The organism is Agrococcus sp. SGAir0287 (assembly GCF_005484985.1).
Taxonomy (GTDB): Bacteria; Actinomycetota; Actinomycetes; order Actinomycetales; family Microbacteriaceae; genus Agrococcus.
Genome location: NZ_CP027942.1, coordinates 899283 through 953290, shown reverse-complemented (window position 1 = coordinate 953290; position 54008 = coordinate 899283). Strand labels below are relative to the sequence as shown.

The following is a 54008-nucleotide window of genomic DNA, read 5'->3' as shown; positions in this document are numbered from 1 at the left end:
TGCCGATGTCCTCGACGTGGACGCGCGGGTCGGCGAGGTGTCGCCCCCGCAGCGCCTTCGCGAGCAGGCCGAGGAACTGCGGCCTGGTGAGCTCGTCGGCGAGGATGCCCGTGAGGCGACCGTCGGTCGTCGACGCCGTCGGCGCGATGGGGATGCCGCCGCCGAAGACGCGGTGGTTGGCGATCGCCGCGATGACGGTGCGCCAGGTGCGCTCCTCGCCGCCGTCGATGCGGATGCGGAAGGTGCGGTGCGTGAGGTTCGCGAGCGTCGCGAGGATCGCCGCCTGGTAGCGCATCCGCGCCGGGACGCGCGTCATGCGGAACGACCGCACGTTGACGTCGGCGTCGAAGCCGACGGAGACGATGCCCGCCGCGAACGTCTCGCCGTCGGGGTGGCGGATGCGGATGAGGTCGCACCGCTGCGGCTCCGTCGAGAGCAGTGCGGGGAGCCCTGCGATCGCCTCGTCGACCCCGGGCATCCCGATCTCCGTGGCGAAGTCGTTGCCGCTGCCCGCCGGCACGACCGCGAGCGGCGTCGACGTGCCGCCGACGGCGTTGACGCCGAGATGCACCATGCCGTCGCCGCCGACGACCACGAGCGCGTCGGCCTTCGCGGCCGACGCGCGCGCCGCCCGCTGCAGCGCCGCGAAGTCCGGCGCGGTGCGATGCACGACCTCGTGCCCGGCGGCGCGCAGCGCCTGCACGACGCGCTCGCCGACGGGCCCGGACCGACCGAAGCGGGCCTGCGGGTTGGAGGCGACGACCACGTGCACGTCGGCAGCCTACGGTCGCGTGCGCGTGCGCCTGCTCATTCGCGGAACCACAGCACGTGGGTGCAGCCGCGGCAGGTAGCCATGAACAGGACGAGCGTCTCGGCGAAGATGCCCCAGAACGTGCTCGAGACGCCGTCGCGGAACGGCTCGATGCGCTCCCACGAGAAGTCCTGCGCGCCGCACAGCGGGCAGCGGAGGACGGCTCGGTCGAGGGCCGGTGGATGCGTCGCTGCGGCGTCGTCGGTCATGGGCGCCAGCATCCTCGCGCCGGCTGGAAGCACGCCTCGCGCGGGCGTACGGTGTGCGCCATGGAGATCACGAAGCACGTGCACGCCTGCCTCGTCCTGCGCAAGGGCGACGAGGCGCTCGTCGTCGACCCCGGGATGCTGACGCCCGACTTCGACGTCGACGGCCTCGTCGGCATCGTCGTGACCCACGAGCACGCCGACCACTGGACGCCCGAGCATCTGCGACGCCTGCAGGATGCGTCGGGCGGCGTGCCGATCGTCGCGCCGGCGGGGGTCGCGGCCGCCGCATCCGACTTCGACGTCGACGTCGTCGGCCCCGGCGACGAGCGCACGCTCGGGTCGTTCGCGCTGCGCTTCTTCGGCGGTCGCCACGCCGAGATCCACTCGTCGATCCCGCTCGTGGACAACGTCGGCGTCATGGTCGACGACGCGCTCTACTACCCGGGTGACTCCTTCGCGGTGCCGGACCGCCCCGTCGAGCTGCTCGCGACACCCTGCGGGGCGCCGTGGCTGAAGATCGGGGAGGCCATGGACTTCGTGCTCGATGTGGCTCCTCGACGCACGTTCGCGACCCACGAGCAGCCGATCTCGAGCTTCGGCCGCCAGATGGCTGACGACCGCATCCGCTGGGCCGTCGAGCAGGGCGGCGGCGAGCACCACGTCGTCGAGCCCGGCACCGTGCTCACGGTCTGACGCCCCTCCCCGCCGATTGGTCGCCTCTGACGCTCGATTGGGCAGCAGTGGTCGACGACACGCCGCACAGCGAGCCACTCCTGCCCAATCGACGGCTCAGCGGGCTCGCACGAGCTCGAGGATCGTCACGCCCGAGTCGAACGCACGCACGGCCACGCGCTCGAACGCCGTCGGATCGTAGGGGGCGTCGCCGAGGAGGCGGATGCCGGAGCCGAACGCGATCGGGTTGACCTTGAGCACGAGGCGGTCGATCTCGGGCAGGAGGGCGCCGGCCAGCTCGCCGCCGCCGGCGAGCCAGATGCCCGTGCCCGACTCGCGCTTGAGCGCGCGCACGGTCGCGATCGGGTCGTCCGTGGTCTCGATCGCCGCATCCACGTCGCGCTCGCGTCGGGTCGCGACGACCTGGCGCAGGTGCGGATACGGGCTCGCGACGCCGATCGCGAGCGCGGGCTCGAGCGTGCGCCAGCCCATGACGACCGTGTCGAAGCGCGAGCGTTCCGGGCGCACGCCGAGCGCCCGCTGCGCGTGGATCGGCAGCGTGTCGGCGTAGTCGTCCACGACCGCGGCCATGTGGTCGCCCGAGACCGGGAAGGCGTCGAACGCGCCGTCGGGGCTCGCGATGCAGCCGTCGAGGCTCGTCGCGACGAGGTAGGTGAGCTCGCGCACGCTGCGACTCCATTCACGATGGGTGTCGTGGTCGCGTCGAGACTACGACGGATGTCGTGGATACGCTACCGTCGACCCGTGGCACGGAACGATGGTCGGCGACGTGCGCTCGGCGACGCGGGGCTCGCGATCCTCGCGCGAGAGGGGGCCCGCGGCCTCACGCATCGGGCCGTCGACGCAGAGGCGGACGTCCCCGTCGGCACGACCTCCAACTACTGCCGGAGCCGCGCGCAGCTCGTGGCGCTGCTCGTCGCGCGCATCGGCGAGCGCCTCGCACCCGACCCGGACGTGCAGGCCGCGCTCGCCGCACGCGCCCCCGATCGAGATCGCTTCGCCGCGCACGTCCGCGAGATCGTCGCACGCCTCACCGCATCCCGCGAGACGACCCTCGCACTGCTCGAGCTGCGCCTGGAGGCCGCCCGTCGGCCCGAGGTCGCGGAGGCGCTGGGCGGATGGATGCGAGACGGCTTCGCCGGCGACGTCGCGTTCAACGCCGCGGCGGGCCTGCCCGGCGGGGCGTTCGAGATCGCGCTGCTGCACTATGCGATCGACGGCCTCATGCTCGACCGGCTCACGACGTCCATCGATCCGGGCATCGACGTCGACGCCGCCGTCGACGCGCTCGTCGATCGGCTGCTGCCCGAATCCCCGTGACGTTCGATATGCGAACGCTGCGTCCTATGCTCGTCACATGGCCGAGCAGCTCGCAGGAGCCCAGACCCTCTCGCGCGGGCTGCGCGCGCTCGAGATCCTCGCCGAGCGGTCGCCGCTGACGATCCAGCAGCTGAGCGAGGAGCTCGGCGTGCACCGATCGATCGCGTACCGCATCGTGCGCACGCTCGAGGCGCATCGGCTCGTCGTGCGCGACGCGGGCGGTCGGCTCGAGCTCGGCGCGCAGCTCGCGGTGCTCGCGCAGTCCGTCGACCGCGACCTGCGCGGCGCGGCGCTCCCCCACCTCACCGCGCTCGCACAGGCGACGGGATGCACGGCATTCGTGGCGGTGCAGGACGGCGACGACGTCGTGACGCTCGTGAGCGTGGAGTCGCGCGGCGCCCGCGCCTCGGTGGCGCAGCGGCCCGGCACCCGGCATCCGCTCGCCCTCGGCGCACCCGGCATCGCGCTGCAGACGATGCTGTCGCAGCCCGAGTGGGCGGCCCTCGGCCACGACGACGCCATGCGCGCGGAGGTCGCGCTCGCCGCCGAGCGCGGGTTCGCGACGAGCTCCGACGAGGTCGTGCCGGGGCTCTCGGGCGTCGCCGCCCCCATCCGGCATCCGCTGCCGCCGCGCGCCGCCGTCGGCGTGGTCACGGTCGGCGCCGCCGACCTCGACGCGCTCGGCGCAGCCTCCGCCGAGGCTGCGCGCGCCATCGCGGCGGACCTCGGCTGACGCTCGTGGAGTGGACGTTCCTCGTCGCGCTCGTCGCGCTCGCCATCGGCGCGCTCGCGCAGCGCACGGTCGGCATGGGCTTCGGCCTCGTCGTGACGCCGACGATGGTGCTCGCCGTCGGGCCGATCGAGGCCGTGCTCGTCGTCAACGCCTTCGGCGTCGTCACGTGCGCCATGATCATCGGTCGCGTCTGGCGCGACGTCGACTGGCGCGGCCTCGCGTGGCTCGTGCTGCCTGCGATCGCGCTCACGATCCCGGGCATCCTGCTCGCGCAGGCCGCGGACGCCGACGTGCTCAAGGTCGCCGTCGGCGTGCTCGCCCTCGTGGGCGTCGCGGTCTCGGCCGGCTTCGCCTCGACCGAGCGCGCCCTCGACGGCGCGCCCCTGCGCCTCGGCACCGGCGCGCTCGTCGGGGTGCTGAACTCGAGCGTCGGCCTCGGCGCGCCCGTCATCGGCATGTTCGCGATCCTGTCGCGCTGGGACCACCGGGTCTTCGCCGCGACGATGCAGCCGTTCTGGATCCTGCTGAGCCTCTCGACGGTGATCGCGCGCCAGGTCGTCGCGCCGGGCGGCGCCCCGCCGTGGTCGTGGTGGATGTGGCTCGTCGCGGTCGTGCCCGTGCTGCTCGGCGTCGTCGTCGGCGAGCGCGTCGCCGCGCGCATCGACCAGCGCACCGCACGTCGCGCGGTCATCGCGTTCTCGCTGCTGTCCGGCATCGCCGTGCTCGTGACGGGCATCGTCGGGCTCGTCGCCTGACGCTCGACGCACCCAGCGCGCGTGCGCGGGCCGCTGCTAGCGTCGGCGCCGTGGGCGTGGATCTGGCGGTCGTAGTGGTGCGGGATGCGCGCGTCGCCGACCTCGCGCCGCTCGGATACCGCCCCACTGGCGCGGCCATCGGCGGCGACGTCGCCGCCTCGTCGCGCGCGGACCTCTCCGCGCTGCAGCACGGTCGCAACGTCGTGCTGCTCGACGCCGGATACGCGTGGATCGACGTGGGCGAGCGGGTCGCGGCAGCGCTCGGCCGACCGGTGGCGACGGCCCTCTTCGGCGGCACGAGCGACACGTGGCTGTTCCAGCTCGACGTGCCCGGTCGACCGCAGCGTCGCATCGTCTGGAGCCAGGGTCGGATCGCCGACGAGACCGGCGCTCCTCTGCCGGAGGAGACGGCGGGGCCGCTCGACGAGGCACGGCTGGGCACGTTGCTCGCGCGCGTCACCGGCTTCCCCGGCGACCTCGACTGGCTGCGGGCGTCGTGGCAGCCGCTCACCTTCCCCGAGCCCGCCGCGTGACGACGGCGGGTGCGCCGCGCCCCTCGTAGACTCGAGCACCATGGCGATGCTCCCCGTGGTGACCGGCAAGCTCGCCCTCGCGGGCCTGAGACTGCTCGGCCGCAGCGGCAACGCCCTGCCGGGTCTCGTCGTCGAGCGCCTGTTCCCGCGCTACCTCGCGCGGACGCTCGCGGCGCTGCCGCACGGCGTGGTCGTCGTGTCCGGCACGAACGGCAAGACCACGACCACGAAGATGGTCGCCGAGATCCTCCGGCAGCGCTTCCGCGTCCTCACGAACGACACGGGCTCGAACTTCGTGCGCGGCACGATCGGCGCCGCCGTGTCGTCGTCGACGTGGACCGGGCGGCTCGACGCCGACGTGGCCGTGTTCGAGCTCGACGAGGCGCACGCCGTGCGGTTCGTCGAGCGCTACCGCCCCGAGCGCGTGCTGCTGCTCAACGTCATGCGCGACCAGCTCGACCGGTTCGGCGAGATCGATCACACCGCTCGGCTGCTGCAGCGAGTCGCGAGCGCCGCGACCGTCGCCGTCGGCCTCAACCGCGACGACGCCCGCATCGCCGCCATCGCCTCCGCTATCGACGCGCAGCCCGTCTGGTACCAGGTCGCCGAGGAGCTGCGGCACCTCTTCCCCACCGATGAGGAGCTGTACGGCGGTGGCTCGCGTGCGGCCCGCGCCTCCGACGGCGCCGCCGCAGAGCTCGTCGCGTGGGACGCCGAGGGCACGACCATCCGCATCGGCGAGACGCAGCAGACGTTCCCGCTGCGCGCGTCCGGCGCCCACAATGCGCAGAACGCGACGGCTGCCGCCGCGATCGCGAGCACGTTCGACCTCTCCCCCGACGACATCTTCCAGGGCCTCCGCGCCGTCGAGCCCGCATTCGGTCGCGGGCAGTCGTTCGAGATCGACGGGCGCGACGTCTCGCTGCACCTCGTGAAGAACCCCGCGGGCTTCCGGCAGTCGCTCGCCGCCGCCCGCGTCGAGGATCCCGCCCGCATCTGCATCGTCATCAACGACGACGACGCCGACGGCCGCGACGTGTCGTGGCTGTGGGACGTCGACTTCACCGGCCTCGCCGACGGCGTCCCGGTGTCGACGGCCGGCGTCCGCGCCGCCGACATGGCGGTGCGCCTGCGCTACGACGGCGTCGAGGCGGCCGCGGTCGACGCCGCGCTCGCGCCGGCCGTCGACCGCGCGCTGACCGCGACGCGTCCGGGCGAGCGCCTGCTGATCTTCTCGACCTACACCGCGATGTGGGGGCTGCACCGGCACCTCGTCGCCCGCGCGAAGGAGGTGCGCGCATGAGGCCGCTGCGCATCGTGCACCTGTATCCGCACGAGATGAACATCTACGGCGACACCGGCAACGTCGTCGTGCTGCGGAGGCGGCTCGAGTGGCGCGATCTGCCCGTCGAGATCGTGCCCGTCGGGGTCGGCGACGACCTGCCCGGCGACGTGGACCTCATCCTCGGCGGCGGCGGTCAGGATGCGGCGCAGGGCGAGATCGGCGAGGACTTCCAGCGACGCGGGCCCGAGCTGCGCGCCGCGGCCGCCGACGGCGTCGTCATGCTGGCGATCTGCGGCGCGTACCAGCTGCTCGGCCACGAGTTCAACACCTCCGCCGGCACGCGCATCCCGGGCGTCGGCGTGCTCGACGTCGTCACGAACGGCTCCGGCACCCGGCTCATCGGCAACCACGCCGTCGACTCCGAGTGGGGTCGGCTCGTCGGCTACGAGAACCACTCGGGACTCACGACCCTCGGCGGCGAGGCGACGCCGCTCGCGCGCACCGTGCCCGGCCGCGGCAACGACGGCAAGGACGGGACGGAGGGCTGCGTGCAGGGCAACGTGTTCGGCACCTACCTGCACGGCCCGGTGCTCGCGAAGAGCCCGCGCTTCGCGGACGAGCTGCTCCGCCGAGCGCTGACGCGCCGCGGCGACTCGGGCGACCTCGCCCCGCTCGACGACGCGCTCGCGCTGCAGGCCGCGGAGGTCGCGGCGAAGCGACCGCGCTGACGCTCAGCCCGGCCGACCCGGTCCGCCGTGATCCTCGCGACCGTCGCCGAGTGGGCGCCAGTGGCTCGCGCATCGGCGTGTCGCGAGCCACTCGCGCCCACTCGAGCGTCGGGAATGACCCCTCGGGTCAGGACGGGCGGCGCCAGGGGCGGATCGTCACGATCGCGACCGCTGCGACGGCCACGCCGAGCACCGTCTCGACGAGCCGCGACAGCAGCAGTCCGTCGATGGGCACCGGCGCGGCGAGATGCACGAGCAGCAGCGCGAGTGGCGTGATCGCGACGAGCCCGACCGCGTAGTTCCAGCCGATCACGAGCTCGATGACGAGCTGCAGCACGACGACGACCGCGATCGTCGCGACGGGCGACAGGCTCGCCGACAGCAGCAGCCAGGCGACGCCGAGGCCGAGCGCGGTGCCGACGACGCGCTGGATGCCGCGCGCGAGCTGGCCGTGCGCATGCGGCACCGCGAAGGCGACGGAGGCGGCGAGCATCGCCCAGTACGGATGGTCGGCGCCCGGCAGCCTGCCGACGGCGAGCGTCGCGAGCAGCCCCGCCACCACGACTGCGACGACGGCCCGGGCGACCTGCCAGCGCAGCATCGGATCGCGCGGTGGCGCGGGCGGAGCCGGCGCCCTGGTGGGCAGCACGACCTGCTCGAGGGCGCCGAGCGCGACCGCGAGCGCAGCCGTCGACGCCGCGACGACGGGCACGAGCGGCACGTCGGCGAGTGCGAACGGCACGGCCGAGCACGCACCGGCAGCGAAGACGAGGAAGAACGGCCCGGGCGGCCGCCAGCCCTGCGCATCCGACGCCCATGTCGCGAGCCCGGCGACGACGCCGACGAGCGCGATCGCGAGCCAGGTGCGCCACGGCATCTGGCCGACGAGGGCGCCGAGCGCGGCCGTCGTCGTGAGCAGCGCGCCCATCCACGCCTGCATGCGCCACCGCGTCGGCGTCGGCCGCCGGCCGCCGTAGATCGACGCGAAGGCGCCGAACGCCGCCGCGATGCCGAGGTCGAGCCGATCGAGCGCCAGCAGCACGCCGAGCGCGACGGCGAGCACCGTCGCACCGCGGATCGCGACACGGTGCGCGCCGGGCGCAGGCGCGACGCGCACGCTCTCGCCGAGGACGCCGCGCGCGTGATGCAGCGGCCCGCGCGCCACGGTCACTCCCCCGGCGTCGCGACGTGCACGAGCGCGTCGCCGGCATGGACGATCGGCGCGCGCGTCAGCCCGACGACGATGCCGTCGCGATCGGCGCGCACGATGCGTCCGTTGCTGCCGAACGCATCCGCGATCCGGCCGAGGCGCTGGCCGTCCTCGACCTGCGCGCCCAGGTCGACCTCCATCTGCAGGATGCCGGAGCCGCGGGCGCGCACCCAGGCGCTCGACCAGCAGGCGATCGGTGGCTCGTCGTCGGTCGACTCCGCGTCGAGCATGTCGAGGGCGGCGAGCACGCGCAGCACGCCGGCGACGCCGGCCGCGATGGGCTCGGCGTCGAAGCGCATGGCCTCGCCCGCCTCGAAGAGCAGCACCTTCGCGCCCGCCTCGCGCGCCGCCTGCCGCAGCGAGCCGTCGCGCAGCCGCGCGTGGAGCATGACGGGCGCGCCGAACGCCTCCGCGAGCCGGCGCGTCTCGGCATCCTCGAGGTCGGCGCGGATCTGCGGGAGGTTCGCGCGCCGCGCCGATGCCGTGTGCAGGTCGATGCCGACGTCGCACTTCGCGACGACCTCGGTCATGAGCAGGTGGGCGATGCGACTCGCGAGCGAGCCGCGCGCCGAGCCGGGGAACGAGCGGTTGAGGTCGCGGCCGTCGGGCAGGTACCGCTCGCCGGCCATGAAGCCGAGCACGTTGACGACGGGGACCGCGAGCAGCGTGCCCCGCAGCGTCCTCGGCGACACGGCGGAGAGCACCTGGCGCACGACCTCGACGCCGAGCACCTCGTCGCCGTGGATCGCCGCGTCGACCCACACCGTCGGGCCGGGCTCGCGGCCGTGCACGACGAGCACGGGCAGCCCCGCGTCGCCGCCGGTCACGAGCCGCGTGATCGGCAGCTCGACCTCCTGCCGCTGACCGGCCCGGACGCGCACGGTGCCGATCGCGAACGACTCACGCATCGCCGCGGCCCCGGTTGCGCGCACGCACGTCGCGCGACGGACGGCCGCCGAGGTACGAGCGCGACGCGTCGACGAGGAACCCCTGGCGCAGCGCCTCGCGGCCCACGAGCATGCGGAAGCCCATCTCGTCGCGGCGCGTGAGCGTCATCTCCGTCGCGATCGTGCGGTCGAGCAGGTGCAGCTCGGCGAGGATCACGATGCGCTCCTGCTCGGTGCCGTTCGACGAGCGCACGACGCGACGATCGTGCACGGGCACGTCGACGTGCACCGAGTCGGCCGTCGACCGCTGCCACGGATGGATCGCGAAGCGCACCCGCTCGACGCCGTCGACGACGTGCTCGTCCAGGTCGAAGGCGTGCAGCGCCGACGAGCGCGCGCCCGTGTCGAGCTTCGCCTTGACGTGCTCGATGCCGAACGCCGGCAGGCCCACCCACTCGCGCCAGCCGGCCGCGACGGGGCTGGCAGGATGGTCGGCGGTCATGCGTCCATCCAACCAGGGAAGCCAGGTGCACATCCCATGAGGCTCGCGATCCTCTCCCGCGCCCCGCGCGCCTACTCGACGCGTCGACTGCGCGCCGCCGCAGCCGATCGCGGGCACGACGTCAAGGTGCTCAACACGCTGCGCTTCGCGATCGACCTCTCGGGCGACGAGCCCGACCTGCAGTTCCGGGGACGCCAGCTGCGCGACTACGACGCGATCCTGCCGCGCATCGGCAACTCGATCACGTACTTCGGCACCGCCGTCGTGCGGCAGTTCGAGCAGATGGACGTGTACACGCCGAACACCGCGAACGGCATCACGAACTCGCGCGACAAGCTGCGCGCGACCCAGATCCTCGCGCGCCACGACATCGGGATGCCCGCGACGACGTTCGTGCGCGACCGCAACGACGTGATCCCCGCGATCGAGCGCGTCGGCGGCGCGCCCGTCGTGCTGAAGCTGCTCGAGGGCACGCAGGGCATCGGCGTCATCCTCGCGCCCACGATGAAGGTCGCGGAGGCGATCATCGAGACGCTGCAGTCGACGCGGCAGCAGGTGCTCATCCAGCGCTTCGTCGCCGAGTCGCGCGGCCGCGACATCCGCGCGCTCGTCGTCGGCGACCGGGTGGTCGCGGCGATGCGGCGCGTGGCGCAGGGCGACGAGTTCCGCTCGAACGTGCACCGCGGCGGATCCGTGGAGGCCGTGACGCTCGACGCCGAGTACGAGCGCGTCGCCGTGCGGGCCGCGCAGATCATGGGCCTCAAGGTCGCGGGCGTCGACATGCTCGAGGGCGCCGACGGACCGCTCGTCATGGAGGTCAACTCCTCCCCCGGCCTCGAGGGCATCGAGCGTGCGACGAACCTCGACATCGCCGGCGCGATCGTCGACTACATCGCCGACCAGGTCGCCTTCCCGCAGATCGACGTGCGCGAGCGCCTGTCGGTCTCGACCGGCTACGGCGTCGCCGAGCTCGTCGTGCACGGCGACGCCGACATCGTCGGGCGCACGATCCGCGAGTCGGGCCTGTTCGAACGCGACATCACGGTGCTCACCGTGCACCGAGGCACGTCCGTCATCCCGAACGCGAAGGGCCGCGAGGTGCTGCAGGCGGAGGACCGCCTGCTGTGCTTCGGCCGCCTCGAGGAGATGCGCTCGATGATCCCCGAGCGGCCGAAGCGCCGCAAGCGCGTGAAGCGCCTGCCGAAGGACGCCATGCAGGAGCTGCAGGAGGACTGACCCGCCGCACGCGCGAGCGCCCCCGCCGACCAAGGTCGACGGGGGCGCCGTGCGTCGCGGGGTGCGTCAGCGCTTCGCGAGCGCCTCCGCCTGCGCGATGGCCTCGCGGTCGACGGCCGACAGGTCGGACTCCTCGACGGCGTCGCCGCGGCGCCAGCCGGCCCACTTGCCCGACTGCTCGAACTCGACCGACAGCGGCACGCCCGTGCGGTCCTTCGTCAGCAGCGTGCCGACGATCGAGACGACGACGGTCACGAGCAGGTAGCCCACGATCGCCCACGTCGTGCCGGTCGACTGCAGCAGCGCCTGCGCGATGGTCGGCGCGAACGCGCCACCGATGATGGCGCCGATCGCGTAGGCGATCGAGACGCCCGAGAAGCGCACCGATGCCGGGAACGACTCGGCGTACCAGGCCGCCTGCGCGCCGTAGGTGAGGCCGAGGCCGATGCCGAGCAGGATCGTCGCGAACGCGACGCCCATGACGCCGGTGTAGACGAGCTCGAACAGCGGCACGATGCCGATCGCGAGCACGACCCAGCCGATGAGGTAGACGCGCTTGCGACCGATGCGGTCGGAGAGGTAGCCGGCGAGGAAGGTGAAGACGAGCCACGACACCGAGCCTGCGAACGCCGCGAGCTGCACGCCGACGGGGTCGAATCCGAGGCCGGGAGGCGTGCCGTCGACGGGTCGCGAGGCCAGGCCCTGCACGTAGCCGCCGGTCGTCATGTAGCCGGCGGCGTTGTTGGCGCAGAAGATCATGGCGCACGTCAGCACGACGAGGCCGTAGCGCTTGAAGACCTGCACGATGGGCGCCGACTGCTCCTGCGCCGTCTCCTTGATCTCCTGGAACACGGGCGACTCGTCGACCGAGCGGCGCACGACGAAGCCGATGACGACGAGGATGATCGAGACGAAGAACGGGATGCGCCAGCCGACCTCGAGGAAGGCGTCGCCCGGGAAGAGGGCGCGGATCGCCGCGAGGATGCCGGTGGCGAGCATGAGCCCGAGGGGCACGCCCATCTGCACGAACGAGCCGTAGAGGCCACGGCGGTTCGCCGGTGCGTGCTCGATGGCCATGAGCACGGCGCCGCCCCACTCGCCGCCCGCCGAGAGGCCCTGCAGGATGCGCAGCAGCATGAGCAGGATCGGCGCGATGATGCCCGCCTGCTCGAACGTCGGCAGCGCGCCGACGAGCGTCGTCGCGAGGCCCATGAGCAGCAGCGTGATGACGAGCATCGGACGGCGGCCGATCCGGTCGCCGAAGTGCCCGGCGAGGAACGCGCCGAGGGGCCGGAACAGGAACGAGATGCCGATGGTGACGAGCGACAGGATCGCCGCCACGTCGGGTCCGGCCGGCTGGAAGAACAGCTGGGCGAACACGAGGTTCGCCATGAAGGCGTAGATGAAGAAGTCGTACCACTCGATCGTGGTACCGACGACGACTGCGCCGAGGACCTTGTTGCGCTCGCGCGCCGAGACGCGGTGCGTGGATGTGCTGGACACGGGGACTCCTTCGTCCGTGAGGGATCGTCATCGACCAAGCGGGAGCCTAGCCCACTTCCCGAACGATCGGTCAGGAAATGCCGAGCGACGACGCGATCGCTCGCGACGCCCTCGTCCTCGACCGGGCCGGAGCCCGATGGCGGCGAGCATATACGATCGTGTGCACGATTCGTCAAGAGCCCGTCTCCATCGAGGCGACGCGCCACCCTCGGCCCCTTGCGCCGCCCGGCAGATCGTATACGATGACGTCCATGACCGACTCGACGACGAGCGCGGACGCCGCACGCGCCGGATGGGACCTGTTGGGCGCGAAGCCGGGCAAGGTCGTGGCGATGCACATCGGCTACGCCGCCCGGGCCGCGCAGAAGGGTCGCACGCCCGAGGCGCCCGGCTACTTCCTGAAGCCCGCGACGTCGCTCACGACCGGTGGCGCGGTCGAGCTGCCCGCCGGCTGCGAGATCCTCGGCTTCGAGGGCGAGATCGCCCTCGTGATCGGCCGCGAGGTGCGCCGCGTCGACGAGGCGGACGCGTGGGACGCCGTCGCATTCGTGACCGCGGCGAACGACCTCGGCGTCTTCGACCTGAGGTGGGCGGACAAGGGCGCCAACGTGCGCTCGAAGGGCGGCGACGGCTTCACGCCCGTCGGTCCGACGCTGCTGCCCGCCGCCGAGCTCGATCCGGCCGCCATCGAGATCCGCGTCTGGCTCGACGGCGAGCTCGTGCAGGCCGACGACACCTCGACGCTGCTGTTCTCGCTGCCGCAGATCGTCTCCGACCTCTCGCAGCTCATGACGCTCGAGCCGGGCGACGTCATCCTCACCGGCACCCCTGCAGGCGCCTCCACCTTCGCGCCCGGGCAGCGGGTCGAGGTCGAGGTCGCGGCGGCGGGGCGCTCGACGGGGCGCCTCACGACGACGGCCGTGCAGGGCACCGCTCCCCTGCCGCCGTACTCGGCGCAGCCCAAGCCGACGCCCGAGCAGTGGGCGGACGCCTCGGGCCGCCCCGTCGCCGACGTCCAGGCGCCCGCCGAGCCCGTGCTCGACGACGCGCTGATCGCACGCATCGAGCGCGTCGCGACGGCGACGCTGTCGTCGCTGTTGCGGAAGCGCGGCATCGTGAACGCGACGATCGACGGCCTGCGACCCTCGCAGCCAGGCACGCGCATGACGGGCCTCGCACGCACGCTGCGGTACGTCCCCAACCGCGAGGACCTCTTCCGCACCCACGGTGGCGGCTACAACGCGCAGAAGCGCGCCGTCGACTCGCTGCGGCCGGGCGAGGTGCTCGTGATGGACGCGCGCGGCGAGACCCGCTCGGGCACGCTCGGCGACATCATCGCGCTGCGCGCCCGCACCCTCGGCGCCGCCGGCATCGTCACCGACGGCGGCGTGCGCGACCTCGCCGCCGTGACCGAGATCGGCATCCCCACCTACCACTCGGGCGCGCATCCGAGCGTGCTCGGCCGCTGGCACGTGCCGTGGGGCGTCGACGAGACGATCGCCTGCGGCGGCACGACCGTGCAGCCCGGCGACGTCATCGTCGCCGACGACGACGGCATCGTCGTCATCCCGCCCGGCATCGTGCGCGAGCTCGTCGACGAGGCCGAGGTGCAGGAGGCCGAGGAGGCCTTCATCGCCCGCATGGTCGAGGAGGGGCACCCGGTCGACGGGCTCTTCCCCATGGATGCCAGGTGGCGCGCGCGCTTCGACGCGGAGCGGGGGGCGCAGGCATGACGCGCACGTCGAGCAAGTCGCAGCTCGCCTACGAGCACCTGCACGAGCGCATCGAGCGCGGCGTCTACGGCCCGGGCTACCGGCTCGTGCTCGACGCGATCGCGCGCGAGCTCGGCGTGAGCGTCGTGCCCGTGCGGGAGGCGCTGCGCCGGCTCGAGGCCGAGGGCGTCGTGACGTTCGAGCGCAACGTCGGCGCGCGCGTCACCGAGATCGACCCGGGCGACCTGCACGACACCACCGAGACGCTCGCGATGGTCGAGGGCGCGGCGATCGGCCTCGCCGTGCCGGCGCTCACGAGCGACGACGTCGCCGAGGCGCGACGCCTCAACGCGCAGATGCGCGAGAGCCTCGACGCGTTCGATCCCGTGCGGCTCACGCGGCTCAACGAGGCCTTCCACCGCACCCTCACCGACCCGTGCCCCAACGAGCAGCTCAAGGGCCTCGTCGACGACGGATGGCGGCGCCTCGCGAGGCTGCGCCAGTCGACCTTCGGCTTCGTGCCCGGTCGCGCCCGCGAGTCGGTCGAGGAGCACGAGCGCATCCTCCTCCTGCTCGAGACCGGCGCGCCCGCTCGCGAGGTGGAGCTCGCCGTGCGCGACCACCGCCTCGCATCCCTCCACGCCTACCTCGATCGCGCGGGCGAGGACGCCCGCGCCGTCGAGCACCCCTGACGACCCCCTCACGGAAGCGACAGCCATGACGAACCGTCCTGCGAACCTGCCCACCCATCTGCAGCACCACATCGGCGGGAAGGCCGTCGACTCGATCGGGGGTGAGACCTTCGAGGTCATCGACCCCGTCTCGAACGAGGTCTACGCCACCGCCGCCGCCGGCCAGCAGGCCGACGTCGACGCCGCCGTCGCCGCCGCGACGCTCGCGTTCGAGGAGGGGCCGTGGCCGCGCATGAAGGCGCGCGAGCGCGCCCGCATCCTCATGCGCATCGCCGACGTCGTCGCCTCGCGCGACGACGAGCTGAGCGCCTACGAGTCGTTCGACTCGGGCCTGCCCATCACCCAGGCGAAGGGCCAGGCGCAGCGCGCCGCCGAGAACTTCCGCTTCTTCGCCGACCTCATCGTCGCCCAGCGCGACGACGCGTACAAGGTGCCCGGCATGCAGCTGAACTACGTCAACCGCAAGCCCAAGGGCGTCGCCGGCCTCATCACGCCGTGGAACACGCCGTTCATGCTCGAGTCGTGGAAGCTCGGCCCTGCGCTCGCCTCCGGCTGCACCGTCGTGCTGAAGCCCGCGGAGTTCACCCCGCTGTCCGCATCCCTCTGGGCGGGCATCTTCGCCGAGGCGGGCCTGCCCGACGGCGTGTTCAACCTCGTCAACGGCATCGGCGAGGAGGCGGGCGACGCGCTCGTGAAGCACCCGGGCGTGCCGCTCATCTCCTTCACGGGCGAGTCGTCGACCGGGCAGCTCATCTTCCGCAACTGCGCCGAGCACCTCAAGGCCATGTCGATGGAGCTCGGCGGCAAGAGCCCCGCGATCGTCTTTGCCGACGCCGACCTCGACGCCGCGATCGACTCGACGCTCTTCGGCGTCTTCTCGCTGAACGGCGAGCGCTGCACGGCGGGCAGCCGCATCCTCGTCGAGCGCGCCGTCTACGACGAGTTCGTCGAGCGCTACGCCGAGCGCGCCCGTCGCATCGTCGTCGGCGACCCGTCGGATCCCGCCACCGAGGTGGGTGCGCTCGTGCACCCCGAGCACTACGACAAGGTCATGTCGTACGTCGAGCTCGGCAAGGAGGAGGGCCGCCTCGTCGCCGGCGGCGGCCGCCCCGAGGGCCTCGACACCGGCAACTACGTGGCCCCGACGGTCTTCGTCGACGTGCCGCCGACGGCGCGCATCTTCCAGGAGGAGATCTTCGGCCCCGTCGTCGCCATCACGCCCTTCGACTCCGACGAGGAGGCGCTGCGACTCGCGAACGACACCCGCTACGGCCTCGCCGCCTACGTGTGGACGAACGACCTCACCCGCGCGCACACCTTCGCGCAGTCGATCGAGGCGGGCATGGTGTGGCTCAACAGCCACAACGTGCGCGACCTGCGCAGCCCCTTCGGCGGCGTGAAGGCCTCGGGCCTCGGCCACGAGGGCGGCTACCGCAGCCTCGACTTCTACTCCGACCAGCAGGCCGTGCACATCACGCTCGGCGACGTCCACACCGCGCGCTTCGGCGCCCGCTGACCCCCGACCACCAGCTCGACGAGGAGCAGACCATGAGCGCCCCGACCGCCAACCCGAACCCCATCCCCACGCCCACGGCGCCCGCACCCGACATCGTGCGCTGCGCATCCATGGAGCTCGTCGTCACCGATCTCGCAGCGAGCCGGGCGTTCTACGTCGACGTGCTCGGACTGCACGTGACGGAGGAGGACGACGAGGTCATCTACCTGCGCTCGTTCGAGGAGTTCATCCACCACAACCTCGTCCTGCGCACGGGCCCTGTCGCCGCCGTCGCCGCCTTCTCGTACCGCGTGCGCACCCCGGAGGACGTCGACCGCGCCGAGGCATGGTTCCAGGAGCTCGGCTGCCGCACCGAGCGGCGGAGGGACGGCTTCGTCAAGGGCGTCGGCGACACCGTGCGCGTCGAGGACCCGCTCGGCTTCCCCTACGAGTTCTTCCACGAGGTCGAGCACGTCGAGCGCCTCCACATGCGCTACGACCTCTACTCGGCGGGCGAGCTCGTGCGCCTCGACCACTTCAACCAGGTCACGCCCGACGTGCCGCGCGGCCGCGGCTACCTCGAGGACCTCGGCTTCCGCGTGACGGAGGACATCAAGGACGACCAGGGCGTGACGTACGCCGCGTGGATGCACCGCAAGGGCACCGTGCACGACACGGCGCTCACGGGCGGCGACGGCCCCCGCATGCACCACGTCGCGTTCTCGACGCACGAGAAGCACAACATCATCCAGATCTGCGACAAGCTCGGCGCCCTGCGCATGAGCGACCACATCGAGCGCGGCCCCGGCCGCCACGGCGTCTCGAACGCGTTCTACCTGTACATCACGGACCCCGACGGGCACCGCATCGAGATCTACACGCAGGACTACTGGACGGGCGACCCCGACAACCCGGTCATCACGTGGGACGTGCACGACAACCAGCGCCGCGACTGGTGGGGCAACCCCGTCGTGCCCTCCTGGTACACCGAGGCGTCGCCGGTGCTCGACCTCGACGGGAACGTCGTCGAGACCGTCGCACGCACCGACTCGTCGGAGATGGCCGTGACGATCGGCGCCGACGGCTTCTCGTACACGCGCGCGGGGGACGAGGACGGCACGTACCGCGGCGAGGCGTCGAAGGGCTTCAAGCTGGGGCACCAGCTGTGACGGAGGTCGCGCCCGGTCGCGGCCTCGACGACGCGACCGTCACGGCGCTCGCCGACGAGCTCGCCGAGGCGACGCGCACGCGCGGCACCGTCGAGCTGCTCACCACGCGGCATCCGACGATGACGGTCGACGACTCCTACGCGGTGCAGCGCATCTGGCGCGCGCGCCGGGAGGCGGACGGCCACCGCGTCGTGGGCCGCAAGATCGGGCTCACGAGCAAGGTCATGCAGGTCGCCACCGGCATCTCGGAGCCCGACTACGGCGTCATCTTCGACGACCAGGTGTTCGCATCGGGCTCGACCCTCGAGCACGGGCGGTACGCGAACGTCCGCGTCGAGGTCGAGCTGGCCTTCGTGCTCGCCGAGCCGCTCGGCGCCGGCGCGACCGAGCACGACGTCCTCGCCGCCACCGAGGCGATCGTGCCGGCGCTCGAGGTGCTCGACTCCCACATCCAGATGGAGGGGCGCACGATCGTCGACACGATCAGCGACAACGCCGCGCTCGGCGCCATGGTGCTCGGCGACGTGCGCGCGGCGCCGGACGACGTCGACCTGCGCTGGGTGGGCGCGCTGCTCTCTCGCAACGGCGAGATCGAGGACTCGGGCGTCTCGGGTGCCGTGCTCGGGCATCCCGCCCGTGGCGTCGCGTGGCTCGCCGGCAAGGTCGGCGCGCACGGCGACCGGCTCGAGGCGGGCGAGATCGTGCTGGCAGGATCCTTCACGAAGCCCATGTGGGTCGAGCGCGGCGACGAGATCGCCTGCGACTACCGCGATCTTGGAGTCATCACGTGCCGATTCGACTGAAGCCGACGCTCGCCGATCGCCTCGCGGGCGCCGAGCATCCGCTCGTGGGCGTGTGGACGGCGTCGTCGAGCCCGATCGCGGCGGAGATCATGGCGGGCTCCGGCGCCGACCTCGTGCTCGTCGACGGCGAGCACTCCCCCGTCGGCATCGACGGCCTCGTCGGCGTGCTGCAGGCGATCGAGCCGTACGACGCGACGACCCTGGTGCGCGTACCGTGGAACGACCCCGTCGTCATCAAGCAGGTGCTCGACGCCGGCGCGCAGAGCCTCGTCGTGCCGATGGTGTCGACCGAGGCGGAGGCGGTAGCCGCGGTGCAGGCGATGCGCTACCCGCCGCGCGGGATCCGCGGCATCGGCTCCGCGCTCGCGCGGGCGTCGCGGTGGACGGCCGTGCCCGACTACGTCGCGACGGCACACGAGCTCGTCGCGCTCGCCGTGCAGATCGAGACCGTCGAGGGCGTGGCGAACGCGGAGGCGATCGCCGCCGTCGACGGCGTCGACGCGATCTTCGTCGGCCCCGCGGACCTCGCCGGGTCGATGGGATTCCCGCCCGCCGACGAGGTGCGCGCCGCGGTCGTGTCGGTGATCGATGCGGGACGCGCGGCGGGCACGCCCGTCGGCGTCAACGCGTTCGTCGCCGACGACGCCGATCACTACCTGGCGGCGGGCGCCGCGTTCGTGGTCGTCGCGGCCGACGTCCTGCTGCTCGCGGCCGGCGCCCGCGCCGCCGTCGCGCGCCTGCGGCCCGCCGAGGGCGAGACCGGCACCTACTGAGCGGCCGAGCGCTACACGCGGTTGCGGACGGGCTCGCCCGCCTCGATCGCCGCGAGGTTCTCGAGCACGAGCGCAGCCGCACCCCTCGGTCGACCGCCTGCGACGTGCGGCGTGATGAGCAGGTGCGGCGTCGTCCACAGCGGATCGCCGGCGGGCAGGGGCTCGACGCGCGTGACGTCGATCGCGGCGGCGCGCAGCGTGCCCTGCTCGAGGGCGGCGCGCAGGTCGTCCTCGTCGACGACGGCGCCGCGGCCGACGTTGACGAAGAGCGCGTGGTCGGGCAGCGCCGCGAGGACGCCTGCGTCCACCACGCGGTCGGTCGCGGCGGTCGCGGGCAGGATCGAGACGAGCACGTCGACGCGCGGCAGCAGCTCGGGCAGCAGGTCGTGCGCGACGACCGGGTAGCCGCCGCGGTCGCCCGTGGAGCGCGCGATGCCGGTGACGCGTGCACCGAGCGCCTCGAGCATCGGCGCGAGGCGCTGCGCGATGCCGCCGAAGCCCCAGATCGCCACGTGGGCACCGTCGAGGGTGAAGCGCCCGCCCGTCTGCGGATCGGCCTGGTCGGCGCGATAGGCGTCGTCCCACCGGCCCTCGTCCTGCGCGCTCGCGAGCCGAGGCAGGTCGCGCACGAGCGCGAGCAGCATGGCGAGCGTGTGCTCGGCGACGGTCGCGTCGTGCAGCGAGCGACCGGAGGCGAGCGCGACGCCGTCGTCGAAGCCCGCGGCTGCGATGACGTCGGGCCCGGCCGAGAGCGTCTGCACGAGACGCAGTCGCGGCAGCGCGGTCGCCTCGGCCAGCCGCTCGGCGGGCAGCACCCACTCGACGAGCGCATCCGCGTCCCGATGCTCGTCGGGGATCGGCCGATCGGGGTCGAACGCCACGACCTCGTGGCCGGGCAGGTCGAGGGACACGGTCGACGGGACGAGCACCTTCATGCCGACGATCCTCGCAGAGCCCGCCCGAGCGGCTCGCCCTGTCGCGTCAGCGCTGCAGGAGCACGTCGAGGCCGACGGCGATCGCTGCCGCGACGCGCCAGTCGAGGCGCGCACCGTTCGGCGCGGCGGGCAGCTGCACGTCGTAGACGTCGCGCATCGCCCAGGCGCGCTCGACCGCGAGGATGGGCGTGCCGTCGTTCGCCGCGAAGTCGAAGTGCATGGGCCAGCCGATGTCCGAGATGCGGCGCAGGATGGCGAGCAGCTGGCTGCGCTCCTGCCCCGAGCCCTCGAGCCCCTGCGAGGGGACGCCGAGGTGGAACGTCGTGCGCAGCAGGCTCTTGCCGAAGTCCTTGCGGAACCAGCCGATGGGCTGGCCGGCGCCATCCGTGATGTCGTAGGTGGCGCCGAGGTCCATCACCTGCTGGGCGCGGAAGCCGAAGACCGGCTGGGTGCGCTCCTCGTCGGCGAAGAACGTGACCTGCTCCCGCAGTGCCATGCGCTTCTGCTGCGCGATGCCGAGGATGGGTCCGTCCTTGCCTCCCGCGCGGATCTCGAAGCGGTTCACCGTGAGGCTCAGGCGCTGGCGGACGGTGATGCGGTCGTACTGGGGCTCGGTCACGGACGCGAGCGTATGCCCGGCGACGCATCCGATGCTGGACGCACGCCGTCAGCGGCCCGAGCGTGCGGCGATGCTCGACGCCTCGACGTGCACCGCGTCGCGCACGGCCGCTGCGGGCAGCGACCGCTCGCCGACGCTCGCGAGCAGCAACGACCGCGGCACGAGGCGGGGGTCGTCCACCGCGACGGCGACGACGCCCGGCGGCAGGGCGTCGATCAGCAGCGACGGCACCGTCGTGACGCCGAGGCCGGCGGCGACGAAGCCGAGCCTCGCCGTCCACTCCTCGAGGGTCGCGACGACCTCGGGATCCGGCAGCGTCGGCCACGGCCCGAACTGCGGAGCGCCGGGCGCTCCACCACCCGCGATCCACGGCTCGCGCCGCAGCTCGTCGACCCCGACGCGCCCGGCGCCCGCGAGCCGGTGCTCGGCGGCCACCGCGACCACGGGTCGCCCGACCGGCAACGGCTCGAGGTCGATGCCCGCGTCGTCCCACGCCGGCAGGTCGTCGCCGGACGCGACGAGCGCGAGATCCAGACGTCCGGCGCGCAGTCGGCGCAGCTGCACGGGCGTCGATGCGATCGCGAGCTCGACGTCGACGGCCGGATGCTCGTGCCGGAGGCGCGCGAGGGCGACGGGCACGAGCCTCGCGGCCGCGGCGGGGAACGCACCGAGCGCGACGCGCCCGCCGACGGTTGCGTCGAGCACCTCGAGCTCGCGGGCCGCGACCTCGAGCCGATCGAGCACTGCCGCGGCGTGCCGCGCGAGGCGCCGGCCGGCCTCGGTCGGGACGACCCCGCGCGGACGACGCACGAGCAGCGGCGCGCCCGCGGCCGCCTCGAGCGCCGCGATCTGCTTCGACAGCGCCGACTGCGTGAAGCCGAGTCGCTCCGATGCTGCGGTGAGCGAGCCGGCCTCGAGCACGGTGCGCAGCGCGCGGAGCAGTTGGGGATGCACGTCGAGCGTCATCGCACCAGCATTCCAGGACGGACTGCCAGCAGTGCTGGATCGTCGCTGGTGGCATGGCTCGCCGTTCGAGATCGTCGAGGCATGACAGCACACGACGGCACGAAGACCTGGCTCATCACGGGAGCGACGAACGGCCTCGGCCGCGTCTGGGCCCGGGCAGCGCTCGAGCGCGGCGACCGCGTGGTCGCGACGGGCAGGCGCATCGAACGGCTCGACGACCTCGTGGCGGTCCACGGCGACGCGCTGCTGCCGCTCCGCCTCGACGTCGCGGATCGGCAGGCGGTCCTCGAGGCGGTGGCCACCGCGCACGAGCACCTCGGCCGACTCGACGTCGTCGTGAACGGTGCCGGATACGGCCAGTGGGGCATGGTCGAGGAGCTCACCGAGCGCGAGCTGCGGGAGCAGCTGGAGACGAACGTCCTCGGCACCGTCTGGGTGACGCAGGCCGTGCTGCCCATCCTGCGTCGCCAGCGCTCCGGCCACGTCGTGCAGGTCACGAGCGAGGGCGGCGTGCGCGCCTATCCCGGCATCGGGGCGTACCACGCGTCGAAGTGGGCCGTGGAGGGGCTCAGCGAGTCCCTCGCGCAGGAGGTCGCCGGGTTCGGCATCCACGTGACGTGCGTCGAGCCGGGACCGTACGACACGGGCTTCTCCGGAGCGATCCGTCGGAGCGCGCCCATGCCCGAGTACGACGCGGTGCGGGCCGCCGACGCGTCGACGTTCTCGCTCGGCGACCCGACGGCGACGGCCGCGGCCGTGCTGCGGCTCGTCGACGCGGAGCGCCCGCCGCGACGCCTCGTCCTCGGCGACGTCGTGCCCGCGATCGTCGGCATCCACGAGGAGCGCATCGCGACGTGGCGCGCATGGGAGGACGTCTCCCTCGCAGCGTTCGGCGGCGAGCGCGCGAAGGCCTGAGGCGCCGTGCCGCGCTCACACGTGGGTGAGCGAGGCCTCGACGTCGCCGAGCGTGCGCAGCAGCGGCTGCACGTAGGGGCGGTACTCGTCGACGGCGGACACGGGCGCGTCGCGCGTGAGCCGCCACCACGCCTCCCACCGCTGCACGCCCGACAGGGCGATCGCTGCGTCGGCCGCGCGCTCGAGCGTCCTGCCGCCGGCTCGCCCGCGCCACCCGGCGAGGTACGCCGCGCGGATCCGTTCGAGGTCGTCGCTGGCGACGCCGCGCGCACGAGCACTGCCGAGCAGCACGCGCAGGGTGCCGAACGGGTGCGCGACGACCGCGTCGCCGAGGTCGCCGATGCGCAGCGCGCCGCCGACCTCGAAGGCGTTGCCGAGGTGCAGGTCGTCGTGCTCGAGGCTCGCGGGGATGCCGGCGTCGGCGAGCACGGCGAGCAGCTCGTCGACGCGCGGGACGCGGGCGAGGATCGCGGCCCGCGCCTCGTCGTCGAGGTGGAGCGGATGCTCGGGCGGCAGCGCGCCCGCTTGCGCGACGCGCTCGCGCAGGCGCGCGACGACACGTGCGGGACGGATGTCCGGCACGCCCGCGGCGACGAGCTCGTCGGCGTGCGGCTCGAGCGCCCGTTGCAGCCGGCCCATGGTCTCCCCCAGCGCGATGCGGGTCGCGATGGGCGCGTGACCGCCCTCGTGCAGCACGCCCGCGTCCGCCGTGAGCAGCCTGGCACGCGCGACGTCGATGGCCAGCGGCTCGAGCACGAGCCCGGGTGCGACGCGGTGCGCGATCGCCGTCGCCGCCATCTCGCTCGCCGATCCCGGATGGTTCTCCTTCGCCCATCGCACGCCGGCATCCGTCTCGATGCGCAGCACGGCCGACCAGATCCGCACGCGATGCTCGTCGATGCGGGTCACGGTCTCGCCGCGATCGGCGAGCGCGACGCGGATCCACTGGTGCATGTCCGCACGCCAGGCGCCGCTCGTCCAGCGGACGCGGTGGTCGACGGTCATCGGCGCGCGGATGCGGCCGACCTCACGCGGCGAGGGTCGCGATGAGCAGCGAGATCAGCCCGAGCAGCGGGAACGCGCCCTGGATGGCAGCCGCGCGCGCCTTCGATCGGTCGGTCGCGACGAGGTAGAGCGCGGCGACGAGCATGGAGCCGAGCCCCGCCGTGAGCAGCGCGTCGCCCGCCGCGCGCTCCCCCGAGACGGGATCGGCGACGAGCACGAGGAGGACGCCCGCCGCCGCGACGATCGCGAGCAGCAGGTTGTAGACGCCCTGGTTCGCGGCGAGCGACCGCGTCACGACGGCCGTCTCGGGCGTCGTGCCGAAGATGCGGCGCGTGGCCGGCTGCTCCCAGCGCAGCGTCTCGAGCACGAAGATGTAGACGTGGACGGCGGCCGCCAGGGCGGCGAACACAGCGGCGACGACGATCATGACGGTCCTCCTGAGATCGCACCCGACCCTACGCCGTGCAGCGCCGCGCACGCGCCCGGAGCACGAGAAGAGCGCCACCCGATCGGGTGACGCTCCGCTTGCTGGGGTACCTGGACTCGAACCAAGAACAACTGAACCAGAATCAGCCGTGTTGCCAATTACACCATACCCCAATGGCCCTCGGGCCAAGCATCGAGCATAGCCGACGGGCAGGGTGCACGCGAATCGACGGCGGCCCACCGCGTGGCGCGCGAGCGTCGACGACGAGCTCGCTGCGCTCGCCCGAGCGTGGCTAGCGACCAGCGGCGATCAGGTCGCGGTTGATGACCGACGACGCGATCGTGCCCTCGCCCGCGGCGACGGCGAGCTGCCGGAAGCCCGGCGTGATGTCGCCGGCGGCGTAGATGCCGGCGACGCTCGTGCGCTGGCTGCCGTCGACGATCACGAGGCCGTCGGCGTCGCGGTCGAGGCCGAGCAGGTCGGCGAAGCCGATGCTCGCGTGCCAGCGCGGTCGCACGAAGCCGCCTGTGCGCGTCGAGCGGCGGCCGTCCTCGAGCACGACCTCGCGCATCCCCTCGCGGTCGCCCTCGAGGGCCGCGATCGGCGTGCGCTCGACCGCGATGCCGAGCGCGCCGAGACGCGCCTCGTCGTCGCGAGAGACCTCGGCGACGCCGTTCGTGAAGATCACGAGGTCATCGGTGTGCCTGCGGATGACGAGGGCGCGCTCGGCGAGGTCGTCGGTCTCGCCGATGAGCGCGAGCGGCTGGCCGCGCTTGTCGTAGCCGTCGCAGTCCATGCACGAGTGCAGGCTCGTGCCGTACCAGGGCCGCACCAGCGACGGCAGCGGCAGCGCCTCGGTGAGGCCGGTCGCGACGAGGACCGCCGGGCTGTGCACCTCCGTCTGCTCGTCGTTGCCGGGACGCTTCGCGACCGTGACGAATCCGCCGGGCACCGGCGAGATCGAGTGCACGATCGTGCGCTCGTACGTCACGGTCGGGTAGGCGAGCACCTCCTCGCGGCCGAGCGTGCGCAGCTCGAGCGGCGAGATGCCGTCGCGGCTGAGGAAGCCGTGACTCACGAGCGTCGCCGCGTGCCGCGGCCGATTCGAGTCGAGCAGGGCGACGCGGCGCTGGGCGCGCGCGAGGTTGAGCGACGCCGCGAGCCCGGCGGGCCCGGCGCCGACGACGACGACGTCGACGTCCACGCTCAGATGCGGGCCATGAGGCGCTGGAGGCGCGCGACGGTCTCGTCGCGGCCGAGCAGCACCATCGACTCGAACAGGGGCGGCGAGACGCGTCGACCCGAGAGCGCGACGCGCAGCGGCGTGAACGCGAGGCGCGGCTTCAGCCCCATCCCGTCGATGAGCACCTCGCGGAGCGTGCGCTCCACGTCCTCGATCGTGAACGGCACCGCCTCGTCGGCGAGCGCGGCGGCAGCGGCGGCGAGCGTCGCGTGCGCGTCGTCGCGCAGCGCGCCGAGCGCGTCCTCCTCGTAGTGCAGCTCGTCTGCCGAGAGGAACAGGAAGCGCAGCATGCCGTCCGCCTCGCCGAGGAGCTGCATGCGCTCCTGCACGAGCGGCGCGGCCTCGGCGAGCAGCGCGAGCTCGGCGTCCGTCGGCGGCGACGACAGCGCGTCGCCGAGGTACGGCACGAGGCGCTGCGCGAAGTCGGCGGGGTCGAGCGCGCGCACGTGATCGCCGTTCAGCGACTCCGCCTTCTTCGCGTCGAACCGCGACGGGTTCGGGTTCACGTCCTCCACGTCGAACGCGGCGACGAGCTCGTCGCGCGTGAAGACGTCGCGGTCGGGCGCGATGGCCCAGCCGAGCAGCGCGAGGTAGTTGAGCAGCCCCTCGGGGATGAAGCCGGCCTCGCGCAGCAGGAAGAGGTTCGACTGCGGGTCGCGCTTCGAGAGCTTCTTCGCGCCCTCGCCCATGACGTACGGCAGGTGGCCGAAGCGCGGGATCGCGTCGACGAGGCCGATGTCGGCGAGCGCGCGGTAGAGCGCGATCTGCCGCGGGGTCGACGACAGGAGGTCCTCGCCGCGCAGGACGTGCGTGATGCCCATGAGCGCATCGTCGACGGGGTTCACGAACGTGTAGAGCGGCTGGCCGTTGGGGCGCACGACGACGAAGTCGGGCGAGGAGCCCGCGGGGAAGGTGATCTCGCCGCGCACGAGGTCGTCGAACGAGAGGTCCTCGTCGGGCACCCTGAGGCGCAGGCTCGGCTGGCGCCCCTCGGCGCGGAACGCGGCGCGCTGCTCGTCGGTGAGGTCGCGCTCGTGGTTGTCGTAGCCCTGGCGCGGATCGCGGCCCGCGGCGCGGTTGCGCTCCTCCATCTCCTCCGCGGTCGCGTACGACTCGTAGAGATGCCCGGCCTCGAGCAGGCGATCGATGATGCCCCGGTAGATCTCGCCGCGCTGCGACTGGCGGTACGGCGCGTGCGGACCGCCCGTCTCGACGCCCTCGTCCCAGTCGATGCCGAGCCACCGCATCGCCTCGAGCAGCTGCTCGTACGACTCCTGGCTGTCGCGCGCCGCGTCGGTGTCCTCGATGCGGAACACGAGCCGACCGCCCGTGTGCCGCGCGTACGCCCAGTTGAACAGCGCGGTGCGGATGAGGCCGACATGCGGGGTGCCGGTGGGAGACGGGCAGAAGCGGACGCGCACGTCGGCGCCCGTGGCGGTGGAGAAGGGGACGCTCATGGCGTGTCCCATCCTAGGCGGCGGGCAATCCGCTCCGACCATGCGCCCCACGGCCGTGCAGCCCGCCTGCCCATCGCGGTCGGCCGCGGGGCGATCCGGCGTCCGCGGCTCTGCCATCATCGCGTCATGACGGGCGGATGGTTCGGGCTGCGGCGCGACGTGCTGCGACACGACTCGGATGGCGACGCCGACCGCGTCACGTTCATCGAGCTGTTCTTCGACCTCGTGTTCGTCTTCGCGCTGACCCAGCTCTCCGCGTACCTGTACGAGCACCAGGATCTGCTCGGCGCCCTCGAGGGCGTGATCATGGTCTGCGCGCTGTGGTGGGTGTGGATCTCGACGACCTGGGTGACCAACTGGCTCGATCCTGAGCATCTGCCGGTGCGCAGCGCGGTCGTCGCGCTCGCCTTCGTCGCCTTCGTGCTGAGCGTCTCGATCGCCGAGTCCTTCGGCGATCGTGCCTGGGCGTTCGCCATCGCCTACGTCGTGCTGCAGCTGGGCCGCACCGCGTTCCTCGCGTGGGCGACGTGGCGCCACGACCGCGAGCTCGCCGAGCTCGTGCTGCGCCTGCTCTTCTGGGTCGGCATCGGTGCGGTCCTCTGGATCGCCGGTGCGTTGCTGCCGCTGCCTGCGCAGCTGCCGATGTGGTGCGCGGCGCTCGTCGTCGACTACGTCGCGGCCAGCACCGGATACCGCACCCCCGGTCTCGGCCGTGCGCCGATGGAACGCTGGGACGTGACCGGCACGCACATCGCCGAGCGCGCTGCGCTCTTCGTGCTGATCGCGCTCGGCGAGTCGTTCCTCGTGACCGGGTTCGCGTTCGTCGCGACGGAGACGACCCCCGCATCCGTCGCCACCATGGTCAGCGCGTTCGCCGCGGCCGCCGCGATGTGGTGGATCTACTTCGACCACGGCGAGCGCATGGGGTCGGAGGCCATCGCACGATCGAAGTCTCCCGGCCGGCTCGCGCGCACCGCCTACACCTACGTCCACCTCGCCGTCATCGCAGGCATCGTGCTGATGAGCGTCGCCGACAAGGAGATGCTGTCGCATCCCGACGAGCCGTCGCTCGCAGCCTCGCTCGCCATCCTCGGCGGCCCCGCGCTGTTCCTCACGGGCACCGTGCTCTTCCGCTCCGTGCTCGAGCGTCGGTGGATGCCGACGCAGCTCGCGGGGATCGGTGCGCTCGCGGCCGCCGGCGCCCTCGCCCCGTTCGTGCCCCCGGTCGTGCTCGGCGTGACCGCGACCCTCGTGCTCGTGGCGGTGGCCGCCGCGGAGTCCGTCGTGCGCCTCCGGGAGGGCCGGCGCAGCGGCGGATGAGCGCGGTCGGGGCCACGCAGCCCATCGCGGCCGGCAGGCGCCTCGCGGAGCGTGTGATGGGCTGAAGGCATGCGCTCCCCGCTGCCCGACTACATGACCGAGGTCCTCGAAGCCTGCTCCGAGGAGGACGGCGGCGAGCTCGCCGCGTACATCCCGGAGCTCGCGCGGGCGGATCCGACGCGGCTCGCGCTCGCGCTCGCGACGCCCGACGGCACGCGCTACGCCGTCGGCGACGCCGACGTGCGCTTCACGATCCAGTCGATCTCGAAGCCCTTCGCGTACGCGCTCGCGCTCGTCGACCACGGGCTCGACGCCGTGCTGGAGCGCGTGGGCGTCGAGCCCTCGGGGGAGGCGTTCAACGAGATCTCGCTCGACCCGTCGTCGAATCGGCCCCTCAATCCCATGATCAACGCGGGCGCGATCACGGTGCACTCGCTGCTCGACGCCGATCGCGTCGCCGCCGGATTCGCCGCGTTCGCCGGCCGTGACCTCGAGGTCGACGAGCGCGTCTGCGCCTCCGAGCTGGAGGCCGCCGACCGCAACCACGCCATCGCCTACATGCTGCGCAACCACGGCATCGTCGATGCGGATCCGCACGCGATCGTCGAGGGCTACACGCGGCAGTGCTCGCTGCTCGTCGACGTGGCCGATCTCGCGGTCATGGCCGCCACGCTCGCGAACGCGGGCACGAACCCCGTCACGGGCGAGCGGGTCGTGGCGCGCTGGGTCGCCCGCCAGACGCTCTCGGTCATGACGACATGCGGCATGTACGACGCCGCGGGCGACTGGTTCACGACGGTCGGCATCCCCGCGAAGTCCGGCGTCTCCGGGGGCCTCATCGGCGCGCTGCCGGGCAAGGGCGGCTTCGCGGCGCTCTCGCCCCGGCTCGACCGGCACGGCAACTCCACGCGCGGGGTGCAGATCTTCGAGCGGCTCTCGGCCGACATGGGCATGCACCTCATGGAGGTGCCGCCGGCGGCGCGTCCATTGCGGCACGGCCACGAGTCCGCCGATCGCGACGACGACGGCTCGCGCGAGTCCATCTACGAGCTGCAGGGCTCGGTCGACTTCGTCGGCATGGAGCGGCTGCTCGTCGAGCTCGAGCGCGAGGACGACGACGAGCGCGAGATCGTGCTCGACCTCGCGCGCGTGCACGAGGTGCGCGACGTCGGACGCCGCATGCTGCTCGAGGCTGCCCGACGACTCGGGCTCGACGGGCACGCGGTGACGTTCGTCGACCCCGACGACATGCTCGAGATCGGGGACGCGGACGCGATCGACGTGGGCGACGGGCCCGAGGCGCGCGTCGTGCGCGAGCGCGAGGTGCGCGAGCACGAGGGCTGACGGGGGCGTCGATCGGTCCAGCTCCGGACCGATCGACCGGTGGCTCGCTATACCAGCGCGACGATCGCGAGCGCGATCGCCGCGATGCACGCGGATGCGCCGACCGCCACGAGCACGCCGCGCCAGTCCTGCCGCACGAGGTCGACGAGACGGACGCGCGACAGCAGCCCGACGAGCGCTGAGGCGAGCAGCAGCTGCTGCACGAAGCCGACGACCTCGAGCACCGCATTCGGCAGCGGCACGAGCGCGCGCACGGCGGCCGCGACGAGGAAGCCGACGACGAACAGCGGCACGATCGGCGGCCGCTCGCCCGACGCGTCGCCCGACCGGCGGCGACGTGCGGCGACGAGCGCCGTCATGGGTGCGAGCGTCACGACGCGCACGAGCTTCACGACGACGGCGAGCGCGAGGGCGCCGGGGCCCGCGATCGCCGCGGTGGCGACGACCTGGCCGACGTCGTGCACGCTCGCCCCCGTCCATGCGCCGAACGCGGCGTCGTCGAGCCCGAGCGGCACGCGCAGCAGCGGCAGCACGCCGATCGCCGCCGTGCCGCACAGCGTGACGAGCGCGACGGGCGTCGCCTGGTCGCGCTCCGACGCGCCGCGCGCCTGCGCCACCGCGCCGATGGCGGATGCGCCGCAGATCGAGAAGCCCGCAGCCATGAGCACCCGCTGGTCGGGGCTCATCCCCGCGAGTCGAGCGAGCGACCACGTGAGCGCGAACGCGACGCCCACGAGCGCCACGACGGCGACGACGAGCACAGGACCGAGCGCGACGACGTCGGCGACCACCACCTGCAGGCCGAGCAGGACGATGCCCGCGCGCATGAGCGTGCGCCCGGCGACCTTCGCGCCGGGCACGAGTCGAGCATCCGCCGCGAGCGGCGTCTGCCCCAGCGCGAGGCCCAGCAGCACGGACAGCGTGAGCCACGGCACGTCGACGCCCGCGGCGAGCAGCGCATGGTGGAGGCCGAGCCCCGCGAGCGCGACGCCGACGCAGGCGGCGACGCCCGCGAGCGCCGACCGCGGCACGAGCGCCATGGGCGGCGTCAGCCCTGCACGACGGGGTTGCGCAGCGTGCCGAGACCAGCGATCGACACCTCGACGACCTGCCCCGCCGTCATCGGGCCGACGCCCGCGGGCGTCCCCGTGAGGATCACGTCGCCGGGCAGCAGCGTCATGGCCGCCGTCACGTGCTCGACGAGCGTCGGGATGTCGAAGATGAGGTCCTTCGTGGATCCCGACTGCTTCGTCTCCCCGTCGAGCCGGGTCTCGACGAGCACGTCGGCGACGTCGAGGTCGGTCTCGATGCCGGGGCCGAGCGGGCAGAACGTGTCGAAGCCCTTCGCCCGCCACCACTGCCCATCCGACTGCTGCAGGTCGCGCGCCGTCACGTCGTTCGCGATCGTCCAGCCGAAGACGTGGTCGAGCGCATCCGCCTTGGCCACGCGCCGCGAGACGCGGCCGACGACGAGGGCGAGCTCGCCCTCGAAGTGCACGTTCGACGACTCGGGCGGCAGCACGATCGGATCGCCCGGGCCGATGACCGACGTGTTCGGCTTCAGGAAGACCAGCGGGCTCTCGGGCACGTCGTTGCCGAGCTCCGCTGCGTGCGCGGCGTAGTTGCGGCCGATGCCGACGACCTTCGACCGCGGGATCACGGGCGCGAGGAGCTGGGCCTTCGACAGCGGGATGCGCTCCCCCGTCGTGTCGAAGCCGGCGAACAGCGGGTCGCCCGCGAGCACGACGACGTCGGTCTCGTCGACGATGCCGAAGACGATGCGGCCCTCGTGCGAGGCGCGGACGATGCGCATCAGCGCGCGCCCGTGAGCTGCGTCATCCAGCCGCGCGTGTCCGCGGCGCGGCCGTACTGGATGTCGGTGAGCGCCGTGCGCAGCCGCATCGTGACCTCGCCCGCGGGCGCCTCGGGATCGCCGAACGCGTCGCCCGCGTCCTTCGCCTTGATCGCGCCGATCGGCGTGATCACGGCTGCCGTGCCGCACGCGAACGCCTCGACGATCTCGCCCGACGCGAACCCGTCGCGCCACTCGGCGAGCGTCACGGGTCGGTGCTCGACGGCGTGGCCGAGGTCGCGGGCGATGTCGAGCAGCGAGTTGCGCGTGATGCCGTCGAGGATCGACTCGGAGCGCGGGGTCACGAGCGTGCCGTCGGCCTTCACGAGCACGACGTTCATGCCGCCGAGCTCCTCGAGGTTCGCCTCGCCCGACTCGTCGAGGAAGAGCACCTGCGCGCAGCCGTTCGCGAACGCCTCCTGCGTCGGCAGCAGGCTCGACGCGTAGTTGCCGCCGCACTTCGCCGCGCCCGTGCCGCCCTTGCCGGCGCGCGCGTACTCGCGGGAGAGCCAGATCGAGACGGGCTTCACGCCGGCGGGGAAGTATGGGCCGGCGGGGCTCGCGATCACCGAGAACAGCACCGTCTGCGCCGCACGCACGCCGAGGAACACCTCGTTGGCGATCATGAACGGCCGCAGGTACAGCGAGTCCTCGCCGCCCGAGGGCACCCACGCCTCGTCGATCTCGACGAGGCGGCGCAGCGACTCCACGAAGTCCTCCGTCGGCAGCTCGGGCAGCGCGAGGCGCTGCGCCGAGCGCTGCATGCGCGCCGCATTCTGATCGGGGCGGAACGTCCACACCGACCCGTCGTCGCGCCGGTAGGCCTTGAGGCCCTCGAAGATCTCCTGCCCGTAGTGCAGCACGGCGGAGGCCGGGTCGACCTGGAAGGGTCCGTAGGGCTGGATGCGGGCGTCGTGCCAGCCGTCCTCGACGGTCCAGTCGATGACGGCCATGTGGTCGGTGAAGTGCTTGCCGAACCCCGGGTCGGCGAGCACTCGCTCGCGCTCGGCCTGGGCCTTCGCGGCGGCGGACGGGGTGGTCGTGAACTGCAGGGCCATTGTGACTCCTCAGGCGGCTGCGACGAGCGCCGCGATGCGATCGCCGGTCTCGGTGGTGGAGGTGGATGCCGGGCGGCTCGCGACGTCCTGATCGACGGCGTCGCGGATGCGCCTCGCGACGTCGTCCCAGCCCCGGTGCTCGGCGAGCAGGGCTGCGGACAGGATCGCCGCGGTGGGATCGGCCGTGCCGGTGCCCGCGATGTCGGGCGCGGAGCCGTGCACGGGCTCGAACATGCTCGGGAAGGTGCCGTCGGGGTTGATGTTCCCCGACGCTGCGAGCCCGATGCCGCCGGCGATCGCGCCGGCGAGGTCGGTGAGGATGTCGCCGAAGAGGTTGTCGGTGACGATGACGTCGAACCGGCTCGGCCGGTCGACGAGGAAGATGGTGGCGGCGTCGACGTGCAGGTAGTCGACGGCCACGTCGGGGTGCTCGGCGGCGACGGCGTCGGTGATGCGACGCCACAGGCCGCCCGCGTGGGTGAGCACGTTCGTCTTGTGCACGAGGGTGAGCCGCTTGCTGCGCCGCTCGGCGACGTCGAACGCGTAGCGCACGACCCGCTCGACGCCGTAGGCCGTGTTGACGCTCGTCTCGTTCGCGATCTCGTGCGGCGTGCCGGTGCGGATCGAGCCGCCATTGCCGACGTACGGCCCCTCGGTGCCCTCGCGCACGACGACGAAGTCGACGGCGCCCGGGTCGCGCAGCGGGCTCTCGACGGCGGGATGCAGGGCCGTGGGGCGCAGGTTGACGTAGTGGTCGAACGCGAAGCGCAGGCGCAGCAGCAGGCCGCGCTCGATGATGCCGCCGGCGAGGCGCGGGTCCGTCGGGTCGCCGCCGACGGCGCCGAGCAGGATGGCGTCGTGGCGCGCGATCTCGGCGAGCGTCTCGTCGGAGAGGACCTCGCCGGTGGAGAGGAAGTGGGCGGCGCCGAGCGTGAGCTCGGTCTCGACGAGCTCGACGGAGCCCGCGAGCGCGGCGCGCAGCACCTTCCTCGCCTCGGCCGTGACCTCCGGTCCGATGCCGTCGCCTCCGATGACGGCGAGTCGCAGCTGCTCCACGCGTACCTCCTCGACCCCCGAGCCTACCGACGGGCGGGATGCGCACGAGCACGCCGCCGGCATCCGAGTGGCGGTCGCCGTGCACTGCAAGCACATACGGGGCATCCCTGTCCAGCGCGGGACGACGTCGCGCGAGCCGGGCTACCGTCGGCCCCACGCAGAGCGCGTCCGCGCTCGCCGACCGGAAGGAGAGCGACCATGCTCGGATTCGGCATCTTCCTGCTCGCCGTGGGCGCCATCGTCGCGTTCGCGGTCCCCGGCCTCTGGCAGGTCCCGGGCGTCGACTGGGCCCTGATCGGCTACATCCTCATCGGCGCGGGCGTGCTCGTGACGATCGCGGGCGCCATCCAGATGGCGCGCGGACGATCGCGCACCGTCAGCTCGACGACCGTCGACCCCGCCACGGGTGCACGCGTCGACCGCGTCCAGCACCGCGACGACCTCGTCTAGCGCGCGTCCTGGCGTGGGATCGTCCCCGTCGGGGCGATCCCGCGACCGCGGACGAGGCGCACCCAGGTGAGCACGGCCGCGGACGCGATGAGCAGCGCTCCCACGCCGGCGGTCCACACGACGCCGGCGTCGAATGCGTGCCGTGCGGCCTCAGCGAGCGCGGCGCCGGTGGACCCGCCGATGGCGTCGGCGACGTGGATGCCGCCGCTGAGCGTCTCGCCCGCCCGGGCGGCATCCGCGGCGCTCACCCCCTGCGGCACGACGAGCGCCGCCTGGTACGCGGCCGTGAGGATCCCGCCGAGGACGGCGGTGCCGAGCACCGCGCCGAGCTCGTAGGCTGTCTCGGAGACGCCGGCCGCCGCACCCGCCTTGTCGACGGGTGCGCTCGCGAGCACGAGGTCGTTCGAGAGCGTCTCGGCCGCGCCGATGCCCGCGCCCAGCAGCGCGAACGCCGCCGCGATCGCGGCGACCGTGATGTCGGCGCCGAGGACCGCGACCGTGACGTAGGCGATCGTGGAGGCGACGAGCGCGCCGACGATCACGAGCTCCTGGCGGATGCGGCGCACGAGCCGCACGGAGCCGAGGCCCGCGAGGACCATCGCCGCGGTGCCCGGCAGCAGCACGAGGGCCGCGTCGAGCGTCGAGAGCCCCACGACGAGCTGCAGATGCTGCGTGAGGAAGAAGAGGAAGCCGACGAGGGCGACGACCGAGAGCAGGTTCACGAGCACCGCGGTCGAGAACGCGCGGTCGCGCAGCAGCCCGAGGTCGAGCATCGGCTGCTCGGCGCGATCCATGCGACGCACGAACAGCGCGCCGGACACGGCCGCGAGGGCGCCGAGCCCGACGGCCACGACGTCGACGCCGTCGGTCGCGACGTGCTTGATGGCTGCCGCGAGCGGCGCGAGCGTCAGCATCGCGAGCACGATGCCGAGCACGTCGACGCGCGGTGCAGCCTCGTCGCGGCTCTCGCGCACGAGCAGCGGCACGAGCACGAGCATGGGCACGAGCAGCGGGACGGCGAGCAGGAAGATGCTGCCCCACCAGAGGTGCGCGAGCAGCAGGCCGCCGACGGCGGGCCCGACGGCCGAGCCGACGGAGAAGCCGGTCGCCCAGATGGCGATCGCGAGACGGCGCTGCACGCGGTCGCGGAACAGGCTGCGCAGCAGCGACATCGTCGAGGGCATGAGCGTCGCGCCGAAGAGGCCCTGCAGCGCGCGGCCGGCGATGAGCGCCTCGGCCGTGGGGGCGAAGGCGCACAGCACCGACACGATGCCGAAGCCCACGGCGCCGACGAGCAGCAGCCGACGTCGACCGAAGCGGTCGCCAAGCACGCCCATCGGCACGAGCAGGCCCGCGAGCACGAGCGGATAGACGTCGACCATCCAGAGCTGCTGCGCACCCGTGGGCTCGAGCGCACCGGCGATCTCGGGCAGCGCGAAGGCGAGCACGGTGTTGTCGATCGCGACGAGGAGCACGGGCAGCATGAGCACGGCGAGCGCGATCCACTCGCGTACGCCGGCGCGTGCGCTCTCGGTCTGGATCGTGGACATGGCTCATACTGTACCGTCTGGACGGTACAGTCGGCAACGTATGCTGGAGGCATGCCCGAACGACCCACGGCCCGCGAAGCGATCCTCGACGCGTTCGTCGAGGTGGTGGTCGAGCAGGGCGAGCGCGCTGCGACGCTGCAGGCCGTGGCCGAGCAGGCCGGCGTCTCGAAGGGCGGGCTGCTCTACCACTTCGGCTCCCGCGAGGCGCTCGTCGAGGGCCTCGCGGCGCGGCTCGCCGCGCTCGGCGCCGAGGACGCCGAGTCGCTGCGCGGCGAGGTGGATCCGGTGGCCCGCTTCATCCGCGGCTCCATCGTGCGCGAAACCGCGATCGACCGCGCGTTCGTCGCCGGCTTCCGACTCATCCAGTCCGAGCAGCATCCGTCGCTGCGCGAGGCGCTGCAGAGCGTCGACGACGGCTACCGCAGCGTGCTCGCCGACGCGATCGGCGACGACCTCGCGCCCGTCGTGGCTCTCATGAGCGACGGCATCTACCTGCGCTCGGGCCTCGACCCCGCGTGGGCGCCGAGCGACGACGACGTCGAGCGCATCGTCGCCGCCGTCGACGACATCGTGCGCCGCACCCGCGACTGACGCCATCTTTCGGAACGGCTCGGGTCTACGGACCGAGCTCTGGGTCCGAAGCCGGCGCATCTAGTTCGTGGCCCGTGATCTTTGGCTTCTTTGGCGGCGGCTCCAGTGCCAACGATTCTTCATCGCGCTCGGCGAACTCAGTCGCGATGGGCGTCGACTTCATGTCGGCCCTGATGGAACGGACCTCATCGTCGAAATCTACTTTCGCCTGCAGGCGCTCCAACTTTCCCTTATGGACTCGTGCCCAACCCTCATGCCATCCGGCGATGAAGTTGGGCAAGATCCCGCTCACCTTGTCCGGGTTCTTCAGAATCCAGATGAGTAGTGCAACGGCTGCCGGCGGAGTGCTTAGGCCCGCGGCATTACTGACAGCGATCAGCAGATCGAGAGGCGACCCAGCCTGCAGTCGCTGAACGACGATGGGCTCCCGATCAGCGTCAGGGACTCCAACCGCATCATTGCAGAGATGCCAGAGTCGTTGGGTCGCTGTCAACGTCGAAACGAGTTCTTCGAGCGTCCAGGCGCCGCTGTCGAAACGAACAACGAACTGGGTGACGCCTGGCGGAACGAACGGGCTCCGGAGTCGCTCGAAGCCGGGCAGCCGTCGTTCCGCCAGCTGGTCAAGAGCAAGCAGTACCCACTCTTGACTGTAGACACGCTCAATACGGCGGCCGAGCGTCATCCACTGGGGTTCGGGCAGTGTCCCTAGGTCGATCATCCCGCGTATGGAATCGGGACTCAGCCCGAGGAGGCGTGCGACAACGCCCGTAGAGATCAAACTGGCCTGATCAGAGCGAGGCGTCGCGACCATGACCTGAACTTAGTGAGCATTTGGCGACGCCCAAGCAGCCGCGACACGGCGTGTCGAAACGACGAGCTTGACCCCTGACGCCGCGGGCGCCGCCCGCTCAGGCGGCGCGCTCGGCGATGATCGATGCGAGCTCGGCGGGCTTCGACCACATCGGCCAATGGCCCGTCGGCAGGTCGACGATCGTCAGCGCGCGCTGCTCGCCGAGGCCCGCGAGGAAGCGAGCGCCCTGCTCGGCGTACGACCGGTACTCCTCGCCCGAGAAGGCGGTCGCGACGAGCGTCTGCGGCACGTCGAGCCGCCGCTCGTCGTGCAGCGACACGGACGTGCGCACGATCGCGCCGGGCTCGAGCACCGCCCGCTTGCGGAAGGTCGCGAGCTGCTCGTCGGTGAGATCGCGCATCGAGCCGCCCTCGAGCTCGTCCTCCCACACGGCATCGAGCGCGAGGCCGTCGCCCTCGAGGTCGGGATCCATCGCGTAGCCGTCGGCGACGGGGCTCGTGTCGACCCACACGACGTGCCGCACGGCATCCGGTGCTCGATCGACCGCGGCGGTCGCGGCGCCTGCCGAGCCCGAGTGCGACACGAGCACGGCGGGGCCGTCGCCGATCGCGGCGCGGATGGCGTCGACGTGGCTCTCGAACGTGACGGCGCCCGGGTCGCTGCCGCGCTCGAGGCCGGGGAGCGTGAGAGCGATCGTCTCGTGCCCGGCGGCGCGGAGCCGCTCGGCGACGTCGTCCCACGCCCATGCCCCGAGCCAGAAGCCCGGGACGAGGACGATGCGGGTCGGATCCGACTGCGATGCGTGCATGCCCGCGACGCTAGCCGCGACCCACGACACGGTCCAGCGCGGCCGCCTCCCCGCTCGGTCCCGTCAGAGCTCGACGATGTCGATCTGACGGATCGAGTCCGCCTCGATCGCCTCGCCGATCTCGGCGAGCAGGGCCTCGGGCGCCGCCTGGTCGATCGTGAGGATCGACAGGGCCTTGCCGCCCGCCGTCGTGCGGGCGATCTGCATGCCGGCGATGTTGATGGCCGCCTCGCCGAACGCGCGGCCGTAGATCGCGACGATGCCGGGGCGGTCCTCGTAGGTCATGACGACGTGATGCGCCGCGAACGGCACCTCGACGTCGTGGCCGTTGACGGCGACGATCTTCGCCACCTGCTTCGGCCCCGTGAGCGTGCCCGTGACGGAGACGCGCTGGCCGTCGCTCGTGGCCGCGATCACCGAGACGGTGTTGCGGTACTCGTCGCTGCGCTCGTCGACCGTCAGCTCGCTCGTGACGCCGCGCTCCTGCGCGATGACGGGTGCGTTCACGAACGTGACGCCCTGCTCGCTCACGATGCGCGAGAAGAAGCCCTTGAGCGCCCCGAGGCGCAGCACCTTGACGTCGTACTGCGCGAGCTCGCCGTGCACCTCGACGTCGACCGACTCGACGGGGCCGGCTGCGAGCCCGGCGGCGAACTGCCCGAGCTGCTCGGCGAGGCCGATGCCGGGGCGCACGTACGGGTCGATGACGCCGCCTGCGACGTTCACAGCATCCGGCACGAGGTCGCCCGCGAGCGCGAGGCGCACGGACTTCGCGACGGCGACGCCCGCCTTCTCCTGCGCCTCGTCGGTCGATGCCCCCAGGTGCGGCGTCACCTGGATCGTCGGCAGCGACGTGAGCGCGTCGTCCTTCGGCGGCTCCGAGACGAACACGTCGAGGCCGGCGCCCGCGATGCGGCCCTCCCGGAGGGCGTCGGCGAGCGCACCCTCGTCGACGATGCCGCCGCGGCTCGCGTTGACGATGCGCAGCGTCGGCTTCGCGAGCGCGAGCTGCTGCGCTCCGATGAGGCCCGTGGTCTCGGGCGTGCGCGGGATGTGGATCGTGATGAAGTCGGACTCCGCCATGAGCTCGTCGAGCGTGCGCAGCTCGACGCCCAGCTGCGCGGCGCGCGCGGGGCTCACGTACGGGTCGAAGGCGATGAGGCGCACGCCGAAGCCTGCGAGGCGCTCGGCGACGAGCACGCCGATGCGGCCGAGGCCGACGATGCCGATCGTCTTCTCGTACAGCTCGACGCCCGTGAAGCGGCTGCGCTTCCACTCCCCCGCCTTCAGCGACGCGTGCGCCTCGGGCAGGTGCCGGGCGAGGCCGAGGATGTGGGCGATCGCGAGCTCGGCGGCGGAGATGATGTTCGACGTCGGCGCGTTGACGACCATGACGCCGGCCTTCGTCGAGGCGGGCACGTCGACGTTGTCGAGGCCGACGCCGGCGCGCGCGACCACCTGCAGGCGCGGTGCGGCCGCGAGGGCCTCCGCATCCACCTGCGTCGCCGAGCGCACGAGCAGGGCGTTCGCGTCGGCGAGCGCCGCGAGCAGCGCGGGGCGGTCGGTGCCGTCGACGTGGCGGACCTCGAAGTCGGGTCCGAGTGCGTCGATGGTGGCGCTCGAGAGGGTCTCGGCGATGAGGACGACGGGCTTGGACACGCGGATGCTCCTGGGATGTGCGATGCGGAGACGGCACGCACGCGGTGCCTGCTCGAGCCTACCGAGACGTCCGAGCGGGCGCGGCATGGCGGACTCGCAGCGTCATGCGGAAGGCTCGAGCGCATGATCATCGTCACGACGAACGACCTGCCCGGCTTCCGCGTGCTCGCGGTGCACGGAGAGGTCATGGGCCTCACGGTGCGCAGCCGCGACGCGGGCACGACGTGGGTCGCGGGCCTGCGAGCGATCGGCGGCGGCGAGATCCCCGAGTTCACCCAGATGCTCTTCGAGTCGCGCATGCAGGTCATGGGCCGCATGGTCGAGGAGGCGCAGCGGCGCGGCGCGAACGCGATCCTCGCGATGCGCTTCGACGCGAACGAGATCGCGCAGGCGTGGACGGAGATCTGCGCGTACGGCACCGCGGTGACGGTCGAGCCGATCGGCGACGGCCCCGGCTCGACGCCGCAGTCGCAGCAGCTCGTCGCGCAGCCCGTGCCGCAGCTGCAGCCGCAGCCGCCCGCGCAGGGCTACGGCGCGCCGCAGATGGTGCCGCCGATGCAGGGCCAGGTGCCGTGGCCGCCCGCGGGTCCGCCCGCTCCGGGCGCGCCGATGCCGCCGCGCTGACGCACGCGGACGCCCTCCCCGATGGTCGGGTGACGCGCGCGCGTGCGGGAGGATGGAGGCGATGGATGCCTTCGAGATCGTGCAGTGGGTGCTGCGCATCGTGCTCGCCGTCGTCTTCGTCGCCATGGGCGCGCTGCACTTCGTGCCGCGCGTGCGCCGCGGCATGGAGGCGATGATCCCGCCCGGGCTGCGCGGCACGGGCATCCGCTCGCCGCGCTCGCTCGTCGTCGTCTCCGGCGTCGCCGAGATCATCGGCGGCCTCGGGCTGCTCTCGCCATGGGAGCCCATCCGCTTCGCCGCGGGCATCGGCCTCATCGCCCTGCTCGTCGCCGTCTTCCCCGCCAACGCGTACGCGGCGCGGAACCCCGAGCGCTTCGGCCCGATGGCCGTGCCCGTCGGACCGCGCGCAGCCGGGCAGGTCGTGCTCGGCGCGCTCGTGCTCGTCGCGGCCATCTGAGCCCGATGCGCGTCCGCCCGGCGACCGCCTCGGACGCGCTCGCCGCCGCCTTCGACCTGGAGCGGGATCGGTGGCGCGACGGCGGGAACCGCCGATCCTTCGTCGCGGTCGACGACGACGGCGCGCTGCTCGGCCACTGCCGCGCCATCGACAACCGCGTGCATCCGGGCGTGAGGACCCTCGTCCTCGAGACGTCGCCGGACGCCGACGACGCGGTGGCCATCGCGCTGCTCGACGCGCAGCTCGCCGTGTCGACGCTGCCGCTGCGGTGCAAGCCGACCCGGCTCGACACGACCCTGCTGGCCCTCGCGCGGCAGCGTGCGGGCCGGGTCGTGCAGCTCATGCCGCCGTGGCGCTACCCGGTGTCACCGGCGCTGCGACGCTGGGCCGCGTCGCGATCCACCCCCGGCGACGCTCGGATCGTGTCCATCGACGCCGCGGATCGCGCTGCGGTCGCTGCGCTCTTCGTCGAGCACTACGCCCGGCAGCACGCGTCCTGGAGCCCGACGGCGGAGCCGGCCGTGCTGCACGAGGCCTTCGCCGACCTCCTGCTCGCCGACGGACCCGACGCGCGCGACGAGCATCGCAGCGTCGCCCTCCTGCGGGACGGCGCGCTCGTCGCGCAGGCGATCGTCGACCCGCCCGCAGACGACGGCAGCGAGGTCGTGCTGCAGGCGCTCCCGCGCGGCGGCGCGACCGCGAGGCAGGATCTCGAGGCATGCCTCGCGGAGACGATCCGGCGTTCGCGCGACGGCCAGACGCTGCTCGTCGACGCGCATCTCACCGAGGCCGACGAGATGGCGCTCGTCGCCGGACTCCCCTCCCCGCCCGCGGCGCAGGCGGGGGAATGGACGGCGATCGTGGCGATCCCGCTGCCCGGCGCCGAGCCCCCTGCCGGGCTCGCCGCGGCGGACGTCCCCGACGACGCGGGGTGGGCGAGGACGCTCGCGCGCTGATGCCGCGCGATCCCGTCCGAACGATCTAGGGGTCCCGCCGGTCCGGGTCCTCGACGACCGTCAGGCTGGAGCGGTAGGCCTCGCCGGGCGGCTCCGGCTCGACGACGGCGTCGTCGAGGTTCGTCGTCGGGACCACCCGCACGGCGTGGAGCGCGCCCGCCTCCGGACCCGGCTGGTACCAGACGCGAACCTCCTCGCCGACCTCGAGCGACCCGAACGCGCGATGCTCGATGATCGAGAAGTGGGCCCACACCTCCGCGCCCGATGTCGCCAGCGCGACGAGGCCCCATCCCTCGTCGTCGTGCCACTCGACGACGGTCCCGAGTGCGTCACCGTGCAGCATCGCCGGGCGCTATCCGAACGCCGCGATGGCGGCCTGACGGGCGAGCTCCTCGAAGAGCAGGCTCAGCTGCGCGCTGATGCCGAAGCCGAGCAGCAGGAGGCCGGCGCGCGCCGCGAGACGTCGGCCGCGCGCGACCGCGGCTGCGGCCGCGAAGACGACGGCGGGCGCCGCGACGTTCGCGGCGAGCACGGCCCACGGCACGGCGTCCGCGATGCCCGCGGCGGCGTACACCTCGGGCAGGGCGACGAGGTTCGAGACCGCCGCGTACAGCTGGTAGCCGAAGAGCACCACGAAGACGAGCGTCACGATCACGACGTCGCTGCGCCGCTCGACCCGCTCGTCGGAATCATCGGCATCGGCGTCGACGTCGGCGTCCTCGGCATCCGCGTCGGCGGCGGACTCCTCCACGTCGGAATCGGCGACCCCGACCCCACGCGCGTCGGCGTCGAGCGTCCGATCGTCAGATGCCGACGCGTCGGTCGCGGCCCGTCCGTCCTCGTGCTCCACGACGTCGTCCTCGTCCCGCCCACCTCGATCGCTCATGCGAGCACCCCCACGACGAGCGGCCACGGCGCCGTGACGGCGACGCCCGCGATCCACCACGGCACCGGCTGTGCGGCGAGCCGACGCGCTGCGAGCCACCAGCCGATGGGCGCCAGCACCGCCAGGAGCTCGCCGAGCTGGTACATCGCGAGCCCGAGGATGGTCTGCTGCTGCGCCGGGTTCTGCAGCATGACGAGCACCCAGCCGACCGCCCACGCGATCGCGACGACGAGGAAGAGCGCACCGGCGATCGCACGCGTGCGCTGCGCGGGACCCGCCAGGACCGTCGTCGCGTGGGCGGCCTCCCCCGCGGCGGTCCTGGCGCCGCTCGTGCGCTCGGGCTCGCCCGTCACGAGCGTCTCGTCGGCGTCGTCGCCCTCCCAGCTGAGGGCATCGCGATCGTCGTCAGGCACGCCGGAACCCTACCCCGCCGGCCTATGCCCGGCTCATCGCTCGAGCACGCGGACCCAGCGCCCGTGCGCATCGGCCAGCGCGAACGGATGCTCGTCGATCGCGACGCAGAAGTCGGCGGCGTCCGGACGCGCGTCGAGCGCGTCGAGCTGCTCGCGAACCGCGGGCAGCACGCCGAGCCCCTCGTTCGAGATCCAGACGGCGTCGCCGTCGCGCATCGTCCGGGCGAAGGCCTCACGGCCGGCGGCGTCGACGTAGGCGAGCACGGCCGTGTGGAAGACGACGGTCGTCGCCGCCCTCCCCCGCGCAGCCTCGACGAGGGTGCTCGTGTCGTGCACGAGGTCGCCTTCGTGCACGACGGGACCGTGCTCGCGCGCGATGGCGACGGCGGCGTGCAGCCGCTCCAGCCGTCCGCGATCCGGCTCCCCGTCGCCGACGGGCCAGATGAGCGTCTCGAGCCAGCGCACATCGTCGTCGCTCGCCGCGGAGAGCGGATGCAGGTCGAGCCCGGCCGACCACGTCACGTCGGGCATCCGCGGCTCGGCGCCGCCGGCGAGGCGCGTCGTCAGTCGCGACGCCGACGGATCGCCGACGAGCCGCTCGCCCGCGGACGTCGCGAACGCGTACGACCAGTGCGTGGGCTGCAGGCACAGCCCCATGGATGCACCCACCTCGACGATCGCGATCGGCTGCGGCAACGAGGCGAAGGCGGGCAGCAGCGTCGCGAGTCGGCGTGCCTCGTTCGTCTGCGTGCGCCGGCTGCGCACGCACGCCTCGATGGCATCCCATCGCTCGTGCACGACCGCTTGCGCCTCGCGCCACGGGAGCAGCGGGTCGACGCCCGCGAAGCGCATCGCCGAGAGCACGAGGTTCGGCTGCTGCTCGATGCGCGTCAGCGGCGCGAGCCGCGCCAGCAGCGCGTCGTCGGCGGCGAGCCCGCGCGCCCAGTCGGCGTAGCGCGGCGAGCGCAGGTCGCCCTCGACCTCGGCGAACCGCAGCCATCGCGCCGCGACGGCGCTCTCCGCGGTCTCATCCTCCACGCTGCGAACGCTACTCGCGCACAGATCTGAGGTTCTCGGCCCGTTCTGACGTCAGAAGGGGCCGAGAACCTCAGAAGGTCGGGCGAGGAGCGCTACTGGTTGGAGAAGGCGGCGTCGAACGACGCCTCGGGGAGGCGCCAGAGCAGCTCGCGGATGCGCGTGACCGCCTCGGCGGCGCCGTGCAGCCGATCCATGCCCGCGTCCTCCCACTCGATCGAGATGGGGCCGTCGTAGCCGATCGCGGCGAGGGCGCGGAAGGCGTCCTCCCAGTGCATGTCGCCGTGGCCCGTCGAGACGAAGTCCCACCCGCGACGCGGGTCTCCCCACGGCAGGTGCGAGCCGAGGATGCCGGCGCGACCGTTCTGCGGCCGCAGGCGCGTGTCCTTGCAGTCGACGTGGTAGATCCGGTCCTGGAAGTCCCAGATGAACGCGACGGGATCGACCGACTGCCACAGCATGTGCGACGGATCCCAGTTGAACCCGAAGGCCTTCCGATGGTCGATGGCCTCGAGGGTGCGCACGCTCGTCCAGTAGTCGTACGCGATCTCGCTCGGATGCACCTCGTGCGCGAACCGCACGCCCTCGCCGTCGAACACGTCGAGGATGGGGTTCCACCGCCTCGCGAAGTCCTCGTAGCCCGCGTCGATGCGGTCGGCGGGCACGGGCGGGAACATCGCGACGTACTGCCAGATCGAGGAGCCCGTGAAGCCCACGACGGTGTCGACGTTCAGCTTGCGCGCGACGCGCGCGGCGCGCTGCATGTCCTCGGCGGCGCGCTGGCGCACGCCCTCCGCGTCGCCGTCGCCCCAGACGTACGGCCGCAGGATCGCCTGGTGCCGGAAGTCGATGGGGTCGTCGCACACCGCCTGGCCGGCGAGGTGGTTGGAGATCGCGAAGACCTGGAGCCCGTGCCGGTCGAGGACGTCGAGGCGCGACTGCACGTAGGCGTCGTCCTCGTCGGCGCGCGCGAGGTCGAGGTGGTCGCCGGAGGCGGCGATCTCGAGCCCGTCGTAGCCCCATTCGGCGGCGAGTCGCGCCACCTCCTCGAAGGGCAGGTCGGCCCACTGCCCCGTGAAGAGGGTCACGGGGTGTCGTGCCTGGCGGGATCCGTCGGTCATGCGGCAACGCTCCGTCGTGCTCGGGCGGTCGTCTCGATCCACTCGCCGGAGGCCGCCGACCGCAGCACCGCATCCGTGAGCACCACGGCGCGCAGGCCGTCGTCGAAGGTGGGCAGCCCGTCGGGCGCGGCGCCGCCGATCGCGGCGTACGCGTCGGCGACGAACGCGTCGAACGCGTCCTGGTAGCCCATGGGGTGGCCGCCGGGCACCGTCGAGAGCCGCGCGGCGTCGGGCGAGAGCACCTCGGGGTCGCGCTGCAGCAGACGGGAGCCGCTGCGCTCGCCAACCCACAGCTCGTCCGGGCGCTCCTGCTCGAACCGGTAGCTCGCGTCGGCCGCGTGCCACTCGATCGTGAGGGCGTTCTTGCGGCCCGGCGCCATCTGCGTGACGAGCGCCGTGCCGACCGCGCCACCGGCGAGTCGGAAGAGCACGCCGGCGATGTCCTCGTTCGCCACGGATGCGTCGCCGCGCCGATCGAAGACCGTGCGAGTCGTGGCCGACAGTGTCACGATGCGCTCGCCCGCGACGAACTCGACGAGGTCGAGCAGGTGCGAGCCGATGTCGGCGAACGCGCGCGAGGGGCCTCCGAGCTCGGCGCCCGCGCGCCAGTTCTCGTCGCCGGGCAGCAGCATCCAGTCCTGCAGGTAGGCGGCGTCGACCGACAGCAGCGCCTCGCCCGAGTCGCGCAGCCGAGCGCGCGCCTCGCGCACCATCGGGTGGTAGCGGTAGACGAACGGCACGGCGCCGACGAGGCCGGCGTCGTCGAGCGCGTCGACGAGCGCCTGCGCCTCGTCGACGCTCGTCGCGAGCGGCTTCTCGCACACCACGTGCCTGCCCGCCGCGATCGCCTGCGCGGCGAGCGACGCGTGCGTCGTGTTCGGCGTGCAGACGTGGACGACGTCGACGTCGGTGGCGACGAGGGCTGCGGCGTCGGGCAGCGCGTGCGCCACGCCGAGCGCCGCGGCCGCCTCGAGCGCGCGGGGCTGGCTCGACGAGGCGATCGCCACGAGCTCGGCGCGCGCGGACCGGGCCGCGTGCGCGTGCACCCGCGCCATGAACCCGCCGCCGAGGATGCCGACGCGCACGGGCGCGGGCACGTCGCTCACGCCCGCACCCCCTCGTGGGCTCGCGTGGGATCGAAGTCGGTCTCGACCGGCGTCATCGCCTCGACGCTCGAGTCGAGCGTCACGGCCCGGCCGGTGCGGATCGACTCGTCGATCGCGATCATCGCCTCGAGCACGTGCAGCGCGAGCTCGCCGGATGCGCGGTGCGGCCGGCCCTCGCGGATCGCACGCACCATGTCGACGATGCCGATGCCGCGGCCGCCGACGGCCCCCTCGGTCTCGACGGCCTCCCAGGCCGAGTCGGCGCGGAAGTCATCGCCGACGCGCGTGACCTCGAGGTCGCCCTCGAACATGTTGGGGTCGGGGATGCGCAGCGTGCCCTCCGAGCCCGTGATCTCGACGATCCCGGCTCGGCGGTAGGCGGTGTCCCACGAGAACGTCGACTGCGCGACGCCGCGCTCGAGCTCGAGGAGCACGTGGACGTGCGTGGGCACGTCGACGGGGAACGACTCCCCCGCGCGGTCGCCGACCTTGATGGTGCGCGTCGCCTGCGGCGTGCGCCCGATCGCCGAGACGCGGCGGATGGCGCCGAGGGCGCTCACGAGCGTCGACAGGTAGTACGGGCCCATGTCGAACACCGGGCCGGCGCCGGGCGCGAAGAGGAACTCCGGATTCGGGTGGAAGAGGTCCGGTCCTGCGTACTGCATGACGGTCGTCGCCCCGATCGGCGTGCCGATGACGCCGCGCTCGATCGCCCGCAGGCCGCTCTGCACGCCCTGCCCGAGGACGGTGTCGGGCGCGATGCCCACGCGCAGGCCGAGCTCGTCGGCGCGCGCGAGCAGGGCGCGGGCCGAGTCGAGGTCCACGCCGATCGGCTTCTCGCTCCACACGTGCTTGCCGGCCTCGAGCGCCTGCAGCGAGACCTCGACGTGCGCCGCGGGGATCGTGAGGTTCACGACGAGCTGGACGTCGGGGTGCGCGAGCACCTCGGCGGGCGAGCCGGCGAAGGGCACGCCGTGCTTGTCGGCCTGCGCCCGCGCCCGGGCGACGTCGAGGTCGCCGAGGATGACGACGCGCACGTCGGGGTACTGCGCGAGGTTCGTGAGGTACTGCTCGCTGATCATGCCCGCACCGATGAAGCCGATGCCGACGGGGGTCTGCAGCGTCACGCTGCCTCCTTCTGCGGTCACTTGACGGCTCCTGCCGAGAGTCCGGCGACGAGATGCCGCTGGACGAGGAGGAAGCCGACGAGGATGGGGATCGAGACGACGATCGACGCCGCCATGAGCTGGTTCCAGAGCACGTCGGCCTCCGACGAGTAGGCCTGGAGTCCGATGGGCAGGGTGCGCGTCGCGTTGCTCGAGAGCACGGCGGCGAAGAGCACCTCGCCCCAGGCCGTGATGAACGAGTACACGGCGACCGCGACGATGCCGGGGCGCGCGACGGGGAGGATGACACGGAAGAGCGCTCCCATCCTGCCCGTGCCGTCGATCATCGCGGCCTCCTCGAGCGCGGCCGGGATGGCCCGCATGTAGCCCGTGAGCATCCAGATCGAGAACGGCAGCGTGAACGTCATGTACGTCACGATCATGCCGAGCAGGCTGCCCGTGAGCTGCAGCCCGATCGTGCGCTGGATCTGCGTGAAGATCAGGAACAGCGGCAGCAGGAACAGGATGCCGGGGAACATCTGCGTCGACAGGATCACGAGGCTGAAGGGCCGCTTGGCGCGGAACGACAGCCTGGCGAGCGCGTACGACGCGAGGATCGACACGAGCACCGAGAAGGCGGTCGCGACGACCGTCACGACGAGCGAGTTCGTGAAGTAGCGCGCGAGCGGCACCGTCGACCACATGTCGATGAACGGCTGGATCGTCCACGTCGTGGGGAACCACACGAACGATCCCGACACGTCCGCCAACGGCTTGAAGGCCGTCGTCACGATGACCCACAGCGGGATCAGCACGAACAGGGACAGCAGGGTGAGGGTGATGGCCCTCGCGATCTTGAATCCGCGCGTCTCAATCATCGAGATCGCCTCCCTTCGGCAGCACGAGCCGGATGTAGAACACCGACACCACGAGCAGGGCGAGCAGCAGCAGGAAGCTCATCGCGCCGCCGGCACCGAAGTCCCACAGCAGGAACGAGTTCTGATAGATGAGCGGCGAGATCAGCAGCGCCTGGGCGGGCGACTGCGGACCGAACAGCACGTAGGGGATGTTGAACTGGTTGAAGAGCCAGAGGCCGAGGATGAGCACGAGCGCCGCGTTGGCGTGGCGGATCATCGGCAGCGTGATCGTCCAGAACTGCTTCCAGTTCGAGGCGCCGTCGAGGGACGCGGCCTCGTAGACCTCCGTCGGCACGTTCTGCAGCGCCGCGAGCAGCATGAGGAACGCGAACGGCCACATCGACCAGATCGACACGACGACGAGCGAGATGAACGAGTTGTCGCCGATGAGCCAGTAGGGCCGATCGTTCGTGAGGCCGAGTGTGTCGACGATGACCTGGTTCACGACGCCGTCGCGCTGGTTGAGCATGAAGCCCCAGGCGAGGGTGCCGACGTAGGTGGGGATGGCGTACGGCACGAGGAAGAGCGTGCGGAGCAGACCGCGTCCCTTGAAGCTCGACGTGAGGAACACGGCCGCCGCCATCGCGAGGATCCACGAGACGCCGAGGGTCAGCACGACGTAGAACGCGGTGCGCGCGACGGAGCCGAGGAACTCCGAGCCGATGGCGCTCGAGGGGTCGAGGCCGCGGATGAAGTTGTCGAGGCCGATGAACGGCGCCTGCAGCCAGTTGCGCAGGCTCCGCTGGTCGAGCTCGATGAAGGCGATCCACACGCCGAGGATCATCGGGATGATGTGGATGAGCAGCTCGAGGAGGACGGCGGGGAGGATCAGCAGGTAGGCGAGCCTGCGGTCCTTGCGCTGCTGGGTGCCGCGGCGCGGGAGCTTCGGCGCGACCGGCGCCGGCTGCGGCGCCGTGGTCTCGGGGCGAGTGGCGGTGGTGGTCATGGTGCGGACCTCCCGTGGGGCCGGCGCTCGCGCGCCGGCCCCGGCGGGGTGGTGTCAGCGGACCTGGCCGTTCGCGGCCTCGAGGCGGCCGGCGACGTCGGCGTCGCCGCCCGTCGCGTACGCCTGGAAGGCCTCGCGCACGGCGTTGCCGACCGCCGCCTCGATCTCGCCGATGTTGCCGACGAGGGGGAAGGGCGCGGAGGCGTTGGCCTGCGCCTCCTGGCGCACGGCGATCGTCGTGTCGCCGGAGTCGGCGAAGGTGGGCTCGTCGTAGGCGTCGGTCACGACGGGCAGCAGGCCGAAGGTCGAGGCGAGGTACGCCTGCTCCTCGACGCTCGTCATGTGCTCGACGAACGAGAACGCCTGCTCCTGGTTGGGCGAGTCGACGAGCACGGTGATGTTCGTGCCGGCGATCATCGACTGCACGTCCTCGCCGCCGTCGAGGACGGGCGTGGGCGCGATGGCCCAGTCGGTGAAGTCGCGCGAGGCGAACTGCTCGATCGGGTTCTGCTGCAGGATCATCGCGGCGTCGCCGTTGATGAACTGGTCGACGGCGTCGGCGCCGAGGTCGACCTCGGCGTTCGACGGGGCCATGATCTGCGAGTCGGTCATGAGACCGACGTAGGCCTCGACGCCCGCGACCTGCTCGGGGCTGTCGAGCGTGGTGCTGCCCTCGTCGTCCACGAAGTCGCCGCCGCTCTGCTGGCCGAGGATGAACGCCATGTGCGCGTTCTGCTGCACGTTCGCCGCGGCGCCCGAGAAGCCCCACTGGTCGATCGCGCCGTCGCCGTCGGTGTCGAGGGTGAGCTGCTGGCCGACCGAGACGAACTCCTCCCACGTCGCAGGCGGCTCCGTGATGCCGGCCGCCTCGAACATGGTCGGGTTGTAGTAGAGCGAGTAGACGTTCGAGAGGAAGGGCACGGCGTCCTGCGTCTCGCCGGGCACCTGCGCGGCCTCGTACACGGCCGGCACGAAGCGGTCGGAGCCGCCGAGCCACTCGAGCGACTCGCCCTCGATCGTCGAGAGCGCGCCGGTGTCGTGCAGCGAGCCGGTCCAGGTCGTGCCGATGTTCAGCACGTCGGGGCCGGTGCCGGAGGAGACGGCCGTGAGGATGCGGTTGTAGAGATCGGCCCACGGGATGACCTCGAACTCGACCTCGATGCCGGTCTCGTCGGTGAAGCGGTCGACGGACTCCTGGTACGCGGCCTCCGAGGAGCTGATGGTCGAGCTCTGCTGGGTCGCCCACCAGGTGATCGAGCCGCCCTCGCTGCCGGCGTCGCCGTCGCCTGCCGAGCAGCCGCTCGCTGCGAGCAGCACTGCTGCGGCGGCCGCGGCCCCCGCGATGGTGGTCATGCGCTTCATCGGAACTCCTTCGTCCTGTGTGCGTGCTCCCCGCCCGGCGTAGGCCTGCGCGGGGGTGTCGGCGTGGCCGACGGTGGGTGGGATGGGTCGTGGTGGTCGGTGGGTCAGCGCGCGGTGGTGAGCGAACGGATGCCGGCGAGGCTCGTGGCGGCGCCGTCGAAGATGTCGCCGCGGAACTCGTCGAACTCGACGACGAGCAGGCGTGCGGAGGGAGCGGCGTCGAGGATCTCGGTCCAGCCGATCGCTCCCTCGCCGACGGGCAGCTGGTCGTGGCGGTCCTTCGAGAGCGCCCCGTCGACGAGCGGCGCGTCCTTGAGGTGGAGCGCGACGACGCGAGGCCCGAGCGCGCGCAGGAGGGCGGGCACGTCGGCGCCGCCCACGGCGGCCCAGTACGCGTCGACCTCGAGGACGACCTCGGGGTCGAGTGCGTCGGCGAGCACCTCGAGCGCCGTGCGGCCGTCGATCTGCTGCTCCGCCTCCCAGAAGTGGTTGTGGTAGCCGAGGGCGAGGCCGTGCTCGCGAGCGCCCGCGGCCGACGCGTTGAGGTGGTCGGCGATGCGCAGCACGTCGTCGCGGGTGGTCCACAGCGCAGGGTCCGTGTACGGGTCGATGATCGTCTGCACGCCGAGCGACGCGGCGGCGGCGAAGATCGCGCCCTGGTCCTCGCCGAGCAGCCGCGCGTGCGCCGTCGGCGCCGTCAGCCCGTTCTCCGGCAGCTCGGTGCGCAGCTCGTCGACCCACTCGAGGATGTTGAACAGCTCGATGCGGTCGAAGCCCGCGGAGGCGGCGGCGGCGAGCGACGGGGCCAGCCCGTCGGACGCGATGCGCTCGCGGATCGAGTACAGCTGCAGTGCGATGTCGCTCATCGGCTCGGGTCTCCTCATCGAGATGGCTCCGGTTCGGGACGAACGTAGCACCACTTTTGCTGTCGACAAAGCAAAAGTCGAACATGACACGATCTCAAGTCCCGTCCAGTACGGTGGAAGCCCGTCGCACCCTGCGGCGCCCAGGCGAGGAGGCCGGCATGTCGTTGGCGACCCCACCGCATCCGACGAGCGCGGGCGTGCTGCTGCAGCACTTCCTCGACGGCCGGGCGCGCACGCGGGCGGAGCTCGTCGAGGCGACCGGCCTCGGGCGCGCGACCGTCGCGGCGCGCATCGACGCCCTCGTCGCCGCCGGCCTGCTGCGCGCGGCCGGCGCCACGACGTCGACGGGCGGGCGGCCGCCGTCGATGCTCGCGTTCGACCCCTCAGGCGGCACGATCGTCGCCATCGACTTCGGCGCACGGCATGCGAACATCGCGATCACCGACCTCGCCGCGACCGTGCTCTCGTCGGTCTCCCTCGCGCTCGACGTCGCGGACGGACCGGTCGCGGCGCTCGACGCCGCGATCGAGCACGCGCGGGCGCTGCTCGCGGCCGCCGAGCTCGACGAGGGGTCGCTCGTGGGCGTCGGCATCGGGGTGCCGGGTCCGGTCGAGCATGCGTCCGGCCGGCCGGTGAACCCGCCCATCATGCCCGGCTGGGATCGCTTCGACATCCCGGGGCACGTGCAGCGCGCGTTCGCGGTGCCCGTGCTCGTCGACAACGACGTCAACATCCTCGCGCTCGGGGAGCACGCCGCGAGCGGTGGACGGCACGGCGACCTGGTGTTCGTGAAGGTCGCGACCGGCATCGGCGCGGGCATCATCGCCGGCGGCGTCCTGCAGCGCGGCGCCGACGGCGCGGCCGGCGACCTCGGCCACATCCGCGTGCCCTACAGCCCCTCGCCGCTGCGCACGCCCGAGGACGAGCGCGACCTCGAGGCGATCGCGAGCGGCTCGGCGATCGCCGAGGCGCTCGCCGCGCGCGGCATCGCGGCGACCTCGAGCGACGACGTCGTGGCGCTGCTGCGTGCCGGTGACGCGGATGCGCTCGAGATCACCCGGGAGGCGGGCCGTGTGCTCGGCGAGGCGCTCGCGCTCGTCGTGAGCCTGCACAACCCCGCGGTCATCGTGCTCGGCGGCTCGATCGCGCGCGCGGGCGAGCAGCTGCTCGCGGGAGTGCGGGAGGTCGTCTACCGGCGCTCGATCCCACTCGCGACGCAGCACCTGTCGATCGTGCAGTCGCAGGGCGGCGCGCTCGCGGGTGCGCGCGGCGCGGCGATCCTCGTGCGCCAGCACGTCCTCTCGCCCGACCTCGTCGACGCGCACCTCGCCCGCTGACCGGGCGCGACTCCCGCGCAGACAGAAATGAGGTTTTCGGCCCTTTCTGATGTCAGAAGGGGCCGAAAACCTCAGATCATCGCCCTCGGGCGAGGGCGCGTCAGCGAGCCGCGCTGCCGTCGGTGTAGTCGGCGTCGGGCTGCTCCCACGCGAAGAGCGAGCGCAGCTGCTTGCCGGTGGCCTCGATGGGGTGGCCGGCCTGCTTGGCGCGCAGCGCCTGGAACTCGGGGGCGCCCGCGTCCTGGTCGTCGATGAAGCGCTTCGCGAAGGCGCCCGACTGGATGTCGGCGAGCACCGCCTGCATGTTCGCCTTGACGTCGGGGCTGATGACGCGCGGGCCGGAGACGTAGTCGCCGTACTCGGCCGTGTCGGAGATCGACCAGCGCTGCTTGGCGATGCCGCCCTCCCACATGAGGTCGACGATGAGCTTCAGCTCGTGCAGCACCTCGAAGTAGGCGATCTCGGGCTGGTAGCCGGCCTCGATGAGCGTCTCGAAGCCGTACTGCACGAGCTGCGACGTGCCGCCGCAGAGCACCGCCTGCTCGCCGAACAGGTCGGTCTCGGTCTCCTCGGTGAAGGTCGTCTTGATGCCGCCGGCGCGCAGGCCGCCGATCGCCTTCGCGTACGACCAGGCGAGGTCCCACGCGGTGCCGGTCGCGTCGACCTCGACGGCGACGATGACGGGCACGCCGCGTCCGGCCTCGTACTCGCGGCGCACGGTGTGGCCGGGGCCCTTGGGGGCGACGAGCACGACGTCGACGCCCTCGGGCGCCTCGATGTAGCCGAAGCGGATGTTGAAGCCGTGGCTGAAGAGCAGCGTCTTGCCCTCGGCGAGCACGGGGGCGATGTCGTCGGCGTAGATGCCGCGCTGGTGCTGGTCCGGCGCGAGGATGACGATGACGTCGGCCCACTCGGCGACCTCGCGGTTCGTGCCGACGGTGAAGCCCGCCTCGGCGGCCTTCGGGCGCGACTTCGAGTCCTCCTTGAGGCCGATGCGCACGTCGACGCCGGAGTCGCGCAGGTTCTGCGCGTGGGCGTGGCCCTGCGAGCCGTAGCCGATGACGGCGACCTTCTTGCCCTGGATGAGGCCCAGGTCGGCCTTGTCGTCGTAGATGACCTCGGTCATGGTGCTGGATGCTCCCTGTTCTCGGGTGGTGGTTCGTGTGGGTGTGCGATGGATGGATGCGGCGCGTCAGGCGCGCAGCACCCGCTCGGAGATCGACTTGCCGCCGCGGCCGATGGCGAGGAGGCCCGACTGGGCGATCTCCTTGATGCCGTACGGCTCGAGCAGGCGCAGCAGCGCCTGGCACTTCGCGGAGTCGCCGGTGACCTCGATGACGAGCGCGTCGGTCGTGACGTCGACGACGCGCGCGCGGAAGAGGTTCGTGGCCTCGAGGATCTGCGAGCGGGTCGCATGATCGACCTTGACCTTGATGAGCATGTGCTCACGCTGCACCGAGCCGGTGGGCTCGAGCTCGACGATCTTCACGACGTTGATGAGCTTGTTGAGCTGCTTCGTCACCTGCTCGAGCGGCAGGTCCTCCACGTCGACGACGACCGTGATCCGCGAGAGCCCGGGGATCTCGGTCTTGCCGACGGCGAGCGAGTCGATGTTGAAGCCGCGGCGGGCGAAGAGGCCGGCGACGCGGGTCAGCAGACCCGGCTTGTCCTCGACCAGGAGGGAGAGCACGTGCGTCGTCATCACTCGTCACCCCACTCCGGGCTGTGCTCCTTGGCGTACTGCACGAAGGAGTTGGACAC

The 54008-nt window shown here is 72.6% G+C and carries 59 protein-coding genes and 1 tRNA gene (2 of these 60 cut by a window edge); 23 read left to right on the top strand and 37 right to left on the bottom strand.

Going from position 1 to position 54008, the window contains the following annotated elements; genetic code table 11:
• Both C1N71_RS04480 and C1N71_RS04475 read right to left on the bottom strand, forming a co-directional pair.
• A protein-coding gene (locus C1N71_RS04480) for a diacylglycerol/lipid kinase family protein (protein WP_137755317.1) crosses the window boundary here: on the bottom strand, positions 1 to 772 show its 5' portion. It extends 125 nt beyond the left edge of the window; only the first 772 of its 897 coding nucleotides appear in the window; its start codon is at positions 770 to 772; its stop codon lies beyond the left edge, outside the window.
• A gap of 35 nt (positions 773 to 807) precedes the next feature.
• Positions 808 to 1020, bottom strand: a complete 213-nt coding sequence (locus C1N71_RS04475; protein ID WP_137755316.1) for a hypothetical protein — start codon at positions 1018 to 1020, stop codon at positions 808 to 810.
• Positions 1021 to 1080: 60 nt separating this feature from the next.
• On the opposite strand from C1N71_RS04475, the gene C1N71_RS04470 reads away from it, so the two are divergent.
• Entirely contained in the window at positions 1081 to 1713 is a 633-nt protein-coding gene (locus C1N71_RS04470; RefSeq protein WP_137755315.1) for an MBL fold metallo-hydrolase, read from the top strand.
• 96 nt (positions 1714 to 1809) lie between these two features.
• Here C1N71_RS04470 and C1N71_RS04465 read toward each other — a convergent pair whose 3' ends face one another.
• Complete coding sequence (locus tag C1N71_RS04465) at positions 1810 to 2379, bottom strand: dihydrofolate reductase family protein (protein ID WP_137755314.1); 570 nt, start codon at positions 2377 to 2379, stop codon at positions 1810 to 1812.
• Positions 2380 to 2457: 78 nt separating this feature from the next.
• Here C1N71_RS04465 and C1N71_RS04460 point away from each other — a divergent pair, with 78 nt between their 5' ends.
• The 6 genes from C1N71_RS04460 to C1N71_RS04435 are packed head-to-tail and all read left to right on the top strand — an operon-like array spanning position 2458 to position 7067.
• Positions 2458 to 3033 (top strand): TetR/AcrR family transcriptional regulator, encoded by a 576-nt coding sequence (locus C1N71_RS04460; protein WP_137755313.1) that lies wholly within the window; start codon positions 2458 to 2460, stop codon positions 3031 to 3033.
• Positions 3034 to 3070: 37 nt separating this feature from the next.
• Complete coding sequence (locus C1N71_RS04455; protein WP_137755312.1) at positions 3071 to 3766, top strand: IclR family transcriptional regulator; 696 nt, start codon at positions 3071 to 3073, stop codon at positions 3764 to 3766.
• Between the two features lie 5 nt (positions 3767 to 3771).
• Positions 3772 to 4521, top strand: coding sequence for a sulfite exporter TauE/SafE family protein (locus C1N71_RS04450; protein ID WP_175414097.1), 750 nt, complete (start codon positions 3772 to 3774; stop codon positions 4519 to 4521).
• A 50-nt stretch (positions 4522 to 4571) separates the two neighbouring features.
• On the top strand, positions 4572 to 5054 hold the full coding sequence (locus C1N71_RS04445) for a hypothetical protein (RefSeq protein WP_137755310.1): 483 nt from the start codon (positions 4572 to 4574) through the stop codon (positions 5052 to 5054).
• A gap of 40 nt (positions 5055 to 5094) precedes the next feature.
• The gene (locus C1N71_RS04440) at positions 5095 to 6357 is read left to right on the top strand and encodes a DUF1727 domain-containing protein (RefSeq protein ID WP_137755309.1); all 1263 of its coding nucleotides are present in this window, start codon (positions 5095 to 5097) and stop codon (positions 6355 to 6357) included.
• Complete coding sequence (locus C1N71_RS04435) at positions 6354 to 7067, top strand: type 1 glutamine amidotransferase (RefSeq protein WP_137755308.1); 714 nt, start codon at positions 6354 to 6356, stop codon at positions 7065 to 7067. Before C1N71_RS04440 ends, C1N71_RS04435 begins: the two co-directional genes overlap by 4 nt.
• Before the next feature lie 127 nt (positions 7068 to 7194).
• Here the strand turns inward: C1N71_RS04435 and C1N71_RS04430 are convergent, their stop codons facing one another.
• The 3 genes from C1N71_RS04430 to C1N71_RS04420 are packed head-to-tail and all read right to left on the bottom strand — an operon-like array spanning position 7195 to position 9666.
• Positions 7195 to 8232, bottom strand: a complete 1038-nt coding sequence (locus C1N71_RS04430) for an FUSC family protein (protein ID WP_137755307.1) — start codon at positions 8230 to 8232, stop codon at positions 7195 to 7197.
• A gap of 2 nt (positions 8233 to 8234) precedes the next feature.
• Positions 8235 to 9185 carry a succinylglutamate desuccinylase/aspartoacylase family protein gene (locus tag C1N71_RS04425; RefSeq protein WP_137755306.1) on the bottom strand — a complete coding sequence of 317 codons (951 nt, stop codon included), beginning with the start codon at positions 9183 to 9185 and terminating at the stop codon, positions 8235 to 8237.
• A complete protein-coding gene (locus C1N71_RS04420) occupies positions 9178 to 9666 on the bottom strand; it encodes an ATP-dependent zinc protease family protein (protein ID WP_137755305.1) in 489 nt (162 codons plus the stop codon). Before C1N71_RS04420 ends, C1N71_RS04425 begins: the two co-directional genes overlap by 8 nt.
• 36 nt (positions 9667 to 9702) lie before the next feature.
• On the opposite strand from C1N71_RS04420, the gene C1N71_RS04415 reads away from it, so the two are divergent.
• Positions 9703 to 10902, top strand: coding sequence for a RimK family alpha-L-glutamate ligase (locus tag C1N71_RS04415; protein WP_137755304.1), 1200 nt, complete (start codon positions 9703 to 9705; stop codon positions 10900 to 10902).
• A gap of 66 nt (positions 10903 to 10968) precedes the next feature.
• On the opposite strand, the gene C1N71_RS04410 is transcribed toward C1N71_RS04415, so the two are convergent.
• On the bottom strand, positions 10969 to 12405 hold the full coding sequence (locus C1N71_RS04410) for an MFS transporter (protein ID WP_137755303.1): 1437 nt from the start codon (positions 12403 to 12405) through the stop codon (positions 10969 to 10971).
• Between the two features lie 251 nt (positions 12406 to 12656).
• Here C1N71_RS04410 and C1N71_RS04405 point away from each other — a divergent pair, with 251 nt between their 5' ends.
• The 6 genes from C1N71_RS04405 to C1N71_RS04380 are packed head-to-tail and all read left to right on the top strand — an operon-like array spanning position 12657 to position 19049.
• Positions 12657 to 14138 carry a fumarylacetoacetate hydrolase family protein gene (locus C1N71_RS04405; protein WP_137755302.1) on the top strand — a complete coding sequence of 494 codons (1482 nt, stop codon included), beginning with the start codon at positions 12657 to 12659 and terminating at the stop codon, positions 14136 to 14138.
• Complete coding sequence (locus C1N71_RS04400; protein ID WP_137755301.1) at positions 14135 to 14809, top strand: GntR family transcriptional regulator; 675 nt, start codon at positions 14135 to 14137, stop codon at positions 14807 to 14809. The genes C1N71_RS04405 and C1N71_RS04400 overlap by 4 nt, the downstream gene beginning before the upstream one ends.
• A gap of 25 nt (positions 14810 to 14834) precedes the next feature.
• On the top strand, positions 14835 to 16325 hold the full coding sequence (gene hpaE, locus C1N71_RS04395; RefSeq protein ID WP_137755300.1) for a 5-carboxymethyl-2-hydroxymuconate semialdehyde dehydrogenase: 1491 nt from the start codon (positions 14835 to 14837) through the stop codon (positions 16323 to 16325).
• 32 nt (positions 16326 to 16357) lie between these two features.
• Positions 16358 to 17473 carry a 3,4-dihydroxyphenylacetate 2,3-dioxygenase gene (gene hpaD, locus C1N71_RS04390; RefSeq protein ID WP_137755299.1) on the top strand — a complete coding sequence of 372 codons (1116 nt, stop codon included), beginning with the start codon at positions 16358 to 16360 and terminating at the stop codon, positions 17471 to 17473.
• Entirely contained in the window at positions 17470 to 18276 is an 807-nt protein-coding gene (locus C1N71_RS04385) for a 2-keto-4-pentenoate hydratase (RefSeq protein WP_254678095.1), read from the top strand. The genes hpaD and C1N71_RS04385 overlap by 4 nt, the downstream gene beginning before the upstream one ends.
• Entirely contained in the window at positions 18261 to 19049 is a 789-nt protein-coding gene (locus C1N71_RS04380; protein WP_137755298.1) for an HpcH/HpaI aldolase family protein, read from the top strand. Before C1N71_RS04385 ends, C1N71_RS04380 begins: the two co-directional genes overlap by 16 nt.
• An 11-nt stretch (positions 19050 to 19060) precedes the next feature.
• Here C1N71_RS04380 and C1N71_RS04375 read toward each other — a convergent pair whose 3' ends face one another.
• Genes C1N71_RS04375 through C1N71_RS04365 form a run of 3 tightly spaced genes read right to left on the bottom strand, consistent with a single transcriptional unit; the run spans position 19061 to position 21569 of the window.
• A complete protein-coding gene (locus tag C1N71_RS04375; protein WP_137755297.1) occupies positions 19061 to 19984 on the bottom strand; it encodes an NAD(P)-dependent oxidoreductase in 924 nt (307 codons plus the stop codon).
• A 46-nt stretch (positions 19985 to 20030) separates the two neighbouring features.
• Positions 20031 to 20603 (bottom strand): hypothetical protein, encoded by a 573-nt coding sequence (locus tag C1N71_RS04370; RefSeq protein ID WP_137755296.1) that lies wholly within the window; start codon positions 20601 to 20603, stop codon positions 20031 to 20033.
• Between the two features lie 48 nt (positions 20604 to 20651).
• Positions 20652 to 21569, bottom strand: coding sequence for a LysR family transcriptional regulator (locus tag C1N71_RS04365; protein ID WP_137755295.1), 918 nt, complete (start codon positions 21567 to 21569; stop codon positions 20652 to 20654).
• Between the two features lie 81 nt (positions 21570 to 21650).
• Here C1N71_RS04365 and C1N71_RS04360 point away from each other — a divergent pair, with 81 nt between their 5' ends.
• Positions 21651 to 22484 carry an SDR family NAD(P)-dependent oxidoreductase gene (locus C1N71_RS04360; RefSeq protein WP_137755294.1) on the top strand — a complete coding sequence of 278 codons (834 nt, stop codon included), beginning with the start codon at positions 21651 to 21653 and terminating at the stop codon, positions 22482 to 22484.
• 15 nt (positions 22485 to 22499) lie between these two features.
• On the opposite strand, the gene C1N71_RS04355 is transcribed toward C1N71_RS04360, so the two are convergent.
• The 5 genes from C1N71_RS04355 to gltX form a co-directional block, all read right to left on the bottom strand.
• A complete protein-coding gene (locus C1N71_RS04355; RefSeq protein WP_137755293.1) occupies positions 22500 to 23489 on the bottom strand; it encodes a hypothetical protein in 990 nt (329 codons plus the stop codon).
• A gap of 22 nt (positions 23490 to 23511) precedes the next feature.
• Positions 23512 to 23916, bottom strand: a complete 405-nt coding sequence (locus C1N71_RS04350) for a DUF1304 domain-containing protein (RefSeq protein ID WP_137755292.1) — start codon at positions 23914 to 23916, stop codon at positions 23512 to 23514.
• Between the two features lie 101 nt (positions 23917 to 24017).
• Positions 24018 to 24089: transfer RNA gene (locus tag C1N71_RS04345), tRNA-Gln, on the bottom strand.
• Positions 24090 to 24208: 119 nt separating this feature from the next.
• Complete coding sequence (locus tag C1N71_RS04340; protein ID WP_368074139.1) at positions 24209 to 25120, bottom strand: NAD(P)/FAD-dependent oxidoreductase; 912 nt, start codon at positions 25118 to 25120, stop codon at positions 24209 to 24211.
• Positions 25121 to 25122: 2 nt separating this feature from the next.
• Positions 25123 to 26628, bottom strand: coding sequence for a glutamate--tRNA ligase (gene gltX / locus C1N71_RS04335; protein ID WP_137755291.1), 1506 nt, complete (start codon positions 26626 to 26628; stop codon positions 25123 to 25125).
• A 114-nt stretch (positions 26629 to 26742) separates the two neighbouring features.
• On the opposite strand from gltX, the gene C1N71_RS04330 reads away from it, so the two are divergent.
• Together C1N71_RS04330 and C1N71_RS04325 are read left to right on the top strand one after the other, a co-directional pair.
• Entirely contained in the window at positions 26743 to 27936 is a 1194-nt protein-coding gene (locus C1N71_RS04330) for a low temperature requirement protein A (RefSeq protein ID WP_175414096.1), read from the top strand.
• Positions 27937 to 28005: 69 nt separating this feature from the next.
• Complete coding sequence (locus C1N71_RS04325) at positions 28006 to 29280, top strand: glutaminase (RefSeq protein ID WP_137755289.1); 1275 nt, start codon at positions 28006 to 28008, stop codon at positions 29278 to 29280.
• A gap of 47 nt (positions 29281 to 29327) precedes the next feature.
• Here the strand turns inward: C1N71_RS04325 and C1N71_RS04320 are convergent, their stop codons facing one another.
• Genes C1N71_RS04320 through C1N71_RS04305 form a run of 4 tightly spaced genes read right to left on the bottom strand, consistent with a single transcriptional unit; the run spans position 29328 to position 33246 of the window.
• Entirely contained in the window at positions 29328 to 30320 is a 993-nt protein-coding gene (locus C1N71_RS04320) for a YeiH family protein (RefSeq protein ID WP_137755288.1), read from the bottom strand.
• Between the two features lie 8 nt (positions 30321 to 30328).
• Positions 30329 to 31093: a fumarylacetoacetate hydrolase family protein gene (locus C1N71_RS04315; RefSeq protein ID WP_137755287.1), complete on the bottom strand. Its 765-nt coding sequence runs from the start codon at positions 31091 to 31093 to the stop codon at positions 30329 to 30331.
• The gene (locus C1N71_RS04310; RefSeq protein ID WP_137755286.1) at positions 31093 to 32190 is read right to left on the bottom strand and encodes a branched-chain amino acid aminotransferase; all 1098 of its coding nucleotides are present in this window, start codon (positions 32188 to 32190) and stop codon (positions 31093 to 31095) included. Before C1N71_RS04310 ends, C1N71_RS04315 begins: the two co-directional genes overlap by 1 nt.
• A 9-nt stretch (positions 32191 to 32199) precedes the next feature.
• Positions 32200 to 33246 (bottom strand): 3-isopropylmalate dehydrogenase, encoded by a 1047-nt coding sequence (locus C1N71_RS04305; RefSeq protein ID WP_254678093.1) that lies wholly within the window; start codon positions 33244 to 33246, stop codon positions 32200 to 32202.
• A gap of 198 nt (positions 33247 to 33444) precedes the next feature.
• On the opposite strand from C1N71_RS04305, the gene C1N71_RS04300 reads away from it, so the two are divergent.
• The gene (locus C1N71_RS04300) at positions 33445 to 33696 is read left to right on the top strand and encodes a DUF6458 family protein (RefSeq protein WP_137755285.1); all 252 of its coding nucleotides are present in this window, start codon (positions 33445 to 33447) and stop codon (positions 33694 to 33696) included.
• Here the strand turns inward: C1N71_RS04300 and C1N71_RS04295 are convergent.
• Positions 33693 to 35246, bottom strand: coding sequence for an MFS transporter (locus C1N71_RS04295; protein ID WP_137755284.1), 1554 nt, complete (start codon positions 35244 to 35246; stop codon positions 33693 to 33695). The genes C1N71_RS04300 and C1N71_RS04295 overlap by 4 nt on opposite strands.
• A gap of 51 nt (positions 35247 to 35297) precedes the next feature.
• Here C1N71_RS04295 and C1N71_RS15430 point away from each other — a divergent pair, with 51 nt between their 5' ends.
• Complete coding sequence (locus C1N71_RS15430; protein WP_137755283.1) at positions 35298 to 35837, top strand: TetR/AcrR family transcriptional regulator; 540 nt, start codon at positions 35298 to 35300, stop codon at positions 35835 to 35837.
• A 25-nt stretch (positions 35838 to 35862) separates the two neighbouring features.
• Here the strand turns inward: C1N71_RS15430 and C1N71_RS04285 are convergent, their stop codons facing one another.
• From C1N71_RS04285 to serA, 3 genes are all read right to left on the bottom strand, one after another.
• Positions 35863 to 36555 (bottom strand): hypothetical protein, encoded by a 693-nt coding sequence (locus C1N71_RS04285; protein ID WP_137755282.1) that lies wholly within the window; start codon positions 36553 to 36555, stop codon positions 35863 to 35865.
• A gap of 190 nt (positions 36556 to 36745) precedes the next feature.
• Positions 36746 to 37456 carry an alpha/beta fold hydrolase gene (locus C1N71_RS04280; protein ID WP_137755281.1) on the bottom strand — a complete coding sequence of 237 codons (711 nt, stop codon included), beginning with the start codon at positions 37454 to 37456 and terminating at the stop codon, positions 36746 to 36748.
• A gap of 63 nt (positions 37457 to 37519) precedes the next feature.
• The gene (gene serA / locus C1N71_RS04275) at positions 37520 to 39115 is read right to left on the bottom strand and encodes a phosphoglycerate dehydrogenase (RefSeq protein ID WP_137755280.1); all 1596 of its coding nucleotides are present in this window, start codon (positions 39113 to 39115) and stop codon (positions 37520 to 37522) included.
• Positions 39116 to 39238: 123 nt separating this feature from the next.
• Between serA and C1N71_RS04270 the strand changes: the two genes are divergently transcribed.
• The 3 genes from C1N71_RS04270 to C1N71_RS04260 all read left to right on the top strand — a co-directional run bounded on the left by C1N71_RS04270 (position 39239) and on the right by C1N71_RS04260 (position 41152).
• Positions 39239 to 39739 (top strand): YbjQ family protein, encoded by a 501-nt coding sequence (locus tag C1N71_RS04270; RefSeq protein ID WP_137755279.1) that lies wholly within the window; start codon positions 39239 to 39241, stop codon positions 39737 to 39739.
• 61 nt (positions 39740 to 39800) lie between these two features.
• A complete protein-coding gene (locus C1N71_RS04265; protein ID WP_137755278.1) occupies positions 39801 to 40196 on the top strand; it encodes a DoxX family protein in 396 nt (131 codons plus the stop codon).
• A 5-nt stretch (positions 40197 to 40201) separates the two neighbouring features.
• Positions 40202 to 41152, top strand: a complete 951-nt coding sequence (locus tag C1N71_RS04260) for a hypothetical protein (protein WP_137755277.1) — start codon at positions 40202 to 40204, stop codon at positions 41150 to 41152.
• A gap of 25 nt (positions 41153 to 41177) precedes the next feature.
• Here C1N71_RS04260 and C1N71_RS04255 read toward each other — a convergent pair whose 3' ends face one another.
• The 11 genes from C1N71_RS04255 to C1N71_RS04205 all read right to left on the bottom strand — a co-directional run bounded on the left by C1N71_RS04255 (position 41178) and on the right by C1N71_RS04205 (position 50910).
• Entirely contained in the window at positions 41178 to 41495 is a 318-nt protein-coding gene (locus C1N71_RS04255) for a cold-shock protein (protein WP_137755276.1), read from the bottom strand.
• A 9-nt stretch (positions 41496 to 41504) separates the two neighbouring features.
• Positions 41505 to 42038, bottom strand: coding sequence for a hypothetical protein (locus C1N71_RS04250; RefSeq protein ID WP_137755275.1), 534 nt, complete (start codon positions 42036 to 42038; stop codon positions 41505 to 41507).
• Positions 42035 to 42451 (bottom strand): hypothetical protein, encoded by a 417-nt coding sequence (locus C1N71_RS04245; RefSeq protein ID WP_137755274.1) that lies wholly within the window; start codon positions 42449 to 42451, stop codon positions 42035 to 42037. Before C1N71_RS04245 ends, C1N71_RS04250 begins: the two co-directional genes overlap by 4 nt.
• Positions 42452 to 42484: 33 nt before the next feature.
• Entirely contained in the window at positions 42485 to 43489 is a 1005-nt protein-coding gene (locus C1N71_RS04240) for a DUF2332 domain-containing protein (RefSeq protein ID WP_175414095.1), read from the bottom strand.
• 92 nt (positions 43490 to 43581) lie between these two features.
• Entirely contained in the window at positions 43582 to 44607 is a 1026-nt protein-coding gene (locus C1N71_RS04235) for a sugar phosphate isomerase/epimerase family protein (protein ID WP_175414094.1), read from the bottom strand.
• Positions 44604 to 45713 (bottom strand): Gfo/Idh/MocA family protein, encoded by a 1110-nt coding sequence (locus C1N71_RS04230; RefSeq protein ID WP_368074138.1) that lies wholly within the window; start codon positions 45711 to 45713, stop codon positions 44604 to 44606. The genes C1N71_RS04235 and C1N71_RS04230 overlap by 4 nt, the downstream gene beginning before the upstream one ends.
• A complete protein-coding gene (locus C1N71_RS04225; RefSeq protein WP_368074137.1) occupies positions 45710 to 46840 on the bottom strand; it encodes a Gfo/Idh/MocA family protein in 1131 nt (376 codons plus the stop codon). Before C1N71_RS04225 ends, C1N71_RS04230 begins: the two co-directional genes overlap by 4 nt.
• A gap of 17 nt (positions 46841 to 46857) precedes the next feature.
• Positions 46858 to 47697: a carbohydrate ABC transporter permease gene (locus C1N71_RS04220; protein ID WP_137755272.1), complete on the bottom strand. Its 840-nt coding sequence runs from the start codon at positions 47695 to 47697 to the stop codon at positions 46858 to 46860.
• Entirely contained in the window at positions 47690 to 48682 is a 993-nt protein-coding gene (locus C1N71_RS04215; protein ID WP_137755271.1) for a carbohydrate ABC transporter permease, read from the bottom strand. The genes C1N71_RS04220 and C1N71_RS04215 overlap by 8 nt, the downstream gene beginning before the upstream one ends.
• A gap of 54 nt (positions 48683 to 48736) precedes the next feature.
• Positions 48737 to 50044 (bottom strand): extracellular solute-binding protein, encoded by a 1308-nt coding sequence (locus C1N71_RS04210; protein WP_137755270.1) that lies wholly within the window; start codon positions 50042 to 50044, stop codon positions 48737 to 48739.
• 104 nt (positions 50045 to 50148) lie between these two features.
• Entirely contained in the window at positions 50149 to 50910 is a 762-nt protein-coding gene (locus C1N71_RS04205; RefSeq protein WP_137755269.1) for a sugar phosphate isomerase/epimerase family protein, read from the bottom strand.
• 158 nt (positions 50911 to 51068) lie between these two features.
• Between C1N71_RS04205 and C1N71_RS04200 the strand changes: the two genes are divergently transcribed.
• A complete protein-coding gene (locus C1N71_RS04200; protein ID WP_137755268.1) occupies positions 51069 to 52247 on the top strand; it encodes an ROK family protein in 1179 nt (392 codons plus the stop codon).
• 100 nt (positions 52248 to 52347) lie between these two features.
• Here C1N71_RS04200 and ilvC read toward each other — a convergent pair whose 3' ends face one another.
• The 3 genes from ilvC to C1N71_RS04185 all read right to left on the bottom strand — a co-directional run.
• The gene (gene ilvC, locus C1N71_RS04195) at positions 52348 to 53373 is read right to left on the bottom strand and encodes a ketol-acid reductoisomerase (RefSeq protein WP_137755267.1); all 1026 of its coding nucleotides are present in this window, start codon (positions 53371 to 53373) and stop codon (positions 52348 to 52350) included.
• A 66-nt stretch (positions 53374 to 53439) separates the two neighbouring features.
• Positions 53440 to 53949, bottom strand: coding sequence for an acetolactate synthase small subunit (gene ilvN / locus C1N71_RS04190; RefSeq protein WP_137755266.1), 510 nt, complete (start codon positions 53947 to 53949; stop codon positions 53440 to 53442).
• On the bottom strand, positions 53949 to 54008 hold the 3' end of the coding sequence (locus C1N71_RS04185; protein WP_137755265.1) for an acetolactate synthase large subunit. The gene runs 1728 nt beyond the window's last position; 60 of the gene's 1788 nt are visible here — the last part of the coding sequence; the start codon falls outside the window, past its right edge; it ends in the stop codon at positions 53949 to 53951. Before C1N71_RS04185 ends, ilvN begins: the two co-directional genes overlap by 1 nt.

What these genes read in the sequence shown, in the direction of transcription:
- C1N71_RS04435 (WP_137755308.1), top strand. Translation starts at nt 6,354, where the DNA reads ATGAGGCCGCTGCGCATCGTGCACCTGTATCCGCACGAGATGAACATC.
- C1N71_RS04420 (WP_137755305.1), bottom strand. Translation starts at nt 9,666, where the DNA reads ATGACCGCCGACCATCCTGCCAGCCCCGTCGCGGCCGGCTGGCGCGAG.
- C1N71_RS04360 (WP_137755294.1), top strand. Translation starts at nt 21,651, where the DNA reads ATGACAGCACACGACGGCACGAAGACCTGGCTCATCACGGGAGCGACG.
- C1N71_RS04255 (WP_137755276.1), bottom strand. Translation starts at nt 41,495, where the DNA reads ATGCTGCACGGTGACGCACTCGGGACCGTCGTCGAGTGGCACGACGAC.
- C1N71_RS04270 (WP_137755279.1), top strand. Translation starts at nt 39,239, where the DNA reads ATGATCATCGTCACGACGAACGACCTGCCCGGCTTCCGCGTGCTCGCG.
- C1N71_RS04330 (WP_175414096.1), top strand. Translation starts at nt 26,743, where the DNA reads ATGACGGGCGGATGGTTCGGGCTGCGGCGCGACGTGCTGCGACACGAC.
- C1N71_RS04300 (WP_137755285.1), top strand. Translation starts at nt 33,445, where the DNA reads ATGCTCGGATTCGGCATCTTCCTGCTCGCCGTGGGCGCCATCGTCGCG.
- C1N71_RS04375 (WP_137755297.1), bottom strand. Translation starts at nt 19,984, where the DNA reads ATGAAGGTGCTCGTCCCGTCGACCGTGTCCCTCGACCTGCCCGGCCAC.
- gltX (WP_137755291.1), bottom strand. Translation starts at nt 26,628, where the DNA reads ATGGGACACGCCATGAGCGTCCCCTTCTCCACCGCCACGGGCGCCGAC.
- C1N71_RS04200 (WP_137755268.1), top strand. Translation starts at nt 51,069, where the DNA reads ATGTCGTTGGCGACCCCACCGCATCCGACGAGCGCGGGCGTGCTGCTG.
- C1N71_RS04405 (WP_137755302.1), top strand. Translation starts at nt 12,657, where the DNA reads ATGACCGACTCGACGACGAGCGCGGACGCCGCACGCGCCGGATGGGAC.
- C1N71_RS04315 (WP_137755287.1), bottom strand. Translation starts at nt 31,093, where the DNA reads ATGCGCATCGTCCGCGCCTCGCACGAGGGCCGCATCGTCTTCGGCATC.
- ilvC (WP_137755267.1), bottom strand. Translation starts at nt 53,373, where the DNA reads ATGACCGAGGTCATCTACGACGACAAGGCCGACCTGGGCCTCATCCAG.
- C1N71_RS04365 (WP_137755295.1), bottom strand. Translation starts at nt 21,569, where the DNA reads ATGACGCTCGACGTGCATCCCCAACTGCTCCGCGCGCTGCGCACCGTG.
- C1N71_RS15430 (WP_137755283.1), top strand. Translation starts at nt 35,298, where the DNA reads ATGCCCGAACGACCCACGGCCCGCGAAGCGATCCTCGACGCGTTCGTC.
- C1N71_RS04310 (WP_137755286.1), bottom strand. Translation starts at nt 32,190, where the DNA reads ATGGCCCTGCAGTTCACGACCACCCCGTCCGCCGCCGCGAAGGCCCAG.
- C1N71_RS04355 (WP_137755293.1), bottom strand. Translation starts at nt 23,489, where the DNA reads ATGACCGTCGACCACCGCGTCCGCTGGACGAGCGGCGCCTGGCGTGCG.
- C1N71_RS04425 (WP_137755306.1), bottom strand. Translation starts at nt 9,185, where the DNA reads ATGCGTGAGTCGTTCGCGATCGGCACCGTGCGCGTCCGGGCCGGTCAG.
- C1N71_RS04415 (WP_137755304.1), top strand. Translation starts at nt 9,703, where the DNA reads ATGAGGCTCGCGATCCTCTCCCGCGCCCCGCGCGCCTACTCGACGCGT.
- C1N71_RS04205 (WP_137755269.1), bottom strand. Translation starts at nt 50,910, where the DNA reads ATGAGCGACATCGCACTGCAGCTGTACTCGATCCGCGAGCGCATCGCG.
- C1N71_RS04440 (WP_137755309.1), top strand. Translation starts at nt 5,095, where the DNA reads ATGGCGATGCTCCCCGTGGTGACCGGCAAGCTCGCCCTCGCGGGCCTG.
- C1N71_RS04350 (WP_137755292.1), bottom strand. Translation starts at nt 23,916, where the DNA reads ATGATCGTCGTCGCCGCTGTGTTCGCCGCCCTGGCGGCCGCCGTCCAC.
- C1N71_RS04215 (WP_137755271.1), bottom strand. Translation starts at nt 48,682, where the DNA reads ATGACCACCACCGCCACTCGCCCCGAGACCACGGCGCCGCAGCCGGCG.
- C1N71_RS04220 (WP_137755272.1), bottom strand. Translation starts at nt 47,697, where the DNA reads ATGATTGAGACGCGCGGATTCAAGATCGCGAGGGCCATCACCCTCACC.
- C1N71_RS04265 (WP_137755278.1), top strand. Translation starts at nt 39,801, where the DNA reads ATGGATGCCTTCGAGATCGTGCAGTGGGTGCTGCGCATCGTGCTCGCC.
- C1N71_RS04280 (WP_137755281.1), bottom strand. Translation starts at nt 37,456, where the DNA reads ATGCACGCATCGCAGTCGGATCCGACCCGCATCGTCCTCGTCCCGGGC.
- C1N71_RS04475 (WP_137755316.1), bottom strand. Translation starts at nt 1,020, where the DNA reads ATGACCGACGACGCCGCAGCGACGCATCCACCGGCCCTCGACCGAGCC.
- C1N71_RS04295 (WP_137755284.1), bottom strand. Translation starts at nt 35,246, where the DNA reads ATGTCCACGATCCAGACCGAGAGCGCACGCGCCGGCGTACGCGAGTGG.
- C1N71_RS04250 (WP_137755275.1), bottom strand. Translation starts at nt 42,038, where the DNA reads ATGAGCGATCGAGGTGGGCGGGACGAGGACGACGTCGTGGAGCACGAG.
- C1N71_RS04470 (WP_137755315.1), top strand. Translation starts at nt 1,081, where the DNA reads ATGGAGATCACGAAGCACGTGCACGCCTGCCTCGTCCTGCGCAAGGGC.
- hpaD (WP_137755299.1), top strand. Translation starts at nt 16,358, where the DNA reads ATGAGCGCCCCGACCGCCAACCCGAACCCCATCCCCACGCCCACGGCG.
- hpaE (WP_137755300.1), top strand. Translation starts at nt 14,835, where the DNA reads ATGACGAACCGTCCTGCGAACCTGCCCACCCATCTGCAGCACCACATC.
- C1N71_RS04455 (WP_137755312.1), top strand. Translation starts at nt 3,071, where the DNA reads ATGGCCGAGCAGCTCGCAGGAGCCCAGACCCTCTCGCGCGGGCTGCGC.
- C1N71_RS04260 (WP_137755277.1), top strand. Translation starts at nt 40,202, where the DNA reads ATGCGCGTCCGCCCGGCGACCGCCTCGGACGCGCTCGCCGCCGCCTTC.
- C1N71_RS04235 (WP_175414094.1), bottom strand. Translation starts at nt 44,607, where the DNA reads ATGACCGACGGATCCCGCCAGGCACGACACCCCGTGACCCTCTTCACG.
- C1N71_RS04210 (WP_137755270.1), bottom strand. Translation starts at nt 50,044, where the DNA reads ATGAAGCGCATGACCACCATCGCGGGGGCCGCGGCCGCCGCAGCAGTG.
- ilvN (WP_137755266.1), bottom strand. Translation starts at nt 53,949, where the DNA reads ATGACGACGCACGTGCTCTCCCTCCTGGTCGAGGACAAGCCGGGTCTG.
- C1N71_RS04285 (WP_137755282.1), bottom strand. Translation starts at nt 36,555, where the DNA reads ATGATCGACCTAGGGACACTGCCCGAACCCCAGTGGATGACGCTCGGC.
- C1N71_RS04400 (WP_137755301.1), top strand. Translation starts at nt 14,135, where the DNA reads ATGACGCGCACGTCGAGCAAGTCGCAGCTCGCCTACGAGCACCTGCAC.
- C1N71_RS04320 (WP_137755288.1), bottom strand. Translation starts at nt 30,320, where the DNA reads ATGGCGCTCGTGCCGCGGTCGGCGCTCGCGGGCGTCGCCGCCTGCGTC.
- C1N71_RS04325 (WP_137755289.1), top strand. Translation starts at nt 28,006, where the DNA reads ATGCGCTCCCCGCTGCCCGACTACATGACCGAGGTCCTCGAAGCCTGC.